This window comes from Longimicrobium sp. (assembly GCF_035474595.1).
In the GTDB taxonomy this organism is placed as follows: Bacteria; Gemmatimonadota; Gemmatimonadetes; order Longimicrobiales; family Longimicrobiaceae; genus Longimicrobium.
In genome coordinates, this window is sequence record NZ_DATIND010000140.1 from 1 (window position 1) to 56618 (window position 56618).

The 56618-nt window shown below is 70.2% G+C and carries 50 protein-coding genes, 1 pseudogene and 1 riboswitch (1 of these 52 running past the window's edge); of the genes and pseudogenes, 23 read left to right on the forward strand and 28 right to left on the reverse strand.

The window, feature by feature from the left end; genetic code table 11:
• The 4 genes from VLK66_RS23970 to VLK66_RS23985 all read right to left on the reverse strand — a co-directional run.
• On the reverse strand, nt 1-2095 hold a 2095-nt coding region (locus tag VLK66_RS23970), incomplete at its 3' end, for a phosphoenolpyruvate carboxylase (protein WP_325312026.1).
• Between the two features lie 178 nt (nt 2096-2273).
• Nucleotides 2274-2471 carry a hypothetical protein gene (locus VLK66_RS23975; protein ID WP_325312027.1) on the reverse strand — a complete coding sequence of 66 codons (198 nt, stop codon included), beginning with the start codon at nt 2469-2471 and terminating at the stop codon, nt 2274-2276.
• Between the two features lie 269 nt (nt 2472-2740).
• Complete coding sequence (locus VLK66_RS23980) at nt 2741-3208, reverse strand: TonB-dependent receptor plug domain-containing protein (RefSeq protein WP_325312028.1); 468 nt, start codon at nt 3206-3208, stop codon at nt 2741-2743.
• A gap of 91 nt (nt 3209-3299) precedes the next feature.
• Nucleotides 3300-3629, reverse strand: a complete 330-nt coding sequence (locus VLK66_RS23985; RefSeq protein ID WP_325312029.1) for a DMT family protein — start codon at nt 3627-3629, stop codon at nt 3300-3302.
• A gap of 239 nt (nt 3630-3868) precedes the next feature.
• Between VLK66_RS23985 and VLK66_RS23990 the strand changes: the two genes are divergently transcribed.
• The 4 genes from VLK66_RS23990 (at nt 3869) to VLK66_RS24005 (ending at nt 7464) form a co-directional block, all read left to right on the forward strand.
• Complete coding sequence (locus VLK66_RS23990) at nt 3869-4657, forward strand: HD-GYP domain-containing protein (RefSeq protein ID WP_325312030.1); 789 nt, start codon at nt 3869-3871, stop codon at nt 4655-4657.
• A 294-nt stretch (nt 4658-4951) separates the two neighbouring features.
• Nucleotides 4952-5458: a hypothetical protein gene (locus VLK66_RS23995; RefSeq protein WP_325312031.1), complete on the forward strand. Its 507-nt coding sequence runs from the start codon at nt 4952-4954 to the stop codon at nt 5456-5458.
• A gap of 13 nt (nt 5459-5471) precedes the next feature.
• The gene (locus VLK66_RS24000) at nt 5472-6884 is read left to right on the forward strand and encodes a hypothetical protein (RefSeq protein WP_325312032.1); all 1413 of its coding nucleotides are present in this window, start codon (nt 5472-5474) and stop codon (nt 6882-6884) included.
• Nucleotides 6871-7464 carry a hypothetical protein gene (locus tag VLK66_RS24005; RefSeq protein ID WP_325312033.1) on the forward strand — a complete coding sequence of 198 codons (594 nt, stop codon included), beginning with the start codon at nt 6871-6873 and terminating at the stop codon, nt 7462-7464. Before VLK66_RS24000 ends, VLK66_RS24005 begins: the two co-directional genes overlap by 14 nt.
• 101 nt (nt 7465-7565) lie before the next feature.
• On the opposite strand, the gene VLK66_RS24010 is transcribed toward VLK66_RS24005, so the two are convergent.
• Together VLK66_RS24010 and VLK66_RS24015 are read right to left on the reverse strand one after the other, a co-directional pair.
• Nucleotides 7566-7772 carry a hypothetical protein gene (locus VLK66_RS24010; protein ID WP_325312034.1) on the reverse strand — a complete coding sequence of 69 codons (207 nt, stop codon included), beginning with the start codon at nt 7770-7772 and terminating at the stop codon, nt 7566-7568.
• Between the two features lie 30 nt (nt 7773-7802).
• Entirely contained in the window at nt 7803-8015 is a 213-nt protein-coding gene (locus VLK66_RS24015) for a hypothetical protein (protein WP_325312035.1), read from the reverse strand.
• Nucleotides 8016-8618: 603 nt separating this feature from the next.
• Between VLK66_RS24015 and VLK66_RS24020 the strand changes: the two genes are divergently transcribed.
• The gene (locus tag VLK66_RS24020) at nt 8619-9275 is read left to right on the forward strand and encodes a MarC family protein (protein WP_325312036.1); all 657 of its coding nucleotides are present in this window, start codon (nt 8619-8621) and stop codon (nt 9273-9275) included.
• Between the two features lie 254 nt (nt 9276-9529).
• The gene (locus VLK66_RS24025) at nt 9530-10060 is read left to right on the forward strand and encodes a DUF3828 domain-containing protein (protein WP_325312037.1); all 531 of its coding nucleotides are present in this window, start codon (nt 9530-9532) and stop codon (nt 10058-10060) included.
• 210 nt (nt 10061-10270) lie between these two features.
• Here VLK66_RS24025 and VLK66_RS24030 read toward each other — a convergent pair whose 3' ends face one another.
• The 3 genes from VLK66_RS24030 to VLK66_RS24040 are packed head-to-tail and all read right to left on the reverse strand — an operon-like array spanning nt 10271 to nt 13085.
• On the reverse strand, nt 10271-11623 hold the full coding sequence (locus VLK66_RS24030) for a glycerate kinase type-2 family protein (RefSeq protein ID WP_325312038.1): 1353 nt from the start codon (nt 11621-11623) through the stop codon (nt 10271-10273).
• Nucleotides 11620-12555: a D-glycerate dehydrogenase gene (locus tag VLK66_RS24035; protein WP_325312039.1), complete on the reverse strand. Its 936-nt coding sequence runs from the start codon at nt 12553-12555 to the stop codon at nt 11620-11622. The genes VLK66_RS24030 and VLK66_RS24035 overlap by 4 nt, the downstream gene beginning before the upstream one ends.
• The gene (locus VLK66_RS24040) at nt 12552-13085 is read right to left on the reverse strand and encodes a GNAT family N-acetyltransferase (RefSeq protein WP_325312040.1); all 534 of its coding nucleotides are present in this window, start codon (nt 13083-13085) and stop codon (nt 12552-12554) included. The genes VLK66_RS24035 and VLK66_RS24040 overlap by 4 nt, the downstream gene beginning before the upstream one ends.
• Before the next feature lie 116 nt (nt 13086-13201).
• Here VLK66_RS24040 and VLK66_RS24045 point away from each other — a divergent pair, with 116 nt between their 5' ends.
• From VLK66_RS24045 to VLK66_RS24055, 3 genes are all read left to right on the forward strand, one after another.
• Nucleotides 13202-13393, forward strand: coding sequence for a hypothetical protein (locus tag VLK66_RS24045; protein WP_325312041.1), 192 nt, complete (start codon nt 13202-13204; stop codon nt 13391-13393).
• Between the two features lie 106 nt (nt 13394-13499).
• Complete coding sequence (locus VLK66_RS24050; protein WP_325312042.1) at nt 13500-13931, forward strand: hypothetical protein; 432 nt, start codon at nt 13500-13502, stop codon at nt 13929-13931.
• A complete protein-coding gene (locus tag VLK66_RS24055) occupies nt 13928-14506 on the forward strand; it encodes a PIN domain-containing protein (protein ID WP_325312043.1) in 579 nt (192 codons plus the stop codon). The genes VLK66_RS24050 and VLK66_RS24055 overlap by 4 nt, the downstream gene beginning before the upstream one ends.
• 78 nt (nt 14507-14584) lie before the next feature.
• Here the strand turns inward: VLK66_RS24055 and VLK66_RS24060 are convergent, their stop codons facing one another.
• Nucleotides 14585-15517, reverse strand: coding sequence for an OmpA family protein (locus VLK66_RS24060; RefSeq protein ID WP_325312044.1), 933 nt, complete (start codon nt 15515-15517; stop codon nt 14585-14587).
• A gap of 542 nt (nt 15518-16059) precedes the next feature.
• Here VLK66_RS24060 and VLK66_RS24065 point away from each other — a divergent pair.
• Both VLK66_RS24065 and VLK66_RS24070 read left to right on the forward strand, forming a co-directional pair.
• On the forward strand, nt 16060-17358 hold the full coding sequence (locus VLK66_RS24065; RefSeq protein ID WP_325312045.1) for a tetratricopeptide repeat protein: 1299 nt from the start codon (nt 16060-16062) through the stop codon (nt 17356-17358).
• Between the two features lie 139 nt (nt 17359-17497).
• Nucleotides 17498-18310: a helix-turn-helix domain-containing protein gene (locus VLK66_RS24070; protein ID WP_325312046.1), complete on the forward strand. Its 813-nt coding sequence runs from the start codon at nt 17498-17500 to the stop codon at nt 18308-18310.
• A 94-nt stretch (nt 18311-18404) separates the two neighbouring features.
• Here VLK66_RS24070 and VLK66_RS24075 read toward each other — a convergent pair whose 3' ends face one another.
• The 6 genes from VLK66_RS24075 to VLK66_RS24100 all read right to left on the reverse strand — a co-directional run bounded on the left by VLK66_RS24075 (nt 18405) and on the right by VLK66_RS24100 (nt 22650).
• The gene (locus VLK66_RS24075) at nt 18405-19625 is read right to left on the reverse strand and encodes a type II toxin-antitoxin system HipA family toxin (protein WP_325312047.1); all 1221 of its coding nucleotides are present in this window, start codon (nt 19623-19625) and stop codon (nt 18405-18407) included.
• Nucleotides 19612-19929 carry a helix-turn-helix transcriptional regulator gene (locus VLK66_RS24080; RefSeq protein WP_325312048.1) on the reverse strand — a complete coding sequence of 106 codons (318 nt, stop codon included), beginning with the start codon at nt 19927-19929 and terminating at the stop codon, nt 19612-19614. Before VLK66_RS24080 ends, VLK66_RS24075 begins: the two co-directional genes overlap by 14 nt.
• Before the next feature lie 146 nt (nt 19930-20075).
• On the reverse strand, nt 20076-20261 hold the full coding sequence (locus VLK66_RS24085; RefSeq protein WP_325312049.1) for a hypothetical protein: 186 nt from the start codon (nt 20259-20261) through the stop codon (nt 20076-20078).
• Between the two features lie 236 nt (nt 20262-20497).
• Nucleotides 20498-21544 carry a hypothetical protein gene (locus VLK66_RS24090; RefSeq protein ID WP_325312050.1) on the reverse strand — a complete coding sequence of 349 codons (1047 nt, stop codon included), beginning with the start codon at nt 21542-21544 and terminating at the stop codon, nt 20498-20500.
• Between the two features lie 378 nt (nt 21545-21922).
• Nucleotides 21923-22252 (reverse strand): hypothetical protein, encoded by a 330-nt coding sequence (locus VLK66_RS24095; protein WP_325312051.1) that lies wholly within the window; start codon nt 22250-22252, stop codon nt 21923-21925.
• Between the two features lie 71 nt (nt 22253-22323).
• Complete coding sequence (locus tag VLK66_RS24100) at nt 22324-22650, reverse strand: hypothetical protein (RefSeq protein ID WP_325312052.1); 327 nt, start codon at nt 22648-22650, stop codon at nt 22324-22326.
• 701 nt (nt 22651-23351) lie between these two features.
• Between VLK66_RS24100 and VLK66_RS24105 the strand changes: the two genes are divergently transcribed.
• Nucleotides 23352-24038, forward strand: coding sequence for a TMEM175 family protein (locus tag VLK66_RS24105; protein ID WP_325312053.1), 687 nt, complete (start codon nt 23352-23354; stop codon nt 24036-24038).
• 98 nt (nt 24039-24136) lie between these two features.
• On the opposite strand, the pseudogene VLK66_RS24110 reads toward VLK66_RS24105, so the two are convergent.
• Nucleotides 24137-24565: pseudogene (locus VLK66_RS24110) on the reverse strand (phosphomethylpyrimidine synthase ThiC); the annotation flags it as partial.
• 593 nt (nt 24566-25158) lie between these two features.
• Here VLK66_RS24110 and VLK66_RS24115 point away from each other — a divergent pair.
• Both VLK66_RS24115 and VLK66_RS28800 read left to right on the forward strand, forming a co-directional pair.
• Nucleotides 25159-26172, forward strand: a complete 1014-nt coding sequence (locus tag VLK66_RS24115; protein WP_325312054.1) for a hypothetical protein — start codon at nt 25159-25161, stop codon at nt 26170-26172.
• Nucleotides 26150-26965: a UbiA family prenyltransferase gene (locus VLK66_RS28800; RefSeq protein WP_414676528.1), complete on the forward strand. Its 816-nt coding sequence runs from the start codon at nt 26150-26152 to the stop codon at nt 26963-26965. The genes VLK66_RS24115 and VLK66_RS28800 overlap by 23 nt, the downstream gene beginning before the upstream one ends.
• Nucleotides 26966-27810: 845 nt before the next feature.
• Here VLK66_RS28800 and thiC read toward each other — a convergent pair.
• From thiC to VLK66_RS24165, 10 genes are all read right to left on the reverse strand, one after another.
• Complete coding sequence (thiC, locus tag VLK66_RS24120; RefSeq protein WP_325312055.1) at nt 27811-29571, reverse strand: phosphomethylpyrimidine synthase ThiC; 1761 nt, start codon at nt 29569-29571, stop codon at nt 27811-27813.
• A 135-nt stretch (nt 29572-29706) separates the two neighbouring features.
• A riboswitch (TPP riboswitch) is annotated at nt 29707-29804 on the reverse strand.
• A gap of 63 nt (nt 29805-29867) precedes the next feature.
• A complete protein-coding gene (locus VLK66_RS24125; RefSeq protein WP_325312056.1) occupies nt 29868-31205 on the reverse strand; it encodes a 1-acyl-sn-glycerol-3-phosphate acyltransferase in 1338 nt (445 codons plus the stop codon).
• The gene (locus VLK66_RS24130) at nt 31202-33262 is read right to left on the reverse strand and encodes an AarF/UbiB family protein (protein ID WP_325312057.1); all 2061 of its coding nucleotides are present in this window, start codon (nt 33260-33262) and stop codon (nt 31202-31204) included. Before VLK66_RS24130 ends, VLK66_RS24125 begins: the two co-directional genes overlap by 4 nt.
• 4 nt (nt 33263-33266) lie before the next feature.
• Complete coding sequence (locus VLK66_RS24135) at nt 33267-35048, reverse strand: long-chain fatty acid--CoA ligase (RefSeq protein WP_325312058.1); 1782 nt, start codon at nt 35046-35048, stop codon at nt 33267-33269.
• Between the two features lie 141 nt (nt 35049-35189).
• A complete protein-coding gene (locus VLK66_RS24140; protein WP_325312059.1) occupies nt 35190-36728 on the reverse strand; it encodes a hydroxymethylglutaryl-CoA reductase in 1539 nt (512 codons plus the stop codon).
• A gap of 175 nt (nt 36729-36903) precedes the next feature.
• Nucleotides 36904-38076, reverse strand: a complete 1173-nt coding sequence (locus tag VLK66_RS24145) for an ArsA family ATPase (RefSeq protein ID WP_325312060.1) — start codon at nt 38074-38076, stop codon at nt 36904-36906.
• A 180-nt stretch (nt 38077-38256) separates the two neighbouring features.
• A complete protein-coding gene (locus tag VLK66_RS24150) occupies nt 38257-38874 on the reverse strand; it encodes a hypothetical protein (RefSeq protein ID WP_325312061.1) in 618 nt (205 codons plus the stop codon).
• A 55-nt stretch (nt 38875-38929) separates the two neighbouring features.
• Nucleotides 38930-39355 (reverse strand): type II toxin-antitoxin system VapC family toxin, encoded by a 426-nt coding sequence (locus tag VLK66_RS24155; RefSeq protein ID WP_325312062.1) that lies wholly within the window; start codon nt 39353-39355, stop codon nt 38930-38932.
• Nucleotides 39342-39578, reverse strand: coding sequence for a hypothetical protein (locus VLK66_RS24160; protein ID WP_325312063.1), 237 nt, complete (start codon nt 39576-39578; stop codon nt 39342-39344). The genes VLK66_RS24155 and VLK66_RS24160 overlap by 14 nt, the downstream gene beginning before the upstream one ends.
• 453 nt (nt 39579-40031) lie before the next feature.
• On the reverse strand, nt 40032-40802 hold the full coding sequence (locus tag VLK66_RS24165) for an arylesterase (protein ID WP_325312064.1): 771 nt from the start codon (nt 40800-40802) through the stop codon (nt 40032-40034).
• Here VLK66_RS24165 and VLK66_RS24170 point away from each other — a divergent pair.
• The 4 genes from VLK66_RS24170 (at nt 40795) to VLK66_RS24185 (ending at nt 47144) form a co-directional block, all read left to right on the forward strand.
• Nucleotides 40795-41469: an ABC transporter ATP-binding protein gene (locus VLK66_RS24170; protein WP_325312065.1), complete on the forward strand. Its 675-nt coding sequence runs from the start codon at nt 40795-40797 to the stop codon at nt 41467-41469. The two genes, VLK66_RS24165 and VLK66_RS24170, sit on opposite strands and share 8 nt — an antisense overlap.
• Nucleotides 41466-44069, forward strand: a complete 2604-nt coding sequence (locus tag VLK66_RS24175; protein ID WP_325312066.1) for an ABC transporter permease — start codon at nt 41466-41468, stop codon at nt 44067-44069. Before VLK66_RS24170 ends, VLK66_RS24175 begins: the two co-directional genes overlap by 4 nt.
• 368 nt (nt 44070-44437) lie before the next feature.
• Nucleotides 44438-46135 (forward strand): GAF domain-containing sensor histidine kinase, encoded by a 1698-nt coding sequence (locus tag VLK66_RS24180; RefSeq protein WP_325312067.1) that lies wholly within the window; start codon nt 44438-44440, stop codon nt 46133-46135.
• On the forward strand, nt 46122-47144 hold the full coding sequence (locus tag VLK66_RS24185) for a tetratricopeptide repeat protein (RefSeq protein ID WP_325312068.1): 1023 nt from the start codon (nt 46122-46124) through the stop codon (nt 47142-47144). The genes VLK66_RS24180 and VLK66_RS24185 overlap by 14 nt, the downstream gene beginning before the upstream one ends.
• Before the next feature lie 578 nt (nt 47145-47722).
• On the opposite strand, the gene VLK66_RS24190 is transcribed toward VLK66_RS24185, so the two are convergent.
• Nucleotides 47723-49117 (reverse strand): eCIS core domain-containing protein, encoded by a 1395-nt coding sequence (locus tag VLK66_RS24190; RefSeq protein WP_325312069.1) that lies wholly within the window; start codon nt 49115-49117, stop codon nt 47723-47725.
• 281 nt (nt 49118-49398) lie between these two features.
• On the opposite strand from VLK66_RS24190, the gene VLK66_RS24195 reads away from it, so the two are divergent.
• From VLK66_RS24195 to VLK66_RS24215, 5 genes are all read left to right on the forward strand, one after another.
• Nucleotides 49399-50862 (forward strand): hypothetical protein, encoded by a 1464-nt coding sequence (locus VLK66_RS24195; RefSeq protein ID WP_325312070.1) that lies wholly within the window; start codon nt 49399-49401, stop codon nt 50860-50862.
• Between the two features lie 475 nt (nt 50863-51337).
• A complete protein-coding gene (locus tag VLK66_RS24200; RefSeq protein WP_325312071.1) occupies nt 51338-52441 on the forward strand; it encodes a branched-chain amino acid ABC transporter substrate-binding protein in 1104 nt (367 codons plus the stop codon).
• Nucleotides 52438-54312 (forward strand): methyl-accepting chemotaxis protein, encoded by a 1875-nt coding sequence (locus VLK66_RS24205; RefSeq protein WP_325312072.1) that lies wholly within the window; start codon nt 52438-52440, stop codon nt 54310-54312. The genes VLK66_RS24200 and VLK66_RS24205 overlap by 4 nt, the downstream gene beginning before the upstream one ends.
• 249 nt (nt 54313-54561) lie before the next feature.
• Nucleotides 54562-56433: a M61 family metallopeptidase gene (locus VLK66_RS24210; protein WP_325312073.1), complete on the forward strand. Its 1872-nt coding sequence runs from the start codon at nt 54562-54564 to the stop codon at nt 56431-56433.
• Nucleotides 56430-56618 carry the 5' end (the start) of a glutaminyl-peptide cyclotransferase gene (locus VLK66_RS24215; RefSeq protein ID WP_325312074.1) on the forward strand. Its footprint extends 666 nt past the window's final position, so only the first 189 of its 855 coding nucleotides appear in the window; its start codon is at nt 56430-56432; its stop codon lies beyond the right edge, outside the window. The genes VLK66_RS24210 and VLK66_RS24215 overlap by 4 nt, the downstream gene beginning before the upstream one ends.

Sequence of the window (56618 nt, forward strand, 5' to 3'; positions counted from 1 at the left end):
CCCCGGCCTCGCGCCCGGCGCTGGTGGGGAGGGACGCCAGCAGCATGGCGCCGACGATCTGCTCCAGGTGACGGTGCGCGATCTCGGGGATCGCGTAGCGGAAGGAGATCACCTCCCCCTGCTCCGTCACCCGGATTCGCCCGTTGACCGCGATCGGCGGCATGGCGAGGATCGCCTGGTTCGCCCGCCCGCCGCCGCGCCCCACCGTGCCCCCGCGGCCGTGGAAGAGGCGGAAGTCCACCCCGTGCGCCTGGCAGACCTCGCCGAGCCGCCGCTGGGCCTTGTGGAGCGCCCAGTTCGCCATCCAGTACCCCCCGTCCTTGTTGGAGTCGGAATACCCCAGCATCACCTCCTGCCGCCGCCCCCAGCTGTCCAGCAGCCGCGCGTAGTCGGCGCGCGTCCACAGCTCGCGGCAGATCTCCGGGCAGGCGCGCAGGTCGTCGATGGACTCGAAGAGCGGCACCGGCATCACCCCCGGATCCTCCCCCTCCGCGGCCACGCGCACGCCGCACGCCTCGGCCAGGCGCGCGACGGTGAGCACGTCGTCGACCGACGTCGCCCCGCTGATGACGTAGGTCTGGATGGCCTCGGGGGGATAGCGGCGCTTCAGGTCGGCCACGGCGCGCATCGTGTCCAGCACCGCGCGCGTCTCGTCGGAGGGGGGATCGGGGAGCGTTCCCGCATCTCCCGCAACGCCCAGCAGCTCCTCGCGCGCTTTCGCGTGGAGGCGCGCATGCTGGCGGACGTCGAGGGTGTGGAGATGGAACCCGAAGGTCTCGACCTGCCGCAGCAGCGGGTCGATGAGGAGCTCGGCGAGGCGGCCGCCGCGGTTCTCGGCCAGGGATTCGCGGACGAGCGCGAGGTCCGCCGCGAAGTCCGCCGCTGACGCGTAGGCGAGGGCGTGATGCGGGTCGTCGCGCGCGAAGCGGAGGCGCGCGCCCACGTAGCCCAGGAAGCGGCGGTACAGCTCGGTCTGCGAGCGCCGCTCGGGGACGGGGTCCAGCGTGGCGCTGGTCTCGGCGTACCGCTCCAGCGCCGCGGCCAGCGCGGGGGAGACGGGCGTCTGCAGCGTGGAGGTGCTGAGCCGCTCCACCAGCTGCTCCAGCGCCCTGACGTAGCGGTCGAGGATGGTCTCGCGCGCGGCCTGCAGCGCGGCGCGGGTGACCTCGGGGGTCACGTACGGGTTGCCGTCGCGGTCGCCGCCGATCCAGCTGCCGAAGCGGACGACCGGCGGGAGCGACGCGGCCGCCGGTGCATCGCCATACTCCGCGCGGAAGCCGTCCGCCAGCTCGGCGTACAGGCCGGGGACGGTCTCGATCAGCACGCGGCGATAGTAGTCCAGCCCCATCTGGATCTCGTCGCGCACGCTCGGCCGGCTGCGGCGCACCTCGTCGGTCTGCCAGAGCGCGGTGATCTCGGCGGTGATCGCCTCCTCCTGCCGCGCGGCCTCGCGGTCCGTGAGCGGCAGCCGGTCGATGCGCGCCAGTGCGCGGGCGATGCGGGCGCGCTTGAACAGCACCGTGCGGCGCGACACCTCGGTCGGGTGCGCGGTGAAGACGGGGATGACGGCGACCTCGGCCAGCCGCGCGAGCACCTCGTCAGGCCCGAGCCCGGCCTGGCGCAGGCGGAGGAGGGTGCCGCGGAAGGTGCCGGGCTGCGGCGGAAGCTCGGCGTGGATCTCGGCGGCGCGGCGGCGGCGGGCGCGGTGCGCGGTCTCGGCCAGGTTGGTGAGCTCGAAGTAGATGGAGAACGCCTTGGTGAGCCCGTACGCCTGCTCCACGTCCAGCGCGGCGACGATGGCCGAGGCGCGGTCCATCCCCGCGTCCGAAAGCGCGGGGGGCGACGGGTCGCGGCCGGCGGACTCGCCGCGGCCCTCTATCAGCAGCCCGCGCAGCTCCTCGACCGCGGCGTAGAGCGCGTCGCCCTCCTGCTCGCGCAGCACGCGCCCCAGCAGGATGCCGAGCGAGCGCACGTCGCGGCGCAGCGGCGCCTCCTTCGTGGCCGCGTCCTCCGTCACCAGCTCCGCCAGCCGCTCCTCCTGCGACGGCGCGCGCCAGAGCGGCCCGTCGCCCGTCCCCACCTTCACGTCGTCCACTCGTCCTCTCGTCGTCGTCTGGTCCGTTCCGGAAGAGTAGACGCGTGCGGACGCCGCCGCCATCCGCGTCCCCTCGGCATCGCTGCATCTCACGCGGAGACGCGGAGGCGCGGAGGTGCGTGCCCGGCCACTTCCGCGTCTCCGCGTCTCCGCGCGACACCTGCTCCGCCGGAGCCGCTCAGCAGAGGCAGGTGAGCGCGGGGATGGTGTTGCACAGCGGGCCCTTGCAGGTCGGCTCGTCGAGCGTGCAGGCGTAGGGGCACGACGGGCCGCTGGCGTCGTCGTGTGCCCGCACGGTGCCGCGCTCGTGCGCCGCGGCGCGGGTCGCGAACGACTCGACGCGGAGCTGGTCCGGGTTCAGGCGGATCTTTCTCATCGTCACGGCCTCCCGCTGGAGTGATGCAGGGCCGTCCGCGGCGAGCGCGGACGTGGGGGGCGCCCGCGCCGCGAGTCCCGTGCCGCACAAACAGGCGTCGCCGCGGCCGAAGCTCTATCAGAGATCGGTCGTGCGCGCCGATGCCGCGGAGTGAGCGGATCAGCCTCGCGCAGTTTGCGAGGCTTTCCGTAGTTGTTGCTGCGACTTCAGTCGCCGGTAACCGGCGCGCGGAGACCCAGCGTTGGGCCGCCCGCGTGAGACACCCGCCGTTAGTGCCTGGTGGTGATGAGGATCACCCCGTTGGCGCCGCGGACGCCGTAGAACGCGGTCTCGCCCGGGTCCTTCAGCACCTCGATGCGGTCGATGTCGTGCGGGTCCAGCCAGGTGAGCGCGCCGCCCGGCTCCGCGTGCACCGTGCTGCCGTCCACCACGTACAGCGGCTCCTCGCTCGCGCTCAGCGACGTCCGCCCGCGGATGCGCACCGAGATCCCGCCGGTCGGGAGCACCGTCACCTGCACCCCCGCCACCCGGCCGCGAAGCAGCTCCTCCGCGCGGACCACGCGCGCGTCCCGTGCCTCGTCGCCGTCGACCTGCGCGTGGCCGGTGGCCACGGGGCCCGGTGGATAAGGCTCAACCGGCTCGGGCGCCGGGTCGCCGGGGCGGGGCCCGCGGCAGGCCAGGGCCCAGAGCGCGAGCGCCATCGCGGCGCCGCGGACGAGACGTGACGGTGTGGCCATGGTCCACCTCCCGGTTCCCTCGGGCAGCTCATCCCCCGACGAATGGTGTATCAAGGCACGGGCGAGTACCAGCCCGGTGTTGGCATCTCCCTCACCACTTGTGGAAGACGACGAACACGGCCGCGATGATCAGCACGAACCCCGCCGCGTAGTTCCAGCGGAACTCCTCGCGCAGGTACAGCACGGAAAAGACGGCGAAGACGACGAGCGAGATCACCTCCTGCAGCGTCTTCAGCTCGGCCGCGGTGAAGCGGCCGTAGCCGAAGCGGTTCGCGGGCACCTGGAAGCAGTACTCGAAGAACGCGATCCCCCAGCTCAGCAGGATGGTGGTGAACAGCGGCACGCCGCGGTGGCGCAGGTGGCCGTACCAGGCGTACGTCATGAAGACGTTGGAGATGGTCAGCAGCAGAACGGTCGTCATCCCTCGGGCTCCGGATTTCGCGTGGCTCTGACGGGTCGCGGCACGATCCAGCCGCGGCCGTCTCCATGCAAGATGCCGCTCCATCCACGTCTCACCCGGTCGCTCCATGCGCCGCGTCGGGGAGGGACCGCCGCCGCCGTGGTGCCGCCGGCGCGGAACCCGAAGCCGTGGCGTACGTTGTGCAAGCTGCGCCCGCCCCTGACGATGCGGAAACCCGCTGACCACCCGGGCGGACTACAATGGCGAAGCTGGAGATCGAGAAGGATACCCTGACGCTCACCGGAGCGGCGGTCGCGTCCGCCACGCTGGTGGGGCTGGCGTGGCTGATGGACGCCCTGCGGCGCGACCGCTGGGCGCGGCAGATGCACCGCAAGCTGGTGGACCTGCTGCTGAACGCGCTTACCGCCGACGACCCCGTCACCGCGCGCCACAGCCGGCGCGTGGCCGACCTCACCTCGGTGCTGGCCGGGGCGTGCGGCGGGCTCTCGCGCCCGGAGCTGGCCACGCTGCGCGTGGCCGCGCTGCTGCACGACATGGGCAAGATCGACGACCGCTTCTTCCTGATCGTGCACTCGCGCAAGCGGCTGTCCGAAGAGCAGCGGGCCGAGATCAAGCACCACCCGCACCTGAGCGCCACCATCCTCCAGCCGCTGGAGGAGATGCACCCCGGCATCCAGAAGATCGTCAGCAGCCACCACGAGTGCTGGGACGGCAGCGGGTATCCGTGCGGCATCGGCGGGCACGAGATCCCGCTGGCGGCGCGCATCATCGCCGTGGCCGACGTGTTCGACGCGATGACGCAGCCGCGCAAGTACAAGGGGCCCATGCCGGTGGAGGAGGCGCTGGAGAAGCTGGACGAGGGCGCCGGCCACCAGTTCGACCCGCGCCTGGTGGCGCTGGTGGAGAGCGGCCCGGTGCTGGCCCAGTGGACCCAGATCGCCCTGCAGGGCCAGCGCGACGAGCAGGACCACCTGGAGAATCCCAACCCCACCGAGCGCGCCATCGAGCACGTGGCCGCGGAGGTGTAGAGCGGAAGCACGAAAAGTACGGGAGTACGATCGGGACTCGGGCTGAAAAATGGATCCACCCGTCCCTCGAATCTCGTGCGATCCCGCGCGGAGACGCGGATGGAGATGGACAGGACCTCCGTGTCTCCGCGGGCTCCGCGTGAGATCCAGCCTCGCCCGGCCGCGCGCCATGATTCCCCGTGCGCGGACCCCGGCGGCGATTTCATTGCACTTGCGTTGCGGCGCATTATCGTGGGATGCACTTGCATCGCCTTTCATCTCCCGCGCTCCTCCCCACCTTCCCGGATCGATCCCATGGACCGCATCGACCTTCCGCTGATCGCCGGCGATCCATCGCTCGCCGAGGTGTTCGGGCGCATGGCGTCCACCGGCGTGCACGCCGTCATCGTCGCCGCGCCCGGCCGCGAGCCGGTGCTGGTGACGAATCTCGACGTGGACGAGGGGATCGAGCAGGGGCTGGACCGCGTGGACCAGATCTCCAGCTTCCCGCTGCACGTGGTCAACGCCGAGGTGGAGGACTGGCAGGCGGTGCTGGACGAAGCCGGTTCCAGCTACGGCATCGATGTGGCCGGGTGGCGCGGAGGGGACGATGCGGAGGACAAGGGCGACGACGGCGACGTGGTGGCCTCGCCCACCCTCGCGCCTCGCGACCTGGACGCGATGGTGACGATCGTGACGCGGCACGAGACCCTGGCCCACGATATCCGCAGCTCGGGCGAGGTGTGCCGCTGCCGCAACCTCCACCGCGCGCCGAAGGGCAGGCCGTGCCCGATCTGCAGCACGCGCGTGCGCTGCGCCTGAGCGGGGGCCCGGGATGATCGCCGGCCTCGGCAGCATCATCGACCGCGTCGCGGGGCTGTTCGGGAAGACGTACCTTCTCGCCGGCTTCTTTCCCGTCCTGCTCCTGGCCGCGGTGTCGCTGATCGCGGGCCACGACAGCTCCGAGTGGATCTACCGCCAGGTCGAGGCCTTCCGCGCGATGGACGCGGGGCGGCAGGCGCTGGCCTCGGGCGCGCTGCTGGTGGTCGTGGCGATGATGGGGTTCGTCTTCTGGAGCGCCAACCCGTGGTGGCGCGCGCTCCTGCAGGGCACCGCGCTCCCCGGCTTCCTCCGCCGGTGGATGTCGCGGGACCAGCAGCGCCAGCTGGAAAAGCTGGAGGCGGACGTGGAGCGGAGCGAGCTCCGCGTCTTCGCCTTCCGCATCGCCTTCCCGGACGCCGAGCCCGAGCCGGAGCCCGATCCCGAGCCGGCCCTCCCACAGGCGCCCGCCCCGCCGCAGTCCGTCTTCGCCCGGCTCGCGCGCTGGCTGTTCGGCCCGCCGGCATCCCCCCCTCCCGCCGTCCTTCCCGCGGCCGTCACGGCCGGAGGTGGGGATGGAGATGGAGATGGGGATGGAGACGCGCTCCCGTGGCAGAAGCGCCTCAGCCGGGCCCGCGCGGAGGGGGATGCGAAGACGGGCGTCGCCCCGGTGGCGCCGTCGGCCGCGCTGCGGAAGCAGTACGACGCCGTCCGGGCCCGCATCCGCGGGCTGAAGCCGGTGGAGGCGGCGGAGCTGGACGGCCTGTGCGCGAAGCTCGAGAAGGAGCTCGCCCTTGCGCCCGTGGCCCCGCAGAAGGAGCTGGACAACCTCCAGGTCGGGTTCTCGCGGCTGGCCGCGCTGGCCCGCGCGCGCGCCGAGAACGAGTACAGCCGCACGCTCTCGGTGCGGCGGATGCGCTTTCCGCTGGACCTTGCCGCGGTGGGGCCCACACGCATGGCCAACGTGGCCGAGCTGTACCGCGATCACGCGCTCTCGCGCTACCAGCTCGACCCCGAGCTGATGTGGCTGCAGCTCCAGCACTCGGCCGCCAAGGACGAGCACTTCCGCCCCATCCTGGAGGAGGCGCGGCTGAAGCTCGACGTCTCGGTGGCGCTGGCGATGGCGTGCGGAGTGGCGTCGCTCTGGACGCTCTGGCTGGGGTTCAGGGGCCACAGCATCGCCGTTCTGCTGCTGACGGGCCTGGGTTTTCCCCTTGCGGCGCTCCTCTTCTACCGCGCCACCATCACCAACCTGCGCGTGTACGGCGAGGCAGTCACGGCCACGGTGCAGCTCTTCCGCTTCGACGTGCTGAAGGCGCTGCACCTCCCCCTCCCCGCCGATTCGGAGGCGGAGCGGCGGCTGTGGGAGACGCTGACCCTCACCGACCAGCTGCTGGACGACGGGAGGGTGACCTATGTTCACCCCTAGGCTCGCCGCCTGGCTGCTGGGCGCCGCGTACGCCGTGCTGCTCGCGCGGGCCGGGATCGCCGTCGGCCGCCGCGGCGAGGCGCCGTGGACGCGCCGCGAGCCCGCCGAGTGGACCGCCGCGCGCGACCTGGCCGCGCTGGCGCAGCTCGACTCGGCCGACCTGGCGCCGCCGGACGACAGCGCGCGGAAGAAGCTCCCCGACCGCGCGGCGCTGGTCGGGCAGCACCTGGTGAAGCCCCGGCGAAAGGGCGCGCCCGTCACCCACGTGGACGTGGCGCCGTTCTCCACCGGCGAGCCGAGCCCCGGCACCGTGCGCATCGTGCTGGCCGCGCGCGCGGACCAGTCGCCCGCGCTGGCGCTCGCGCGGCCGGGCGAGCGGCTGGCGCCGTGCATCGCCGCCGTCGCCGCCGCGAACGCGCCGCCCGCGTGGGACTGCAGGGCTGCGCCGTTCACCGTCGTGGCGCTGCACCGCAACTCGCCGCGCGCGGACTCCGTCTGGGCGGTGCTGGAATCCGCGGACGACGGGCTGGCCGCGCGCTTCGCCGGCGCCACCAGCCGCATGCTGATCCGCCGCCCGTAGGCGCGGCCGCGCAGCGATCCCCATTCCCCACGACCGACGGCGGGGCACCCGGACCATCCGGGTGCCCCGCCGTCTTCGTCTCCCTGCATCTTCATCCCCCGTCAGCAGTTGCAGGGGTTCGTCTCCAGCGTGTCCAGGCAGACGATGCCGCACGACCACCACTCGGTGTCGGGGCAGATGAACGGGCTCTGCGTGGGGCCGGCCGTGGGCCTCGACATCCCGTGCACGGTCCCGGCGCCGCCCGGGGCATCGCCCGTGGCGAACGACTGCACGGCCAGGCTGTCGAGGTGGAGCGAGAGCTTCTTCATGGATTCTTGCGGGTGATGGGAAGATGCCGCTCAGTCGAAGCAGCGGCAGGCGCCGGTCGCGCAATCGCCGCCCGCGTGGCCGTGCGAAACGCAGATCGCGTCGCAGCGGTCCTCGCTGCACGACTTCGCGCCCGTGGTGGCGTCGCGGGTCGCGGCCAGCGCCTGCGCGGCGCCAAACGCCAGCGCGGCGGCCACGAGCGCGGGGAGCGCCCCGCGGCGGACGAGACGAGATGCACCGCTCATGATTGCCTCCTCGGCAGGGGTACGGGCCCGCCGCGGCCGGTCCGCCGCGCCGGGCATCCTCGTGAGCAGCAACATCGGCCCGCCGCATCCCCCATCCAACCACCCCGGTGCGAACCGTCGCCCCCGCGACACGGACCGATCCCTCCGCGTGGCGATCCGGGGAATCACCCGAGTGCGATCATCCTCCATCCCCCATCGCCATCCATCTTCCGGCGCGCTTCGGATGCGTCCGCGCCGCCCTCTCCCCGCGCCTTAGAGCGCTCGCCCTCTCCCGTACCGGGCGAGGGGGGCTCTCCAGCGGCGGTGCACCCTGCAAACCATGCTCACGCCAACAGTTCGGATGTGCCGGGATGCCCGTCCAGCTACCTCTCCCGGTACGGGAGAGGTGGACGGCCCCGGCCGGCCGGAGAGGGCGCGATGCCGGCCGATGCACCGAAGCTCCTCCCACACCCGAAGTCCATTGACGCACTCACGCACTCACGCACTCCCGCACTTCCGTTGACGCCCACCCCTCCGCCCGATACGCTACGCGACAGGTGCCTCGCGACGACCCACTCTCGCACCTTCGCACTTTCGCACTCTCGCACTCTCGCACTCCGTCGGATGGAACCTTCGCTCACCAAGTTCGCGCTCCTCTGCTTCACCTCGCTGCTCTCCATCATCAACCCGCTGAGCGCGGCGCCGATGTACCTGGCCATCACCGACGGCTACACGCGCGAGCAGCGCAGCCGCACGCTGCGCTCGGGCGTGGTCACGGCGTTCGTGATCCTGGCGGTGTTCGCGCTGGTGGGCGGGGCCATCTTCCAGCTCTTCGGCATCACCATCGACGCCTTCCGCATCGCCGGCGGCGTCATCTTCTTCGGCATCGGGATGGACATGCTCCAGGCCAGGCGCAGCCGCGGCAAGGCCACCGAAGAGGAGGAGCAGGAGGGCCGGGTGCGCGAGAATGTGGGCGTCACGCCGCTCGGCATCCCCATGATCACCGGTCCGGGCGCGATCACCACCGTGATGGTGCTGATGACGCAGGCCGGCACCCCGGTGCGCGTGGGGCTGGTGTTCGCGGCGGTCGTCGTGGTGCTGGCCATCACCTGGGCGGTGCTGTCGGCGGCGCCGCGGCTGGTGCGCTTCTTCGGCCAGACGGGGCTGAACGTGATGACCCGCGTGATGGGGCTGCTGGTGACGGTCATCGCCGTGCAGTTCATCATCGACGGCACCACCCCCATCATCACCGAGATCATCCGCGCCGCCAACGCCAGGTAATTGATGCGGATAGAGATGATGAACGGCAGGATTCGGGCGTGTTGGGCGCCGGGGCGCCCAAACGGGCTGCGCGCGCGGTAGGCAACGATACGACTGTTGCCAACCGCGCCGGGCCCCCGCCGCGGCTGGCATTTCCCAGGACCCGCGGCATCATCGCGGCGCGGCGGGTTCCCGGCCCTTCGGGCGCGCATCCCTCACGCATCCGGGTACGAAATCCCTGCAGGCCTCGCCTCCCCAACCCTGCACGAGGCTCGATGAACCCTCACGCTCACATCCGCCGCCGCGCGTCGCGCCGTCTCTCCATCACCGCATCGCTGCTTGCGCTGGCCGTTGCGGCGCAGGCCTGTGGCGCCGGGGCGAACGCGGCCCCGCCCGACCCCACCGCCGTGGTGACCACGCTCTACCGCGACCACTTCGCGCACGAGCAGAACTGGGATCGGACGTACAAGCGGCAGCGGGCGCTCTTCGCCCCGGACCTCGCCGCGCTGATCGACGCCGACATCCGCGCCGCCGAGGCGAACGCCGACGAGATCGTGGGCCTCGACTTCGACCCGCTCACCAACGCGCAGGACGAGATGACCGCCTTCCAGGTCGGCCCCGCCACGCGTGGTGGCGCCAGCGCGACCGTCGGCGTCGTCGTGCGCCAGGACAGCGCGCGCACCAACCTCCGCGTCCGCCTCGCCCGCTCCGACGCGGGGTGGCGCGTGACGAACATCCACTATCCCGAAGGCGACCTCGTCTCCATCCTCCGCCAGCTCGCCGCCGGCCGCGCACCGAAGCCATAGCGAAAGCGCGGGGGCACCGGCCGGTGCCCCCGCGGTTCGTCTGGTATGATGGCTTGGGAGGCCGTCACAACACCACAGAACCACACAAAGACGTCATCCTGACTCGTCCCCGCGCTGCGCGTCCATGAAAGTCGAAACCGCACCGTAGCCGCCGACGAGCCGAACAGCCTCGCGCAGTTTGCGAGGCTTCCCGTCGTTGTTGCTGCGACTTCAGTCGCCGGTGATCGGCTGCGCCCGAAATCCCGGTGCCACCACGAGCACCAGCACAACGTCGCACACGTTCGTCCCCGTGGGCCCGGTGACGAGCAGATCGCCGGTGGCGCGGAGGAGCGGGTGCGAGTCGTTGGCGTCCAGCGCGTCGCGCGCGTCGAGCCGGTGCGCCGCCGCGCGCGCCACGGTGCCGCCGTCGACGATCGCGCCGGCCGCGTCCGTGGTGCCATCCGTCCCGTCCGTCCCCAGCGCGGCGGCGACGACGCCGTCGCGGCCCTCCAGCTCCATGGCGAGCGCGAGCGCCAGCTCCTGGTTGCGGCCACCGGCGCCGCGGCCGCGCACCGTCACCGTCGTCTCGCCCCCCAGGAGGAGCGCGAGCGGCGGGTCGCCGGGCGCGAGCGCCGCCTGCCGCTCCACCGCCAGCCGCGCGATCTCCGGCGCCACCTCGCGCGCCTCGCCCTCCAGGTCGTCCGCCACGATCTCGGCGCGGTAGCCCAGCCGCTCCGCCTCGGCCGCGGCGCCGCGGAGCGCGTCGGCGTTGCCGGCCACGACGTGCGCCGAGGCGCGCTCGAACGCCGCGTCGCCCGGCCTGGGCGTCTCCGGCGCCTCGCCCGCCGCGCCGGATTCGAGGTACGCCATCACCGCCGGCGGCGCGTCGATCTCGTAGCCGCGCACCACCGCCAGCGCGTCGGCGAAGGTCGTCGGGTCCGGCACGGTGGGCCCGCTCCCGATCACCTCCAGCGGCGACCCGACCACGTCCGAGACGGCGAGCGTCACCAGCCTCGCCGGGTGCGCCGCCCGCGCCAGCCATCCCCCCGCGATGCGCGACAGGTGCTTGCGCACGGTGTTCATCTCCCCGATCGCCGCCCCGGCGCGGAGCAGCGCCCCGGTGAGCGCCTTCAGGTCGGTGAGCGACACGCCGTCCGGCGGGCACGGCCAGAGCGCCGACGCGCCGCCCGAGAGCAGGCACAGCACCAGGTCGCGCTCGCCCGCCGCTCTCGCCACGGCGAGCGCGGCCGCGGCCCCGGCCAGCCCGCGCGTGTCCGGAACCGGGTGCGCGGCCTCCCACACCTCCACCCCCGGCACCGCCGCCGCGTATCCGTCGCGCGTGGTGATCGTCCCCCCGGCGATGCGATCGCCCAGCACCTCGCGCGCGCCGAGCGCCATCCCCGCCGCCGCCTTTCCCGCGCCGGCGAGCCAGACGCGCTCGACGCCGCGGAGGCCGACGCGCTCGGCGTCCATCACCACCAGTGCGTCCCCCTCCACCCGCAGCGCGCGGCGGACGGCCTCGCGCGCGTCCGCCGCGGCGATGGCGGCGTGCAGGATGCGGCGGGCGTCGTCGCGCGGGCTCACGGGCGCACCGGCGTCAGCGGCGGGCGCCCGCTCAGCACCGCGTGCACGTTGCGCGCGGCCAGCATGGCCATGCGCGTGCGCGTCTCGCGCGTGGCCGAGCCGATGTGCGGGAGGAGCACGGCGTTGGGGAGATCGAGGAGCCCCGGCGTGATCGCCGGCTCGCGCTCGTACACGTCCAGCCCGGCGCCGGCGATGAGTCCGTGGCGGAGCGCGTCCACCAGCGCCGCCTCGTCCACCAGCGCGCCGCGGGCGGTGTTGACCAGGTAGCTCCCCGGGCGCATCCGCCGCAGCGCGCCGGCGTCGATCGCGTGACGCGTCTCCGGTGTCAGCGGCGCGTGCAGCGTCAGCACGTCGCTCCGCGCCAGCAGCTCGCCGAACGGGACGAATTCCGCATCGAGCCGCGCTTCTTCATCCACCGGCAAACGGCTCCGGCTGTGATAGACGACGCGCATTCCGAACCCCGCCGCCCGGCGCGCCACCGCCCGCCCGATCCGTCCCATCCCGAAGATCCCCAGCGTCGCGCCGGCCAGGTCGCCCCCGAGATAGTCCCAGAATCCCCAGCCGTGGAACCCGCCCGCGCGCAGGCTCCGCTCGGCCTGCGGCAGGCCGCGCACGGTGGCCAGGATGAGCGCCCAGGTGAGGTCCGCTGTCGCCTCGGTCAGCACGTCGGGCGTGTTGGTGACGATGATGCCGCGCGCCGCGCACGCCGCCAGGTCCACGTGCTCGTAGCCGGCGACCGCGTTGGCGACGATGCGCAGCCGCGGCGCGCGCTCCAGCAGCGCCGCGTCCACGCGCTCGGTCAGCAGGCAGAGCAGCGCCTCCGCGTCGCCCAGCGCGTCGCGCCACCCGTCCGGCCCGGCGACGGTGCCGGCTTCGGAGAGGAGCGCGGCCGCCGCGTCCGGGAGCGGAAAGGTGGTGACGATCGCCGTCATCCCGCCGCCAGCGGCCTGGACCAGAGCGAGGTGCCCGCCCCCGCGAACCCCAGCTTCTGGTGCTCGGCGATGCTCATCTCCCGAAACCCCAGCGCCTTCACCAGCGGATGCAGCGGCAGGAGCGCGCGGGCGAAGGCGGTGCGCATCTCCGTCGTGCCGCCCTCGGCCAGCCACGCCTCCACCGCGCCCAGCGCCTCGCGTGCCAGCCCGGAGCGCCGGTACGCAGGGGTGATGACGAGCGTGCCGAGCAGCGCCACGTGCGGCTCCGGGTTCGCGCGCCACCACCCGATGGCGCCCACGTCCTGGCCGCCCTCGCGCAGGGTGATGACGGCGATCTCGCGCCCCGCCTTGTCGGCCGACGCGGCGATCTCGCGCGCGGCGGCGTCGGGGTCGGCGGGGCGGCCGAGCGCGGCGTGCCAGTCCGGCGCGGCGTCGAACACCACCTGCAGGCGCGCCTCGTCGCCCGGCCGCAGCGTGCGGACGAGCAGGCGGGGAGATTCGATGACGTCGGGCGGCGAGGGCTGGTTCACGGTCGGCGGCGCGTTGCGGGCTACGGCAGGAATGTCCGGCGGGGGAGAAGTTGCCCCGCGGCGGGAGGGCGCGTCAAGTTGATGGCCCACGCGCAGACGACACCCCGGGGAGGTCCGTGAGCACGCAACTGGAGTCCCGCCATTTCCTCAAGTCCGGCGACGCCGTTCAGCACGTCCGCGGCCACGCCGGCGTGGTGGTGGAATCGTTCGCCCTGTATGCCGTGGTCCGCTGGGAAGACGGCCGCCAGGAAGAGGTGGACCAGCTCGACCCCGCCGTCTTCGTCACCGAGCGCGCCGCGAAGGAGTAGGCCCGCGACAGCACAATCCCGCTTCGGCTTCCTTGAATCAGAGGCTTGGCAGAACCATTCAGAGATCCTATTATTTCTATAGAAACTCTGAAACATGGAGGATTCCATGCCCGGAAAGACGATCTCGGCCTACACGAACGAGGAAACGGCCAGGCTGGTGGAGCACCTCGCGAAGGTCGAGCAGCGCAAGCCATCGCAGATCGCGGCCGCCGCGCTGGCGCTGTACGCCCGCTTGCCCGGCGAGGCGCACTCCACGTTGCGTTCGCTCGAGATGCTCGGCGACGCGGGAGAGTACGACCGGATGCTGCGCGAAGTCACCCGGGCGATCCTCGAAGTGGGATACCACTCTTCCGTTCGGCGCATGATGCCGCGACTGAAGCAGGTCTATGGCACGTCGCTGCAGACCGAAGACGACATCATGGCTGAGGCCGTCCGGCTTACATCGAGGAAGGTCCGCAAGCCGAATTCGGCTCGCTCGCGGAGCGAGACGGCCGATGCGCAGCAGGACGCGCCTCAGCCTCGGCGCCGCGCCCGGTGACGCCGCTCCGATGGAGTGCCGAGCCGTCAGCTGCCGCGGAGGTGGTGGGTGCGTTGCGGCTGTGCATCGATCTGAATGTCTGGTGCGCCGCGTTCCTTTCGGAGAACGCGGGGCGGACCAACACCGCATCGCAGTTGCTGGCCCTCACCGCCGCGAGGGGTGTCTGCGCGCTGGGCGCGACACAGATAGTGATCTCCTGGGCCATGCTCTCGCGCCTCGAGAAGGTGCTCGTCACCGATCTCGAAATCGGTGCCACGGACGCACGCGGGTACGTCGAACACATCGCGAAACTTGCGACCGCGGCGCCAGGCGGCAGCGCTCCATATCTGGTTCTCGGCGGAACGGGCATGGTTCCGTTGCACGATGATGAAGACGCAGGCGTTCTGGAAACGGCAGTCGTGGGCCGAGCGGACATAGTCGCAACCGGCAATTTCGCGGATTTTCTGAATTACCGAACGCAGATCGTGAAACCGGGGCGCATCGCGATCCACCGCACGACGGACCACGAGGTGATCATCGCCCACTTCGCCGAGGTTGCGGCGTGGATCAGGACAGGGGAGATCACATTTGGCTGAGGGCGAATCGAAGTTGCGCGAACGGCGGCGGACCCGGATGGGATCCGCCGCCGTTCGCAGCTCCCGCCGACAATTCGGCTACTGCTTCTGCACGATGATCTCGATGCGGCGGTTCTTCGCGCGGTTGGCGGGGGTGTCGTTGGGGAAGGCGGGCCGCGTCTTCCCGTAGCCGTGCGCCTCCAGGCGCGCCGCGGGAACGCCGTGCTGCACCAGCCACTGCACCACCGACTGCGCCCTCGCCTCCGACAGGCGCTGGTTGTCCGCGTCGCCGCCCACGTTGTCGGTGTGGCCCTCCACCGTCACCTTCGCGTCCGGATACGGCGCGATCATCGAGGTACGCAGCTCCTCCAGCGCGGCCAGCGCCTGCGGCTTCAGCACGGAGCTGTTGGTGTCGAACAGCACGTTGCCGCCCAGCTGCGCCACCAGCCGGTTCCCCTCGTCGCGGAAGGTGGCGGCGCCGTAGCGCGCGAAGTCCATCGGCTGGTAGTCCTCGCCGCCCTGGGCGATCTCCAGCACCAGCGCCACCTGCACGCGCGGCCCCTGGAAGTACTGCACCTCGATCGAGTGCACGCCCTCGGCGAGCTGCACCGAGTCTTCCACCGCGCCGGGCCCGTGCACGCCGTCGTTGTCGATCACCTGCCGCCCGTCGATGATCAGCCGCGACCCATCGTCCGACGTGAGCCGGAAGCGGTACGTCCCCGCCTCGGGCGCCACGACCGCCCCCCGGTAGTCGATGGCGAACCACTCGAACCGGTCCGTAACCCCGGGAAAGCCCACCTCGAAGCTCTGGTCCGGCACGTTCAGCGTGGTGGTGGAGATGGTTCCCACCGGGCGCAGCCGCGAGAAGTCGGGGAGGTGGTCCGTGCCTTCGTCCAGGTAGTAGATCTGCCCCTTCAGCGCGAACGGCGTGTTCCCCGCGGTCCCGAAGGCGTGCGGGTTGTCCTGCGCGGCGAGCGCCGAGGCGGCCAGCGCGGTGAGGACCGCGGCGGCGAGCGGGGAGCGAAGTCTCATGGATCGTCTTGTGGAGGAAGATGGAAGCGATGCGTGCGAGCCGGAACGGATGGGGATTACAGGATGCGGCCGGGCCTCCCCATCGGCAAGTGGCCGCGCCGTCGGTAACGGGTGGAGACGGAGTGGAGGTCCTTTCCGGATGATGCGTCCCGGGTTCGTCCACCTTGGCCTCCGTGCGCTCCGGACCCCTTCACGCACAACCCGCCACATTGCGCCAGCGCGGGAAAGGTTCGCCGCGATGGACCCGCCGGGCCGCGAAACCGGGCCCCCGGTGCAGCGGAAGGAAGGTTGGGAGCGGACTTGCGTGGTTTTCATCCGTTCCCGAACTTTGATCTTAAGGCCGGTCGGTAGCGGCGTCGTGGCCGTTTGAGGTGCGATCCGAATGCGCCTCACGTTACCCGAAGCAGGTGGGCGCTTTCCCGGCCGGGGAGGGTAAGAGTATGGCGCGGCAGGGGGTTGCGGCTTATCATACCGTACAATTTCAAATCCTGCGGTCCGGGACCCTCCCCTCAAAACCTGCTGCACGTCCGGAGCCTCGCCCGATGCGACCCAAGCGACTCACTCCGCCGGTCCGGCGCACCGCACGCCGCTGGCGCACTCCGCCCGCCATCACCACGGGAGCCGAGAACTTCGAAGGGATGGCGGTGCTGGACGAGATCGGCGGCCCGCTGGGGTTCCTCCTGTGGCAGGCGGCGCGCGACGTGGTGCTGTGGGCCGGCTTCACCCCCGAGGAGCGCGTGGGGCTGTTCGAGCCGGGCGCCGACGCGCTGCTGCACGGGCTGATCCGCTCGGCCGGGGTGGAGGTGCAGCTCGAGAGCCCGCTGATGACCATCGTGCGCATGGTGGGCGGGCCGGACACGGCGCGCGCCGAAACGGTGGAGCTGGCCTGCCAGCACATCGCGCACTGGGCCGACGGGCACGGCTACACGGCCGCGGCCATCGCCTACGCGCAGGCGGCGGCGCTCACGGTGCCGTACGACGCGGGCGCGGCGTACGCCGTGGGGCGCGTGGCCCGGCGGCGCGCCGAGTACGCGCGGGCCGAGACCTGGTTCCGCCGCGCCATCGCCCTGGCGCGCCAGAGCGGCGACTGGACCAGCTACGCGCTGGCCTTCTCCGGGCTGGGCAACCTGTACATGCAGCGCGGCAACTACCCGTCGGCGCGGCGGTTCCACGTGCGTGCGCTGCGCGCGGCGCGGCGGCATTCGCTGCGCGCCATCCAGGGCTCGGCGCTGCACGACCTGTTCGTCATCGCCGCCGCGGGGAACCACAAGGAAGACGCCGAGCGCTACGCCCGCGGCGCCTTCGAGAGCTACGGCCCCGAGCACCCGCGCCTTCCCGCGCTGGCCAACGACATCGCCTACTTCTGGGTGGAGCGCGGCCACTTCGCCCCGGCGCTCACCGTGTTCGAGGCGCTGCTGCCGCACATGACGCGGCACGAGGACCGGCTGGTGGCGCTGGCCAACATCGTGCGCGCGGCGGCCGGTGCCGGCGAGCGGCGGCAGTTCGAGCAGACGTGGGACGAGGTGTGGGACGGGCTGGCGCGCGACGACGGCACCGAGAACGCCGCGCAGGTGCTGCTGGAGCTGGCCCACGGCGCCGCCCAGCTGGGCGAGTTCGAGCGGGCGGAGCGTGCCGCCGAGCGCGCGGTGAAGACGGCGCGCGACCGCGGCCAGGCCCGCACGCTGCTGGGCGCCGAGTCGGTGCTGGACTCGGTGCGACGCGGCCGGGGCGCGCGCGGCCGCGCCGCCGCCGAGGCCCCGCGCCCCGAGGCGCCGCAGGAGACGGAGATGTTCGCGACCGACCTGGTGCGCTCGCTGAACGCATCGCTGGTCACGCGGTAGCCCCACCGCCGGCGCGGACCGCGAGCGGTCCGCGCCGGCCTTATCCAAACGCAGGCAGGGCGGCATCTTGCGCCCATCGGGCGGTACCGAAAGACACACCCCCGCGCCTGCAGAGACACTCAACCTGGTAGATCCGGTCATGAAGATCGCCGCACGCCCGCTTCTGGTCCTGCACGGCAACGAGGAGTTCCGCGAGCGCGTCCGCAGGGTCGCGGGCAAGGAGTACACCTTCCAGACGGTGCCCGACTGGCCGTCGCTGGAAGAGGCGGTGCGCGACAGCCCGCCCTCGGCGCTGGTGGTGGTGAACCCGTACGAGGACGGCAACGGGCGCGTGGGCCCCTCGCCGGCGCTGCGCTCGCTGCTGGTGGAGTTCCCGTCGACCGCCGTGTTCGCCGCGCTGGAGGTGAAGCCCGACCGCATCGACGACCTGCGCACGCTGGGGAAGTGGGGCGTGGTGCAGGTGATCTCCATCGGCCACGACGACACGCCGCAGGCCATGGTGCAGCGCTTCCGCCAGAGCCAGGGGCGGCCGCTGAAGGCGCTGCTGGAGAACACCCTGCCGCCCGACACCCCGGGGCGCGCCCGCGCCATCGTGGACGCGGCCGCCGAGGTGGTGGCGGTGGGCGGGCACGGGCGCGACCTGGCGCGCTCGCTCCAGCTCTCGCGCCGCACGCTGCTGCGCTGGTGCGAGCGCGCGGAGCTGCCGCCCCCGCGCAAGCTGCTGGCGTGGATGCGCATCCTCCTGGCCTGCGAGCTGCTGGACGACCCGGGCCGCACGGTGCTCTCCGTGGCCCACGCCTGCGGCTACTCGTCGGACAGCGGGCTGCGGCGCGTGACGCAGAAGTTCGTGGGCAGCAGCCCCACGGAGCTGCGCCGCCGCGGCGCCTTCGCCCGCGCCAGCAAGGTGTTCCTGGAGGCGCTCTCCAAGTACCGCACCCAGCAGGCGTTCTGACCCGCTGGCGCCGATCGGCCGATCACGTGAGAAAACCCCGCCGGGCGCGCTGCCCGGCGGGGTTTCTGCTTGCGCCTTCGCGTGTCCTGACGGCCTACCCGACGCGTTGCGCGAGGAGCTGGCGGATCTGCTGCGCCGTCTCCGCGGGCACTCCCGTCTCCGCCGCAAATCTCGGCCACTGGCGCACCACATCGCGCACCCGCTCGATGATCGCGCGCGCTTTCCGCGCGTCCACTTCGCAGCGCTCGGCCACGCGCAGCATGTCGCGGTCGCCGGGGCGCGCCGCCTCGCCCGCAACGTCCATCGTGTGCTGCCGTCCGGGACCTTCGGAAAACGTCAGGTCGTAGGCCGGCGCGAGCGTCCATTTCCCATCCGTCCCCATCAGGAACGAGGTGTTCTTCACGTGATCGTCGCGATTGTGCGCGACCACGTTGAACGCCATCCGCCGATACGCCTCCTCCAGCGCGCGATGGTCGCGGGTCAGCACGAAGGTCGTGCGCAGGAAACCCTCGTAGTCCATCGACGCGACGCGGTGGCTCGCGTGCCAGAGCCCGCCCAGGCTGTGCATGTGCAGCCGCGCGTTGCCGCGGCGGTCGAACCGCTCCGCCGCGAAGTATCGTCCGCCATCCTCCGTCTCGAACAGCCGCGTTGGGGGGACGTTCAGCCCGGCCTCCGCCGCCATCCGCGCGTACGCGGCCTCGACGGCGCCCAGGTGCGGGCCGTCCTCTCCGGCGGAGAACTTCACCAGGAAGTGGCGATAGCCTTCGGGTAGCTCCGACGTCCCGGCGATCATCCGGCCATCGTCGCGCACCCCGACCAGCACCTTCGGCCGCGCGCCGCCCGGCGATCCGCCCGCGATGCGGAGCGCGGGGAGCACGTCGTCCGCGCTTCCCTCCAGCACCCGCTCGGCTTCGGCCGCGAGGGTCGCGAGATCGACCTCGAGCGGCCCCGAATCGGGGTCGGGCGTCGGTGGATGGTACGCCAGCGCGCCCATCCCGCGCGTCCCGATGTACGCCAGGCGATCCAGCACCGAAATGCCGGCGAGGCTGCGCCCCGGCTTCCGGAACGCGCGGTCCATCAGCAGGCGTCCCCAGCTGTCCGGCAGCGAATCGTCGAACACGCCGAAGACGGGGCCGAACTCGCGGTCCGCGTGGTCGAAGAGTCCGGGCTTCACCGGGAGCTTGAACGGGGAGATGGGGAGCGGGTCCGCGAGGAACGCCGGGGTGTATTCGAAGTAGATCCCGCGGCCCTCCTCGGCCAGCGTGCCGACGGTCGTCTGCCGCGCTCCCCAGAGCCGAACCTCAAGAGTCCGCACGTTTCCGCCTTCCTCGCTTGCGGGAGGGCTGCGTTCGCTCGGCGAGCTCCGCCAGGGATCGTGCGGGCGGCAGCGCGAACAGGTCGTCGAAGCCCGCGCCCGCATCCAGGAGCACGGCGATCCTGAGCAGCCGCTCCAGCGCGATGCGGCCGGTGTGCTCGAAGCGCCGGTAGGTCGCGAGCGTCAGCCCCGCCCGCTCGGCCATCTCCTGCTGCGTCCACCCGCGCTGCAGCCGGAGCGCGCGCACCCGGCCCGCCAGCGCCCGAGCGACCTCTGCTGGCGTGCGTAGCTCGGATGGCAACATGTTAGCTGTTAGCGATGAGAGCCGACTTTTCTACTATCATATTAGCAATTAACATGATGGAGATCCAGTACCATGCAGAAGAGGGTGAAGCCGGCTCAGGCTCCACCCTCTTCGTCCTACATCGCCAGATCACCGCCGAGTCGATTTCACCGCGACTGCTGCAGCAGCTTGTCGATGCGGGTCCACTCCTGCGCCAGGTCGGCGCGGTCGTCGGCATCGAGCTGCTCGCCGCCGCCGGAGCCGTCGCTCTCCTTCATCAGCTTCATCAGGCGGTCGCGGCGCGCTTCGAGCTTCGCGCGCTCCGCCGCGTTCATCGTGGTACCATCCGCCATCGCTGGTCTCCCCTGGCTGTGTGGGAAGGGACGCCTCGCCCGCGAGCGGATTGCATCGCCGAGCCCATCATCCCCTTCTTCCGCCTCGTCCTTCCGCCTGGCAATCAATCCGCCGCGACCGTCCCCCCCGCCGCGACCGGCGATCCATCCACTACCGGAAAGATACACCTCGCCGCCCCGCGCGCGGAACTCGGCGCTCCTGGCGGCCATGCCGGCCTCGCGCCGCGAACGAACGATCAGCCTGCCAGCGCCACTTCTTCCGCCGGCTCCCTGGGCGCCCTTCCCGCGGCGGCGACGAGGGCCTGCGGGGTGGCGGCGACGGTGACCGAGGCGGGCGCCGCCCGCGAGACGGTCGCCGGCAGCGGCTCCGCTTCCGAAACCTCGGGGGCCAGCGAGGCCACGATCTCGCGGATGGTGGCCGACACCTCGTCGGCGGTCGCGCCGGCGGCGAGCTGGCCCAGCACGTCCACCAGCCGCGCCGCCTGCCGCACGCGGCCGCGCGAAGCCTCCTCGAAGGCACGGGCGGTGGCGGCCGCCTCGCGCTCGGCGATCAGGTCCTTGACGTTTCCGCGGAAGATCGCCTCCACCGCCTCCACCAGCCGGGTGAGGATGCGGTAGACGGCCGACGCCGAGTAGCCGCCCAGCAGGGCGAGGGCCGGCTGCACCAGGTTGATTGCCGTCCCCTGGCGCGGGACCTCGAACGGGAGCAGCGCCACCAGGATGTAGCCGGCCATCACCCCCAGCAGGAACTTGACCCAGTAGGTGGGAGCGTACTTGGGATTGTAGCTGGACTTGCGAATGTACTCGTTCACCTGGAAGAGGATGGCGAACGAGGCGCCCAGGCCGGCGGCGGAAAGCCACCACAGCTCGTTGAGCAGCAGGTTCCATCCCCAGGTGTTGACGAAGCTCACGGTGCTCGAGCCGGTGGCCTCGAACAGGCCGAGGAGCACGAAGGCCACCACGCACCCGATGGCCACCGCCATGAGCTGGCGCACCAGCACGACGGGGCCCAGGAAGGCGAACCGCCCCGCGGTCTCCCCGTCGGCCAGGAGCACGATGGCGCGCGGCGTGGCGGGGGCCACGATCCTGGCCAGCCGCGAGTGGGCCAGCACCAGCGGCGCGGGGGCGAGCGGCGGCCCCTCCGGCGGGTGCGACTCGTACTGTTCGACCGCGTCGACCACGCTGGTGGGAACGCTTTTGCCGGACGCGAAGGCGTAGCGGATCATCTCCACCGCCTCGCGGAGGAGCTGGTCGCGCAGGCTCTGGGGTGCCGTGGGGGGCATGGCGATGCCTCCGGAGGAGGGAGGGGGAAGGCAGGTGGGGGGGCCCGAAGGGGAAAACTGCAAGGTGGATAACAATTTACAGCGATTCCGCCGGTGCGCCAGAGGAACCGATCCCTGCAGATCGGCACGATCGCCGCGTCGTGCGTGGCGGATTGTTACCCGGGACCGCGAGGACCGGGAGCCGAGTCGTGGCGGCGGCGGCGAGGAGCTGGATGCCGACCAACTCCTGGCCGCTGGCGCGCTTGGCGGCGGCGCGGAACCGGGTGATGACGAACGAAAGCCCAGCCGGGAGCGTGGGCGCCTGGATGGGCGGCGAAGACTGCGGGGCGGCGGCGGTCCGGAAAGCCCGGCCGGCTCCGCCGCCCTCGTGGTCCGGACCTAGTAGATCAGCGCAACCGTGAAGAGATCGTTCTTGTCGGCGAGCGTGGTGCCGTTGGCGGCGCTCAGCACGATCGACGTTTCCCCGAACCCACCGCTGACGCTGAAGAAGCCCGCGGGCAGAACCATGTGCGTTCCGGCCGGATTGGCGAACAGCTGCAATGTGCCGATCGTGGTGCCGTGAATGGACAGTTTCACGGCCAGCGGGGTGTTGGCCTGCTGCGTGAAGGCCGAGCCCGACACGGACACGAGCACGGCTCGATCGCTGGGCCACGAAACCGGCGCGGTGATGGGCAGCGGCCCAACCTGGTTGATGATCACCTGGGACATGACAGCATCTCCATGCGGAACGAGGGATGGGCCCGGCGCGGCGGACATCCGGAGCAGGTGCCGGCCATGGCTCAGAAGATCAGGGCAACGGTGAAGTGGTCGTTCGCGTCGGTGATGGTGTCGTTGCCGGCGGAGAGCGTGAGAACGGCCTGGCTGATCTGCCGGCTGACGGCAAAGAACCCCGTGGGCAGTGCCAGGTGCGTGGTCGCCGCCGCGGCCAGCTGCTGGATGGTCCCGAGCACCTTGTCGTCCACCATCACCTGCAGCGTCAGAAGCGTGTTGGGCTTCTGCGTCCAGGCCGAGCCAGACACCGCCACGATGATGGACTCGCTGCTGGGCCACATGAAGCTCTGCTTGATGGGCAGAGGGCCGGCCTGGTTGATGACTACCTGGGACATGCGCATCTCCGTACGGAGGAATGAGGGGTGAACTGCAACGCAAGGATACGGCGGGTTCGCGTGCAGTCCTATTAAACGTTTGTTTCAGAAATACTCGCGGCACGCTCGGGAGTCACTGGGGCGCAGGTGGCGCCGCAATTCGCCACATGTGCGTCAAATGAAGACTCAGAGAAGTTCGAAAAATCTCTGTCTGCAAACGACATCCCGGCATTCCGCCAGGGACGCCGTGCGCACGGTCGGCGGCTGCCTACGTTGGCCGGACAGTAGTGATGTCGGTGAGGAGGCTTCTCGAGCACCTGCAAAGAAAAAAGGGCGCCGGAAGGAGGCGCCCTCTTCGTTCATCGGCGGCGTGACCCCGGCTCAATCCGCCGCGACCGTCTCCTCCGCCCCGACTCGGGCGGCGATCGTCGCATCCACCACCGGAAGGTACACCTCGCCACCGTTTCGCGGAACTCGGACCTCGTGCGCTGCGCTGGAACTCGCCTCGGCCAACTTTCTGCCTGATCCGTCCCCTCCTGCGCTGAAGATGGCCACGGTCCGTACGATCCACGTCGGGTAGGGTTGCGCCGGTCAAGTCCACCTGCGGAGCACCGTTGCCCTGCCCGTCTGGGGCACTCTCTTTGCGGCGTTTACTCCGCCCCGAACGCCCTCGGTGGAGAGGGTGAGAAGCTGCGCCCCGGCGCCACCGGCAAGGAGGAGCGATGGCCGAACGAACCCACGCGCGGACCCATGGTGCCGAGCGCGGACTCAGCCGTTTCGAGGGGTTCAGCGACGCGGTTTTCGCAATCGCGCTGACCCTGCTGATCGTCGAGATCAAGGTCCCCGGATCGCCCGAGGGGCCGCATGGCTACAGCGATCTGGCGAGGGCCATGGCCGAGCAGTGGCGCGAGCATCTCGCCCTCGTCCTCTGCTACCTCGTGATCGGCGCCTACTGGCTGCAGCACCATTATTCGGGCCGAATCTACGCCAGGAGCGATCACTGGTTCGGCGCGATCAACCTCCTGTTCCTGCTGGCCATCGTCGTCGTCCCCTATCCGATCCGCGTCTGGTGCTTCCACCTCGGCACGCCCTTCGAGTCCCTCGCGTCGGTGACCCTGGTGGCCGGCCTCGCCCTGACCGCCTGCACCTGGATGGCCAAGTGGTTCTACGGAATGGCGGGCCGCCGGGTGATGGACGAACGGCTCGCGCCCGACTTCCTCCGGCAGATGACGCGCCGCTACGGCATTGCGACGCTGATCCAGATCGCCGCCGTTCCGGTCGCCGTCGCGGCGCCGCGCATGGGAGTGGCCATCGCGCTGCTGTGCGTCGCCTTCTTCCTGCTGCCGCAGCCCAAGCCGCGCTACAAGCCCGGAGAGGAGCCGAGCGAGGAGGAGAAATTGGAAGAGTAGCGATTGCGCGAGGTCGAAAGCAGTAGCCGACACACACTGAACGAGGGGAGCACCGGCTGGGCTCCCCTCGTCCGTTCCCTGCTGGCCACTCGAAGCGATCAATCCGCCGCGACCGTCTCCTCCGCCTCGATGGCCTCGTCGATCGCCGCGTCCACCACCGGAAGGTACACCTCGCTCCCACGCTCGCGGAACTCGGTGCTCTTGGCGGCCATGCCGGCCTCTGCAGCCGCCAGCTGCGCGGCGTAATCGCGCACGTCCTGCGTGATCTTCATCGAGCAGAACTTCGGCCCGCACATGCTGCAGAAGTGCGCGATCTTGGCGCCCTCGGCCGGCAGCGTCTCGTCGTGGTACGCCAGCGCGGTCACCGGGTCCAGCGACAGGTTGAACTGGTCGCGCCAGCGGAACTCGAAGCGCGCCTTGCTCAGCGCGTCGTCCCACTCCTGCGCGCGGGGATGGCCCTTCGCGAGGTCCGCTGCGTGCGCCGCGATCTTGTAGGTGATCACCCCCGCCTTCACGTCGTCGCAGTTCGAGAAGCTACGGCGTAGCCCCTACAGTTATAGTCTTCTGCTACATAGACGTTCCTTCCCACATAAAGCAGAGTGGCTGATTAGAGAACATCGTTGTTGCTGACCCGTTTCCAATTTATGTTGGCAGCGTTATCGAAGCCCCGACCCTCTTCACCGCCAAGACCAAATATATGAACGGGCGACGCACTCCCCCCGGCATTCCTTCTGTCTTTAGAGGGACCACGGGGTACTTCCTGGCCGGCGTCGCGTGTACGTTAGCCGGATATGCACTTAAGCACGGGACCATGTTCCCTCGAGGAGAGGACTTAGCCTTTATTGGGCTTTTCTGGCTACTGCTCTTGGCATGCCTGACTAACCATGCCGCTCGTTATGAACAGCGCTCCGTCCGTCCGCGCGATATACCATCTTTGCACTCGTTATCGATTTACCTACCCGCGATGCTTGTTTTCGGGTTCTTCGTTCTTGCGTACCTTTATTATGCAGCGTACAAAGACGACTTGTTCAAGGACCCGCACTGGGTGGTAGTCCTTCTCGCGGCCTCAATTCCGTTCGGTGTCATCTCGGCCCACCGGACGATTCGACCACGTGACTCCGTGCTATTCACCTTCCGTGCGCGCTCGTACTTTCCAGCACTTGCAACCTGCTTGCCTGCCTTCAGCGTCGGATACTATCTACAAGCCAAGGAGGGTGTTATCCTCTTGGTCGTATCAGGAGTGCTCACCCTGACACTATGGTTTGCCTCGCTATGGCTTTCTGTAAAGGCAATATACGGGATCCAAGGGCTTCTATTACTGACCGTAATTGGTTTGTTCATGCTATTGCGGGTTGAGTGGATCAGTGTTTGGATTCTTGGGATGTTCCTGACGCTCGCAATGGGTGTGTCCGAGGCTTGGCGGGTCACCACAAGCGTCCTTGCCGGGCTTGAATACCGGCCGAATGACAATTACTCCCTCAATGAACAGCGCTCGTTCTTGAGTGGAGCGAATGTGGCTACGGCGTTATTTTTGCCGCTTTTCCTTTCGACTTACCTGCACCTGCAGACCGAGTCGTCATACCTGCCGTTTGTGATGGTATGGTTACTTGCTGGATCGCTGGTTTGGTTCAGATACGGGAGTTCAGCAAACTACAGGCGAATGAGTCTCTGGGCGGCCGTATTTGGGATCAGTCTGCCCTTGGAATTGGCTGTCGCGGCGCATATGAAGGGGGAGATAGCGTTGCCGGAACCGCCGTTGGCATGCGTCGGCGGGATGTACTCGATCATGGCGGGATTGCTTGCGGTCGTCATGGGCGTCAGTCTCAAGACGCACAAGCAGATGCCTAGGACACAACAAGCACTTGTCGAGCATTATGCGCAACCGAACAACGCCATCGCGCTCACTGGAGCTGTCTGCGGATTCTTCGCATTCGTCGGCTTGTTGTCGATAGTATTTGCCGGTGGCCCAAGCACCCGTTATGATCGTTTCAATTGGTTGATCCTGATTTACGTTCTGTTCGCAGCTGCAGCTTCTGGTTGGGCTTGGTGGGTAGCCCAGCCCGGGCCTAAGGAGGAGGCAGCCAATGCCACTCAACTACTTCCGCTGGCGGATGAAAATCCTCACCCTACTTAGGGGCCTATGGGTATCCGGACGCCCGATCCACTCCGTCATTGCCGGTTGCGCAACCGGGGCTACCATCGCATTCCTTCCGGCGGCGATATGGTGGCCTGCGTTAGCAGCGGGATGTGCAATGACCTTTGTTACGATGGCGGGATTTATAATCAATGACATTTATGACAAGTCCAAGGACGCTCTGGCGTGTATCCAACGACCTGTAACAATAGGTCTAGTTACGCGGCCTCAGGGGATCATCGCGAGTGGGTTGCTAATTCTCATTTCACTTGGGCTCACACCGCTACATGGTAAGTCCATGGTGATCCTCTCTATCACTGCTGCATCTGTTATTCTCTATTCGTTTTTTGCGCGGCATTTCCCCTTGTTCAAAGGCCTCTATACGGCGTTATTGTGCTGTGCTCCCCTCTCCTATGGCGCAGCTGTGGGTGGTGGACAGTTCCCAAATACTGTCTTTGCCGCACTTGTACTATACATCTCCGGCAGAGAAGTGTACTTGGACATCCGCGACATTGAGGGCGACAGCCGATTCGGCCTGAAAACTATTCCTGTCCTCATTGGTGTCGCCGCAGCACGAAGAATGGCAGTGATATTGATAGTGGTTGGAGGACTCTCTATGCTAGTTGTAGTTCGGTCTACACTCGGTTACCTACTAGCTTGCTCCTCTCTCCTGCTACTTGGCCTTGTACTCACGTGGCCGGGTCTGGAACTGCGGCGTCGCCTCCAACTCACTCGTATGCCCATGTTCTTAGGGGCTTTGGCACTTGCAAGTACAGTGTGGACAGTCCAATAGATGCGGTATCGACGCCTGACTCTGCCTCTTTCCGTTGTTGCGCTTCTCATCATCGTTCATTTCCTTAGCGCATACGGAGTAATCGTTCCGTCATCCGCAATAATTGAATTTTTAACAGACCGCCTCCGGTCGGGCAGTTTACTCCTTATCGCTACAATTTCGTTCTTCGAGGGCATGGTCGTATTTAACGCGTACTTTCCGGGGGGTGGAGTAATCCTGATTGCTATGGCTTCAACATCAGGGAACTTTGAGCGCGCAATCCTTACCTTTACTGCTATCGTAATCGGCTCTGGTTTCGCTCATCAGCTGGATTATTGGGCTGGTCGGCTCCTAGGTAGCCGGAGTGGTGGTGTAGATAACGCAATGCCTACGCTTCTTGAGGCATTCGCTAGTTACTGGCATCCGCATTCAGGGTCGCTCTATTCACTTAGGTCCGGGTCGGACGGTTTATCGTACGCCCGGTTTGCCTTTCGGTTTTCTGTTGCCTTTGGTGTGTGGAATATCTTTTGGGGCGTCCTTATGTACCAATTGGGGCGTGTCCCGATATCAAGTTCAGAGTTATTGACACTCTTCTACTTCTATCTCGGATGGTGGACAATTCAAGAGCTTCGTCTGGTTCGAAGGGTTTCTAGGGATTCGCGCACTTCAAGTAGAGAACCGCGATAGTCGCTTCTTTCAGAGGAGTCATTTGGCCTCCAGCTGCCTCAAGTCTGTGCAGATGATTCTTCCCTAACCACACCAAACCTCAATGCAGCGGGCGCAGTGTGACAACGCTACGGCGACCCAAACCGAGAGGATCACTAATCTGTGCCCTCCCGGTTACCGGGCAGAGTTTGTTGAGCAACTCAATCCGCCGCGACCGTCTCCTCCGCCTCGATGGCCTCGGCGATCGCCTCGTTTACCACCGGAAGGTACACCTCGCCGCCCCGTTCGCGGAACTCGGCGCTCTTGGCGGCCATCCCCGCCTCCGCCGCCTCCAGCTGCGCGGCGTAGTCGCGCACGTCCTGCGTGATCTTCATCGAGCAGAACTTCGGGCCGCACATGCTGCAGAAGTGCGCGATCTTGGCGCCCTCGGCGGGGAGCGTCTCGTCGTGGTACGCCAGCGCGGTCACCGGGTCCAGCGACAGGTTGAACTGGTCGCGCCAGCGGAACTCGAAGCGCGCCTTGGAGAGCGCGTCGTCCCACTCCTGCGCGCGCGGGTGGCCCTTGGCGAGGTCGGCCGCGTGCGCCGCGATCTTGTACGTGATCACGCCCGACTTCACGTCGTCGCGGTTCGGCAGCCCCAGGTGCTCCTTGGGCGTCACGTAGCAGAGCATGGCCGTGCCGTACCACCCGATCTGCGCCGCGCCGATCGCGCTGGTGATGTGGTCGTACCCGGGCGCGATGTCCGTCGTCAGCGGCCCCAGCGTGTAGAACGGCGCCTCCTGGCACCACTCCAGCTGCCGGTCCATGTTCTCCTTGATCAGGTGCATGGGCACGTGCCCCGGCCCCTCGTTCATGGTCTGCACGTCGAACTCCCACGCGATCCGGTTCAGCTCGCCCTGCGTCCTGAGCTCCGCGAACTGCGCCTCGTCGTTGGCGTCGTAGATGCTGCCCGGCCGCAGCCCGTCACCCAGCGAGAAGCTCACGTCGTACGCCCGCATGATCTCGCAGATCTCGCGGAAGTGCGTGTACAGGAAGCTTTCGCGGTGGTGCGCCAGGCACCACTTGGCGATGATCGACCCGCCGCGGCTCACGATCCCCGTCATCCGCTTCGCGGTCATGGGGATGTAGCGCAGCAGCACGCCCGCGTGCACGGTGAAGTAGTCCACCCCCTGCTCGGCCTGCTCCACCAGCGTGTCGCGGTACAGCTCCCAGGTCAGCTCCTCGGGCACGCCGCCCACCTTCTCCAGCGCCTGGTAGATGGGCACCGTGCCGATCGGCACGGGCGAGTTGCGCAGGATCCACTCGCGCGTCTCGTGGATGTTCTTCCCCGTGCTGAGGTCCATCACGGTGTCGGCGCCCCAGAGGGTGGCCCAGCGCAGCTTCTCCACCTCCTCCTCGATGGACGAGGTCACCGCGCTGTTCCCGATGTTCGCGTTCACCTTCACCTTGAACGCGCGGCCGATGATCATCGGCTCCAGCTCGGGGTGGTTGATGTTGGCGGGGATGATGGCCCGCCCACGCGCGACTTCGCTTCGCACCAGCTCGGCATCCACCCCTTCGCGCAGGGCCACGAACTCCATCTCGGGGGTGATGTCGCCGCGGCGGGCGTAGGCCATCTGCGTGACCGCCCCGTTGCCGCGCAGCGTTGGCCGCGCGAGCGACTCCGGCAGCTCGGCCGTGCTCCGGCCGGGGATCGGCGTGTACGTGCGGGAGACGGGGGATACGTCGCGCCCCGCGATCCACTCGCCGCGCACGGAGGGAAGCCCCTGGCGCACGTCGCCGCCCAGCGGGCCGCTGGTGTCGTACACGCGCAGCGGCGGCTCGCCGCCCGAGAGCCCGATCTCGCGCATGGGCACGCGGATGCCGTGGCGCCCGTCGACGTACACCTTGCGCGAGCTGGGGAAGGCGTCGCCGTAGTCGCCGGCGGGCGTGTCGGTGCGGGGGCGGGCGGTGGCGATCATGGCGTCTCCTTGCGCGAGCGTGTGCGTCCGGTGCGCGGCGCCTTTCAGGGAAACGGAAAGGCGCCGCCCGTGAGCACGGGTGGCGCCTGGGACGGATTTCCTTCGGGCGGTGGGGATTGAAGGAACGGACCGTCTTGCAACGACACGCCGCGCTCCCTACGCCGGTGTGATCCGGATCAGGTTCCAAGGGACTCTCTCAATCCCCATCTACGGGGATACCCCTGGCGGCTGAGAGTGAACTTAGGGGATGCGGCCGGTCCCGACCAGTCCCCATCCCCCCCGCGGTCCCGAAGGCTTCAATCGTCCCCCGACGCGGCGAGCTCCGCCTCGCGCTCCAGCGCGGAGCGCGGGGGGAGGGGGCGCGTGTCGAGCGTCCAGCGGAAGGAGCCCTCGCGCTCGGTGCGCTCGCGGCGGGTGAGGCCGCGGTAGCCGTACGGCGGCTTGCGCAGGACCCGCGCGAGCGCCAGGCCGATCCACCCCAACGGCATGTAGTAGAAGAGGATGTCCCAGTCGCGCAGGAAGGCGTGCAGCCCGTTCCGGGCCGGCGGGCGGCGGCGGTCGCGCTCGTGGCGGAGATAGGCGTACGGCCACCCCAGCGGCGTGCGGCTCCAGATGCGCCCCTTCAGCTTCCGCATCGAGCGGAACAGGCCGCGCACGTCCCACGGCTTCTTCCCGTGCTCGGCCACCGCCGCGTCCAGCCGCTCCTGCGACAGCCGCCGCACCCGCTCGGCCACGCGCAGCACGGCATCCCGGTCCGGATGATCGAGATCCGTCTCCCCCTCCTCGCGCAGCAGGCCGCGCACGTCGATGGGGTCGCCGACCACGAACACCATGCGGCAGGGGAAGCCCAGGTAGAACACGAAGGGGAAGAGCGCCGCCAGGAACACGGTGGGAATGGGGAAGAACGGCAGCCCCACGGTGTTGCGGAAGAGCCGGTTCAGCCACTCGAAGGTCACGCTGGTGGGGTTCACCCACTCCGCGTTGACGACCGCCACGGTGTAGACCGGCGCGCGGTGCTTGGCCGCGAGCGCTACGAACGAGGAATGGAAGTGCTGCAGCTGGTAGCGCTTCAGGAACCCCTTCCCGATCCCCGGCACCCCCTCGGGATAGTAGACGACCTTGTCGCCGCGGGCGAGGAGCGCGTCGTAGTTGGCGAAGGTCATGTCGACCCCGCCGCCGCGCCGCCACCAGTTGTCCAGCCCGTACGGCCGCATCCACCACACCGCCGCCAGCTGCGGCGTGTAGACCGAGCGGCACTTTCCCGCGCGGCCCAGGCCGTAGTGGCGCCAGAGCAGCCCGTCCAGCACCACCGCGTCGTGCGGAAAAGCGTTGCCGCTGTGGTTGGGGGCGATGATGAGCGGTCCGCCCTCGGGGATCTTCTCCGCGCCGACGATCTGGCCGCGGAACCAGTGGTCCACGATCTCGCCCAGGAAGCCGCGGTTCAGCGACTCGATGTACTCCCAGTCGATGGGGTCGTGCGCGGCCTCGTCCGCCGCCGGCAGCTCGGGAACGGCGCCGACGGCGGGGATCTCGTCCTGCTCGGGGTCGAAGCGCTCCCACAGCTGCTCCAGGTCGGCGGCGCCGAGCTCCAGGTCCACCCGGAAGGGCGCGGCGGCGGGCTCCGGCTTCTTCATCTCCCGAAGACCGACAGGACCAGCGCCAGCAGGAACATCCCTCCCCACAGGAGCGGCGAGGCGTGCTGGATGGCCGCCAGCACGCCGCCCACGATGCAGGCGGCGGCCAGGATGGCGCCCTTGATCCCCTGCAGCGGGTTGGAAGGCTGGCGGTTGTTCAGGTGCTCGTCGGCGAACTTGAAGCCGGCGGAAAGGAGCTGCGGCAGGCGCACCGCCATGTCCACCAGCTCCGGGCTCCCGCGCAGGATCTGCCGCGCCAGCAGGCGGGGGTCGAACTGCTGCTGGAAGATCCGCGACACGTGCCTGCGCGAGACGGCGGCCACGTCCAGCTGCGGGTCCAGCGTGCGGCCCACGCCCTCGAAGGTCACCAGCGCCTTCACCATCAGCGTCATCTCCACGGGGAAGAAGACGCGGTACTTTCCGCCCAGCCCCACGGACTCGAGGATCAGCTGGGCGATGGAGATGTCGCCGCGGCCCGCGCGCGAGACGAAGCGGCGCGACAGGTCGGCCACGGCGCGGCGGAAGCCCTGCGGGTCGCCGCCCTTCCCCAGCGTGGCCATGTCGGTCAGGTAGCGCGTGGACCCGTCGATGTCGCCCGAGACCAGCGCGTGGAAGTAGTACAGCATCTGCCGCCGCGTGCGCTCCTCGAAGCGCCCCACCATCCCCAGGTCGATGAACCCCACGCGCACGCGGTCGCCGGGGAGGATCATCAGGTTCCCCGCGTGCAGGTCGGCGTGGAAGAAGCCGTCGCGGTACAGCATGCGGATGATGGACGCGGCGCCCAGGTCGATCACCCGCTCGCGCTCCTCGGGCGTCAGCTGCTCGGTGGGCGGCGAGCCGGGCTTGAACCCCGGCATGAACTCCATCGTCAGCACGTCGCCCGACGACAGCTCGCGGTAGATTTTGGGGAAGACGACGTCGGGCGTGTCGCGGAAGTTCGCGGCGAAGGTCTCGGCGTTGTCCGCCTCGAAGTTGTAATCGACCTCCTTGGCGGTATACGCGCTGAACTCGCGCACGATCTGCCGCGGCTGGTAGCGGGGGATCACCCACTGCAGGAAGCCGCCGACCATCCCCAGCAGCGTCAGGTCGCTCTCGATCATCTCCCGCACGCCGGGCTTGATCACCTTCACCACCACGTCCTCGCCCGCCAGCGTTCGGGCCCGGTGCGCCTGGGCGATGGAGGCGGAGCCGATCGGCTGCTCGTTCACCGAGGCGAAGGAGGCTGCCAGCGGCCGGTCCAGCGAGCGCTCGATGATCTCGCGGACCTGGGTGAAGGGGATGGCCGGGAGGCGGTCGAAGAGGTTGGCCAGCTCGCGGGTGATGCTGCGCGGGAGCAGGTCCTCGCGGATGGCCATGATCTGGCCGAGCTTGATGTACGTGGGCCCCAGGATCTCCAGCCGCCGCCGCAGCTGCTGCGGAAAGGCCAGCTTGCGGATGTCGCGGTCCAGGAAGGGCCAGACGATGGAGGCGGTGAGCCGCGGGAACCAGGAGTGCAGCCCGTGCCGCCGCTCGCGCGGCAGCGCGCGGACGTACGTCACCGCGCCCCCGGCCAGGAGCCCGAGCACGTGCTTGTAGACCACGAAGAAGCGCCGCACCACGCCGCGGTACGGGCGCAGCGGGTCGAACACGAACGGCATGGCGCGCGGCTTCGGGGCCACGTGCGGCGCGTCGGGATGGGGATCGGGGGATGGGGATGCGGCGCGCGGCGGCGGCTCGGCGGTGGTCTCGTCCGCCGGCCCGGCGCGGAAGGTCTCGCGCGAGACGACGGCGTGCGCCTCCGGCAGCGTCACCTCGTCGAACGAATGCGCGCGCTCGTCGTCGGCGATAGACGGCGCAGCATCGGCCCCGGGCTCGGCGCGGAGATGCGGCGCGTCGTCCGCGGCCGCGGGCTCAGGACGGTCGGCTGGAGAATCGGCGCCCAGCGCGGCGACGAACTGGCCCACGTCGCCGAACAGCTCCAGGCGCGGCTCGGCGTGGCGCGGCTGGGGGCGCGACGCCTCGTCGTCCGCGGGCTCGTCGTCCGCCGCGCCGGGGGTGGGGGCCGGGTTCCTCCGCACGGGCTCAGGCGTACAGCGTCTGGATGTCGTCGGCGTGACGCTCGTTGATCACCCGCCGCTTGATCTTCATGGTGGGCGTCAGCTCGCCGGTCTCGATGCTCCACGGGTGCTTCACCAGCGCGAACTTCTTCACCTGCTCCCAGTGCGGCAGGTGCGCGTTCACCGCGTCCACCTCGCGCTGGATCAGCTCGCGCACCTGGGGGAGGCCCAGCACGTCGGCGTCCTTGGCCAGCGGCTGGCCGGTCTCCGCGAAGTGCTTCACGACCGTGTCCACGCTCACCACCAGCAGGGCCGAGCAGAACTGGCGGCTGTTGCCGATCACCACCACCTGGTCGATGAACCGGCTGTGCGCCAGCCGCTGCTCGATGGGCTGCGGGGCGATGTACTTCCCCGTGCTGAGCTTCATCATCTCCTTCTTGCGGTCGGTGATGGTCAGGAAGCCTTCCCCGTCGATCACCCCGATGTCGCCCGTCTTGAACCAGCCGTCCTCCATCACCTCGGCCGTGGCCTCGGGCGCCCTGAAGTAGCCCTCCATCACGTTGGGCCCGCGCACCCAGATCTCCCCGTCGCCGGCGATGCGGATCTCCACCCCGGAGATGGGCGAGCCGACCGAGCCGGCGCGCAGCCTGTCCTTCTCGTAGACGGTGATCACGGGCGAGGTCTCGCTCAGCCCGTATCCCTGGCCGCAGAAGATGCCGATGGCGTTGATGAAGTTCATCACCTCCTTCGACAGCGCCGCGCCGCCGCTGGTGATGGCCTTCAGGTTCCCGCCGAAGAGCGCGCGCAGCTTCTTGAAGACGAGCGCGTCGGCGATGGCGTACTGCACGCGGTCGCCCAGGCCGATCTCCTTCTCCACGTCGAAGCGGTCGGCCAGCCCCAGCCCCCAGGCCAGGATCTTCTTCTGCGCGCCGGAGAGCGTGTCGACCCTGGCGTGGATGGCCGCGTACACCTTCTCCAGCAAGCGGGGGACGCTGGAGAAGTGCACCGGCGTCACGAACGCCAGGTCGGCCAGCATCTCCTCGAAGTTCTCCACGAACCAGATGGGATAGCCGACGTGGAGATACAGGTAGCCCAGCATCCGCTCGAAGACGTGCGAGAGGGGGAGGTAGGACAGGATCTTCCCGCCGCGCTCGCCCTCGATGTCCCACGGCATCCGCTCCAGCGAGGAAAGGACGTTGGACGCCAGGTTCCAGTGCGTCAGCATCACCCCCTTGGGCGTGCCCGTGGTCCCCGAGGTGTAGATGAGGGTCGCCAGGTCGTCCGGCTTCGCCTGCGCGCGCGACTCGCGGAAGAAGCCGGGCTCCTTCGCCTTCGCCGCCTCGCCGCGCGCCAGCACCTCCTGCCACGACAGCATCCCCGGCGCGAACGAGCCGCGGATGCCGACGGTGGCCTTCAGCGTGGCCACGTTCGGGAGGATGGAGGCCACGGGCTGGTGCAGCTTCGCGGACGAGACGATGTACGCCACCGCCTCGGAGTTCTCCAGGATGTACTGGATCTGGTCCGCCGGCTGGGTGGTGTAGATGGGAACGTCGACGGCGCCGAGGGAAAGGACGGCCAGGTCGGCGATCAGCCACTCGGCGCTGTTCTCGGCGTGCAGCGCCACGCGGTCGCCGCGGCGCACGCCCAGGTCGTGCAGCCCGTACGCGAAGAGCTCCACCTGCCGCTCGAACTCCGCGCGCGAGGTCTCGATCCACTTGCCGTCGCGCTTGGTGGCGACGGTGGCGGGTGTCACGTTCTTCGGCAGCCCCTGCTCGACCAGGGCCAGGAGGGTGGTGGGGGTGTACATGCGGGCTTTCGGTGCGAGGAAAAGTCTGAGTGCCTAGTGCCTAGTGCCTAGTGGCGGAGAGTACCGCGCCCACTTGGCACTTGGCACTTGGCACTTGGCACTTGGCACTTGGCACTTGGCACTTGGCACTTGGCACTGCCGTTATCTGTTCCGCCCGTACTGCTCGTGGCTCGAGACCCAGTCGGACGACGAGATCGCGGAGCCCAGCGAGAGCTCGCCGGCCAGCACCACGCCGGCCACGATCTCGGCGAACTTGTTCACCGTGCCGCGGCCCACGCACCCCATGGCCGCCAGGCACTCGCGCTGGGTCGGCAGCCCGGTGCCGCCGCCGTGGGTGGCCACGATCAACGACGGAATGGTGATGGAGATGTACAGGTCGCGCTCGGGCGTGAGCTCGGCGTACATCACCCCCGCGCTGCTCTCGGCCACGTTCGCCACGTCCTGCCCGGTGGCGATGAAGATGGCGGTGATGGCGTTGGCCGAGTGCGCGCCGTTGTTGTTGGCGCCGGACAGGATGGAGCCGATGTTCGCCACGCCGTGGTGGTACACCAGGCTCTCGGGCTCCACCCGCATGCGCTGGATCAGCGCGTCGCGCTTGATCACCGCCTCGGCCGTCACCCGCTTGCCGCGCGTGCGCATGATGTTGATCTGCGACGCCTTCTTGTCGGTGGCGAAGTTCGACTCGAGGTAGAAGTGGCGGACGCCGGGGTACTGGTCCAGGATCCACGAGCACGCCGCGAACGTCGCGCGCCCCACCATGTTCTGCCCCGCCGCGTCGCCCGTGTGGTAGTTGAAGCGGAGGAAGACGAACTTGTTGGAGAGGTAATGGTCGACGTACTTCAGCTTCGCCACGCTGCTGGTGGCCTCGGCCTCCTGCGCGATGCGGGGCTGGTTCGCCTGCACCCACTCCACGAACTCCCGCCCCTGACGCGCGTTGTCGAACACGAACACCGGCGCGCGCTGCATGGCGTCGCCCACCACCGACACGCTCACGCCGCCGCACGCGTTCAGCAGCGCGATCCCCCGGTTGTAGCTGGCCACCAGCGTCCCCTCGGTGGTGGCCATGGGGATCACGAACTCGCCCTGCGCGTGCTCGCCGTTCACCTGCAGCGGCCCGGCGAAGCCGATCGGCACCTGGGCCACGCCGGTGAAGTGCTCCACGTTCCCCTTCAGCAGGTGCGGATCGAAGGAGAAGCGCCTTACGTGGTCCAGCGGCGCGCCCGAGAACTCCTCCACGAACGCCTGGCGCGCGCGGATGGCCTCGGGCGAGTAGTCGTCGGTGGCGTCGCGCGGGATCTTCTTCGCCAGCGGCAGCTGCTCGGCGATGGCGTCCTGCACGTTCAGCTTCAGCTTGCCGAACGGCTTGCTGTCGAACACGATCTCGATCTCGTGCTTCCCCAGCGGCAGCGCGGGGCGCTTCGCCACGATGTGCAGCGAGTGCTTCAGCGGGAACGCGAGCGGCCGGTCGGCGCTGATCTGGTGGCACTGGACGATGCCGTCCTCCAGCCGCACCTCCACGTCGTGCAGCGGGATCTCCTGCCCGTTGATGCGGATGCCGCGCAGCCCCGTGACCGTGGCGTCGCTCAGCCGGTTCTTGATGGAGAACTGCACCCCGTCGTCGGAGTTCTTCAGGCTTCCGAAGGTGTACAGCTGCTTCAAGAGAAGGCTGGGGACGAACATCGGATGGGTCTCCGGAGGGCGGGTTCGGGAACGGTTCCCTGGACGGCGAAGCAAAGCCGCGAAGACACGAAAACCCGGGCGGCCGCGCGGGAAGGCGCGGCCGCGGCCGGGTTCCGTCCGCGGCGGCTGGGTGCTGCGGGTTGTCCGGGATTTGCTTCCGCGGCGGTCCGGCGCGCTAGGCGGCGGCCTGCGCGAACCTCACGCGCAGCCACCCGTTGCGGACGCTGGCCGCACCAAGTGTATAGTACGCAAGGAATTTGGGCAACAGGTAGTTGCGGCGCTGGTTGGCCAGCTGGATCACCAGCTGGTCGCCCGCGTGGCGCGCCTCCACCTCGCCCTCGTGCGCGAACGGAAGGCGCAGCTCCAGCACGTAGTCCTTCCCCTCCTCGCTGACCCGGTAGGTCTGCCCGCTGTACATCAGCGCCGCCGGGTCTTTCGCCCCGTACAGCTCCTCGCCGATCTCGCGCAGCAGCTCCACCCCGAACACCTCGCGCCCGCTGTGGGGGACGTGGAGGATGGGGAGGGGCGAGAAGGAGTGGTCGATCTCCTCAAGGTACTTCTTCTGCGCCGCCACGTAGCGCGCCAGCACGGGGCCGGTCCCCTCCTCCGGCATCACGCGGTTCACGATCACGGCGTCCACGCCGTAGCCGTAGAGCTGGAGGTAGGTGTAGGCGCGCCTGGCCTCCTCGATCACCATCTTCTCGGGGTTCATCACCAGCCGCACCGACGAGATGTCGCTGTTGCCCAGCACGTCCTGGATGCTCTTCAGCTTCTCGAACAGGCGGTTCAGCTCGTCGTAGCCCTTGTCCAGCGGGATGCCGGTCGTCTTGCGCAGCGCGAAGCCGGCGGTCTTGATCGCCGTCTTCTGGAAGGGAAAGGCGCGCGACATCCACCACTGCGTGGCCTGCGGGAGGGTGAGCAGCGTCAGCGTCTCGCCCGTCGGCGCGCTGTCGACCACGATCAGGTCGTAGTCGCCGCTCCGGTAGAACTGCTCCAGCCAGAGCAGAACGGAGCCCTCGTTCATCCCCGGCAGCGCCGCCATCTCCTCGGCCGCGATGCGGTCGACGCCCTGCCAGCGGAACACGGTGAGCATCAGCTCGCGCATGTTCCCCCAGTACTTCTTCATGCTGTAGTAGAGGTCCACCTCCTGCGCCCACAGGTTCTCGGCCACCTGCACGGGCTCGGGCCCCAGCGGCATGTCCAGCGCGTCGGCCAGCGAGTGCGCGGGGTCCGACGACAGCACCAGCGTGCGGTACCCCTGCTCCGCCGCGCGCAGCGCCGTGGCCGCCGCGCAGGTGGTCTTCCCCACGCCGCCCTTCCCCGTGAACAGCAGTATGCGTTTGGCCATGATGATGGCTCCCGGAATCGCGTGTCGACCGCCTCGCGCATGCCTATGATGCGACGCAGCAATCTATGACACGTTGCGTCAAAGAGCCAGAGGATGATCCCCGGCGGAGACCACGGAGGTGACGAAGGGGATGGTGATTCCTCCGTGACCCTCTGCTCTCCGTGAAAGACAACCGGATGCCTACTCGCGCACGTCTACACCGGTGATGCGCCGCGATTCGTCCCAGCGGATCAGGACCTCGCCCATCTGCACGATCTCGTTGTACGCGTCGCTGTCGCGCTCCAGCCGGTCGCAGTCGAAGCGCACGCGCCCGGGCGCACCGGCGGTGTGCGAGATCGCCTGGGCGACGAAGCGGAGCGCGGGCAGAAGCTCCTTCATCTCCGACGCCCTCTCCTGCTCGACCTTCCACCGCTCCTCGCCGTCGAACGCGCCGCGCCGCTCCAGCTTCCAGCGGCGGTCGCCGAAGGCACGCCGCCCGCCGCTCACCGCCGCCAGCAGGTCGCCCGCGACGAGCGGGAGGACGGGCGCGAGCGCCGCCATCTCCGCGTCGGGCGGGATAAGGACGGGCTGCATCGCGATCGCCCGGCGCCAGCTCTCGGCCGCTTGGCCGAGCCGTCCGCACCGCGCGGCCGCCACCGCCAGCTCCATCCACGTGGAGGCGCTGTCGTCCAGCGCCACGGCCCGCTCCAGCAGCGCCACGCGGTCCGCGGGCTCCGCCGCGCGCCGCGCCTGCCGCCGCAGCCTGCCCGCCGCGCGGCCCTTGCCGATCCAGTGGAAGAACCGGGAGATGGGGTTCATGGCGGGGGATGGAGCGGGCGGCGGGCTACGAGCAGCGAGGAGGGGTGCGTTGCGATCAGTTCGCGGCGGGCCGGAGCAGCGGTTGAAAGCCTGCCTGGCGAAAGTGGTTGTCCGTCGTGAGCGCGTCCGTGATCCCGCGATCGCGCATGACTACGAACGATGTGCAGTCCGTCAGGCTCCACGCCTTGTCGGGCCGGCTGCGGAAGAGTGCGAGAGCTTGAGAATACACGGACTCACTCCACGGAAGGATCTCGACATTGGGATCAGCTGCCATGCCTGCGAGGAAACGCGCAGTCTGAGCGCGGCGACGCGGGTCGGACATCGCGTTGCCGATCTCCAGGCACACCGGCCTCGTCAGCACGAGCCTGACCTGATTGCGCAGCTGGGTTCCGAGCGTAACGGCGGCGACATGATGCTCGTCGTCCACGTTGAGCAACGCGATCGCGAACGCCGTGTCGATGAGAACCTCAGTCCTCCTCATCGATCACGCCGCCATAGAGATAATGATCCACGCGTTCGGACCAATCCGCCGGCCCATGAACCGGATTTGCGAGCGCGACGTCGATGAAGGAAACCGGGGCGGGCGCTCCCGTCTCCTCGATCGGCTCGTAGGTCATCACGAATCGCGAGTTCGGGGCGAGCTGGAGCGGCTCGTCGGGATGAACCGTTTCCCCGTCGTACGTGGCCTCGACTTTACGAGTCATAAATGCTCCCGGACGGTGGCTTCGATTTGCCTGGAATTGAAGATAGTAAACACCCCTAATTTCGCCAAGGTCCTACGGGCGGCGGCGCGGCCGGCTTCGCCATTTCCTCGCGGAGGACGGGCACCAGCACACCTTCCCCACGTTCCGGTGGTGGCGCGAGATCTACCACGAATATCCCTACGGATGATCGTAACGTCGGACGGATAGGTCCTTGGGGCCCTGGAGCTTCAGCTCTCGCGCTGTTGCAAGCCAGGATACCGGCTTCGGCTCCGGAGCGAGCTCGTCATCCACCCCGCCGGCTTCGTCACGTGGCTCCTCGGCTCCAGGGGAATCGTTGACGCGAACGGTGATCACTACCCGTGTGCCGGGTTCGAGCGGCAGCGGTTCGTCGACTGCGATGCTGGAGCCGTCCCACACTCCGTATCCCATGAAGTGCATGAGTGCCTCCAGCGCTCAAGGTGGCCCCGCAGCACGCGCCGGCTTCGCCGCTTCCTCGCGGAGGACAGGCTCCAGCACCCTCCATACGTTCTCGGCAACGATGCGCTGGCCGCGCTCGTTGGGGTGGATGCCGTCGCCCAGGTTCAGGTCCGGGTTGCCGGCCACGCCGTCCAGCAAAAAGGGGATGAGGGAAAGGCTGTCTTCCCGCGCCACGCCGGTGTAGATCGCGCGGTACTCGCGGCCGTAGCGCTCGCCCAGGTTGGGCGCGGCCACCATCCCCGCCAGCACGATGCGCGCGTCCGGCCGCGCTTTGCGCACGGTGTCCACGATCTGCTCGATGTTGCGGCGGAGCGCGGCCAGCGACAGCCCCTGCAGCATGTCGTTGGCGCCCGTCTCCAGCACCATCACGTCGAAGGGCTGCTTCACCAGCCACTTCGCCACCCGGTCCCGCGCCTGGGCCGAGATCTCGCCGCTCACGCCGGCGTTCACCACCTCGAACGGGAGGCCGGCGGAGTCGATCTTGGCCTGGACGCGCGCGGGGAAGCCCAGGTCGGGGTCCAACCCCAGCGCGGCCGTCAGGCTGGTGCCCACGAACATCACCACGCGGCGGTCCGCGGCGCGCGCGGCGGCGCCGGTGGAGTCCTCGGCCGAGCCGTCGTTCGTGCCGACCGCAACCGTGTCCGCCGAAGCTCCCGGGCTCGGTTTGCGATCCTCCCGCCCACAGCCGAGTATCAGGGTGCAGAAGGCCGGCACAACGATCAGGAACCCGCGGAGCCCATTGCTCATCGTAGAAGATCTGTCCAAGACATACCGCAGCGGCGGCCAGCAGCTGGCCGCGGTGACGAACGTAACCTTTCGGGTAGACGCGGGGGAGACGGTGGCAATCGTCGGGCCGTCCGGGAGCGGGAAGACCACGCTCCTGGGGCTGCTCGCGGGCCTCGACCGCCCCAGCGGCGGCATCGTCCGCCTGGACGACACCGACATCGGCGCGCTGAGCGAGGACGAGCGCGCGCGGCTGCGGCGCGAACGGATCGGCTTCGTCTTCCAGTCGTTCCAGCTCATCCCCACGCTCACCGCGCGCGAGAACGTGGAGGTGCCGCTGCAGCTGCGCGGCGAGCGCTCCGGCGGCCGCGCGGACGAGCTGCTGGAGCGGGTGGGGCTGGGCGGGCGCGGGCACCACTTCCCGGCGCAGCTCTCCGGCGGCGAGCAGCAGCGCGTGGCCATCGCGCGCGCGTTCGTGCACGCGCCGCGGATCCTGTTCGCCGACGAGCCCACCGGGAACCTCGACGCGGCCACGGGGCAGCGGGTGATCGACCTGCTGATGGAGCTGAACCGCGAGCTGGGGACCACGCTCGTCCTCGTGACCCACGACCTGGACCTGGCCGCAAGGGCGCGGCGGGTGATCCGGCTTTCGGACGGGCGCGTGGTGTCGGACGAGCGGAGCGGCTCGTGAGCGTCTTCCGCCCGATCGCGGCGCTGGCGTGGCGCGAAAGCCGGTTCGCGCGCCGGCGGCTTCTGCTCTTCCTCTCCGCCATCTCCCTCGGTGTCGCGGCGCTGGTGGCCACGCAGAGCTTCGCGGCCAACCTGTCGCAGGGGGTCCGCGACCAGTCGCGCGCGCTGCTGGGGGCGGATCTGGCCATCTCCAGCAACCGCACGCTGGGGCGGAGGACGGAGATGGCGATCGACTCGCTGCGCCGCTCCGGCGCGGTGGTGTCGCGGCAGACGTCGTTCGCGTCGATGGCGCTTCTGGAGCGCACCGGGGGAACCCGCCTCTCGCAGGTGCGCGCGGTGGAGCCCGGATATCCTTTCTACGGACAGATCGAGACGGCGCCGGCGGGACGATGGGCCGCGCTGCAGGGCGGCCGCAACGCACTGGTGGATCCCGCGCTGCTGACGGCGCTGGACGCGCGGCTGGGCGACTCCATCTCGCTGGGCGACGCGCGCTTCCGGGTGATCGGGACGCTGGAGAAGGTTCCCGGGCAGGTGGGCGTCGGCTCGCTCTTCGCCCCGCCGGTCTACGTTCCCGCCTCCACCGTGGCGGAGATGAACCTGCTGCGCTTCGGCGCGCGGGTGGACTACGACGTGTTCGTGCGCACCCCGCCGCGCCTGGCCGCGCGGTGGACCGAGGCGCACCGCGCGGTGCTGCGCGGCGAGCGGGCGAACGTGCGCACGGCCGAGCAGCAGCAGCGGCAGCTGGACCGCGCGCTGGGCCGGCTGGGCGACTTCCTCGGTCTCGTGGGCACCTTCGCGCTCCTGCTGGGCGGCATCGGCGTGGCCAGCGCGATGGGCGCGTACATGGCGCAGAAGCGGGAAACCGTGGCCGCGCTGCGCTGCCTGGGGGCGACCGCGCCGCAGGTCATCTCCATCTACCTGCTGCAGGCCGGGGCGATGGGGCTGGCGGGCGCGGCGCTCGGCGCGGCGATGGGCGTGGCCGTGCAGTGGGTGCTCCCGCGTCTCTTGGCCGACCTCCTTCCGGTGCAGGTGGGGACCACCGTCGATCTCCCGTCGGTGGGGATGGGGATCGGGGTGGGGATCTGGATCGCGGTGGCGTTCGCGCTGCTGCCGCTGCTGGCCACGCGCCGCATCTCGCCGCTCGAGGCCATCCGCCGCCGCGTGGAGCCGGCCGGGCGCGTGCGCGACGCGTGGACTGCCGGCGCCGCGCTCCTGCTGGCGGCGAGCGTGGCCGCGCTGGTGATGATGCAGGCCGGTGGATGGCGCACCGGTCTGGGCTTCGTGGCGGGGATCGGCGTCACCCTGCTCGGCCTCTGGCTGGCCGCGTGGGGGGTGACGCGTCTGGTCCGCGCCGCGCCGGGAGCGGGGCTGCCGTACGCCGCGCGGCAGGGGCTGGCGAACCTCCACCGCCCGGGGAACCAGACGCGCGTCGTCGTCCTCGCGCTGGGTTTCGGCGTCTTCCTGCTGGCCACGCTGTACCTGACGCAGGGAAACCTGCTGCGCCCGCTGCGCCTGAACGCCGCCGAGACGCGGGCCAATCTCCTCCTCTTCGACGTGCAGGACGAGCAGCAGGCCGGCGTGGCCGCGCAGCTCCGCGCCGAGCACACCGGCGTGGTGCAGCGCGCGGCCATCGTCCCCATGCGCATCTACTCGATCAACGGAAAGACGACGGCGCAGCTGGTCGGCATCGGCCCCGCGCGCGGCGGCGGCGACGAGGACGGGCCGCCGGAGCGCGGCCGGAGCGAGCAACGCCGCGGCGGGCCGGAGCCGTGGGCGGTGCGCCGCGAGTACCGCTCCACCTGGCGCGACACGCTGAACGCGTCGGAAGAGCTGCTGGAGGGGCGGTTCTGGCGCCCGGGGCAGGGCGGCGCGGCGCGCGGGAAGATGGCGGAGGTGTCGCTGGACAAGGCCATCGTCGAGGACCTGGGGGTGAAGCTGGGCGACCAGATCACCTGGGACGTGCAGGGCGTGCGGATCCCGACGCGGGTGACGTCGATCCGCGACGTGGACTGGCAGCGGCTGGAGCCCAACTTCTTCGCCGTCTTCCCCGGCGAGGTGCTGCGCGATGCGCCGCACACCTGGGTGATGCTGGCCCGCGCCCCCGACGCGCCGGCCCGCGCCCGCGTGCAGCGCGACGTGGTCGCGAAGTTTCCCAACGTCGCCATCCTGGACCTGACGCAGGTGCAGGCCGCGCTGGACGAGGTGCTGGGCCGCGTCGCCGCCGTCATCCGCTTCCTCGCGGCGTTCAGCGTGGCGACGGGGTTCATCGTCCTCCTCGGCGCGGTGCTCACCAGCCGCCTGCAGCGCATCCGCGAGAGCGTGCTGCTGCGCACGCTGGGCGCCACGCGCCGGCAGATCGGCGCCATCCTCCTCACCGAGTACCTGTCGCTCGGCCTGCTGGCGAGCATCGCCGGGATCGGGCTGGCCACGGCGGCGGGGTGGGCGCTGGCGAAGTGGCTGTTCGAGGTCGACTTCTCCATCCCCCTTCCGCCGCTCCTCTGGCTCGCGCTCGGCGTTACCGCGCTCGCCGGCGCGGTGGGATGGTGGGCCAGCCGCGAGGTCTTCCGCCACACGCCGCTGGAGGCGCTGCGGGACGAGTGATCGAGGGAGATGGATCGGGAGCGTCACGCTTGAACGCATCGCCAGTGATCAGTGTCTCCTATCGTACCGCGTTCCGATCAGGATCGTGCATTCTGAAGTGATGGGGGTCTGCTGTTGAGTGCCTTCGAGGAGTGCGCCGTCGATTCGTCCGACCGGTATCACACGCGGGAATGGGGCGGGGCGGGGGTTGCACGGAAGCGCCGCCCACGCGGAACGTGAACGGCGGCACCCTGCTTTCCCGACGATTGTTCCGGCCCGAAGAATGTGATACCTTGCCCGCATCACCCGAATCCACGTCGGGCTTCTGCGGAAGGTGCGGGCGGCGCAAGCTGATGCGCCCGCGCCGGGCTTTTCTTCATCCCCGCCCCATGGACCTGCGCGACGCCACCATCCGCATCTACGAAAGCAGCGACCCCGGCGACGCCCTGCACGCGCTGGGCCGCTCGCTCGCGGATTGCTTCGGCGTACGGCGCGCGGTCTGGCTGAACGCCGACGCGCGCCCCGCCGCCGCCTGGCCGCAGGACGCGCATCTTTCCCCCGCGCTGGCCGCGTTCGCCGCCGAAGCCGCATCTCCCTCCGTCCGCCCGCTCGCTTCCGACTTTCCCGCCAACGCCGCCGAGAATGCCGGGGATGCCGGGGATGCCGGCGCCGACGCGCTCGCCCTGCCGCTCGGCGAGAACGCCGGCGCGCTGGTCCTCGTCGCCCGCTCGGGCGCGTTCGCGGAGATGGAGAAGTGGGAGGCGCTGGGGAAGGCGTTCGCGCTGGCCGCCGGCCGCCACCGCCGCGCCCGTCAGGTGGAGGAGGAGCGCGACATGCTCCGCCAGCGCGCCGAGGAGAGCGAGGCGCTCCACGTCCTGGGCTTGGCCGCCAACCGCACGCTGGACCCCGACGAGGTGCTGACGCTGGTGGCGCGCTTCACCCGCACGCTGCTGGGCGCGCACTACGTCACGGTGAACACGCTGGCCGAGGGGCGCATCCGCACCGTGGCCGCCGTCGGTCTGCGGGTGGACGCGACGGCGGACGACCCGTTCGCCGCCCGCGTGGCCGCCGCGCGCAAGCCGCTGACGCTGCAGGCGGACGAGAGTGGCGCCGTTCCCGAGCCCTACCACGCCGCCGAGGGGATGCGGGTGGGGCTGGGCGTTCCCCTGGCTCTCTTCGGCGAGACCTTCGGCGCGCTGGTGATCGGGTACCGCCGCCCGTACGACCTGGCCCCGCGCGACACCCGTCTCGCGCTTACGCTGGCCGGCCACGCGGCGGTGGCCATCAGCAACGCGCGGCTGCACGGCGCGCTGGCGCAGCGCACCCGCGAGCTGGAGCGCGCCAACGAGGAGCTGCGGTGGACCACCGAGGCCAAGGACCGCTTCTTCGCCTCGATGAGCCACGAGCTGCGCACCCCGCTGAACTCCATCCTGGGCTACCAGAGCCTGCTGCTGGAGGGCGTGGTGGGCGAGATGCCGGCGCAGGTGAAGTCGTTCCTGGAGCGCGCGCAGAAGTCCACCCGCAACCTGCTGCACCTGGTGAACGACGTCCTGGACCTGTCCAAGCTTGAGGCGGGGAAGATGGAGCTGGTGATCGTGCCCGCGCGGGTGCGCTCGATTGTGGAGGAGGTGCTGGCCACCATCGAGCCGCTGGCCGCCGCGCGCCAGATCGCGGTGGAGGTGGCGCCCTGGCCGCCGCTGCCGCCCATCGAGACCGACGCCGACCGGGTGCGGCAGATCCTGATCAACCTCCTTTCCAACGCCGTGAAGTTCACCGACCAGGGCGCGGTCACGATCACCGCCGCGCACGGCGGCGACGGCGTGAGCGGCGACGGATCGCTGGCGGGATGGGTGGAGGTGCACGTGGCCGACACGGGCCCGGGGATCGCGTCCGAGAACCAGGAGCGGATCTTCCACGAGTTCGAGCAGATCGTGGGCGCCACCTCGCGCGGCGGCACGGGGCTGGGGCTTCCCATCTCGCGCAAGCTGGCCCGCCTGCTGGGCGGCGACCTGACGGTGGACAGCATTCCCGGCCACGGCTCCACCTTCACCCTTCGCCTCCCGCTGCGCCCGCATGAGCACCACTGAGGCACGGCCGGCTCACGCCGAGCTCGCGGAGCGGGCACAGGAGGAAGAGCACCTCGGCCGGTGGGAGGCGGCCGCGGCGGCATACGCACACTCATTTCGTGCCGCGATTCTCGCGAACGACGTGGAGTCCGCCGCCGACGCGCTGCGGGGCCAGGGACGGGTGCTGATCCAGGAGGAACGGTACGACGACGCGGAGGAGCTGGTGGAGCTCAGTCGCGAGATCGCCGAGCGGGCGGGCGTTGTCCAGTCGGCGGCGCGCGCGCTGAACGTGCTGGGGATCATCCGCTTCAAGCAGCGCCGCTGGGAGCAGGCGCGGGCCTACTACGATGCCGCGCTGGAGCGGGCGATCGACGTCGGCGACGACGATCTGGCCGGTTTGGCGCTCCAGAACGCCGGAGTGATCGCCTACTACCTGGGCGACCTCCGCGAGGCGCGCGCACTGTACCTGGAGAGCATCGGCTCGTTCGTCCGCTCCGGAAACAGCGGCAACGCGCTTCTGACCTACAACAATCTCGGCCTCGCCTGCGTAAACCTGCGCGACTGGCTGGAGGCGGACATCTACTATTCGCGCGGGATAGAGATCGCCGAGCGGCACTCCAAATCTCCGCTCCTGGCAAAGCTTTACGGAAACAGGGCAGAGGCCCTGATCCACATCGGCGAGCTCGACGAGGCCACCCTGTCCCTGCGGAAGGCGGAGATCGCCGCCGACGCGGTGGGTGACCGGGACGCGATGGCGGACGTCTATCGGCTGCGGGGGATGATCGCGCGGACCGGGGGCGATTTCGACACTGCCGAAACGGCGGTGCTCCGCGCGCTGGAGCTGGCAACCGACCCGTCGATGGAGCGCGCCGAGGCATACCGGGAGATGGCGGCGCTCCGGGCGGCGGAGGGGCTCACGGAAGACGCCCGGAGCGCATTCCGCGCCGCGAGCGAGATCTACCGCAATCTGGGAGGTGATGCGTACGCGGCGACCACGGAAGTGGAGCTTGCGGCACTGGACCGGGTATGAAGGAAGGTCGGAGGTGGGCAAACTTTTCGGGCCAAGGCGTTCGCGCGTCTCCGAGGGTGTGATACGCGAGGCGGCACGGGAGTTGCCCTCCGGCAGAGCATGATCGCCGGAAACCGCAGCGCATTGGAGGAACGATGAGTCGGTTGTCACGCCTCATTCCAGCACTTGTCGTAACGGTCCTCCTTTCCGCTTGCGGGGGAGCGGGTGCGGATACACCTCTATCCCCGGCCGGCCCGCGCCTCGATGGCGGCGGCGTGCTCGTGGGAGGCAACGTAGTCGACACCACCACCCAGTCCTCGTCGGGCACCTCCACCACGACGGACGTACCCCCGGATAGCACGTCGCGCGGCGGCGGAGTGCTGGTGGGGGGAAACTGACCCGCCTCACGCCCGCTCGGTTTTCGCAAGGCCCGCTTCGGCGGGCCTTTCGCTTTTAGGTGCCGGGCGTGCACCGGTTTGGTGTATGTGCCGTGAATCAGGGCACGCAGCGCGCGGGTCGGTTAAAGATTCGGATTGTACGGAATCACGACACTGGCGGCGAGCCCCGCCCCGGGCCGCGCCGGTCGAGGGTGACCTTCATCACGGTTTCGGCTTGATCTTGCCGGCGGCCTTCAGCGCCTCGTGCTCGGTGAGCTTCGTGGCCGCGGTGGTGCGCGCGGTCTCGATCTCCGTGTAGTAGTTGTTCAGGGCCTTGAACTCCTCGCGGAGGATGGAGGTCTGGCCCTGCCAGTATTCCGCGTCCGCTTCGTCGGGCGAGCTGGACTGCTGGTAGGCCATGTTCCACTCGTCTCCCAGCGCGGAGATCTTCTGCTTCACCACGGCCAGGAGCGGACCGGCGATGAAGCCGATCCGCCGGAAGATGTCGCGCCCGTAGTCGGTGGTCTTGTCGCCCAGGTAGACGGGCGGGGCGTAGTAGTTGTACTGGTGGAACGCCTTGTTGACGTCGTCAGGCGTGAAGCTGTCCTGGAGGTACAGCCCGGTTCCCGCCGCCACCATCCCCGAGAAGTTCGCGCCCAGCGTCTTCGTGTACGCCTCCAGCCCCTCCGCCCAGCTGGGGAACTTCTGCAGGTTGCCGTGCGCCGTCCCGATGTTGCCCTTGGGACCGCCCATCAGCGAGAACATGTTGTGGTACACCTCGCCCCCGTTCCCCTTCGCGAAATCCGACTCGAGCGACCCCTGGGCCATGATGAACACCCCGGCGAAGGTCGAGTATCCCTTGCCCTTGGCCCACAGGAACGCGTCCCACCCGGCGTCGCCCAGGAAGCCGATCTTGTACGCCTCGATCCAGGTGGGCTTCTGCCCCTTCTTCTCGGTGAAGGCGTACTGGTCGATCACGCCTTTCTTCTTGTAGGGCGTGAGCGTGGGCTCGTCCTGCATCTGCACCGCGCCGGGAGATGGGGACGATGCCGCGGCGGCGGCACGGGGCGCGTAGGCGTCCAGCAGCGGCTCGGCGGAGCGGCCCTGCTCCACGCGCTCGGCGACGGCGTCGGCGTGGCGCTCGTGGCGGTCGCCCGCGCGGCCGATGCCGTCCGCGAAACCGATCTCCCCGCGCTGCTGGACGACGTGCGCCGCCTCGTGCGCCGCGGTCCGCAGCGTGGGCGACTCCCGGAACGCGACCCGGCCGCCGGATGCGTACGCCCTGGCGCCGATGCTTCCGGCCGCGGCCGCCGCCTCTCCGCCGACGTGCGCGCGCACGGACGAGAGGTCGTGGCGCCCGAACGCGCGCTGGATCGCCTCGCCGTGCGGGAGCGGCGCCCCCGTGCCGCGGAGGCCCGCTTGCGCCGTCTCCCGCACCGCGTGCCCCGAGGGCGGGTGGACCGGGACGGCGGCGAAGTCGTGTCCCCCGGCCGCCGGCGCGGCGGAGGCCGTGCCGCCGGGCGCCTCCGCCGCCAGCGAACGGCGCGGGGAAACGAGCGGCGACGGGATCGGCGGGGCGGGCGCGACGGCCTTCTTCTGCAGCGGCGTCTTCATCATCTCCACTCTTCCAGAGATCGGTATCCGCGGACGGACCGGAATCCCCCCACGCAGCATGGATGGCTCCATCCGCGGCGGGCGTCAACGGATTCGCGCTGGAGCAGATCGGCGGGATGGCGTACCCCGGAGACACTCCGTTCCATCTTCCTCGCGAGCGGTCCCACATTGCCCGGGCACGGCGGGTGCGTACGAAACCGCGGGGGCCGGGGTCCGTAGATCCGGCTATGGCCGGTGCGCTTGCCCGGCCGGTGCTTTCGCACGCTCTGAGAACGGAGACGGTCATGGACAACAATCCCTTGAACAACCCGGGCGGCGGCGGTGGTCAGACACCGCCCACGCCCGACACCCACGGGTCCGGCGGCTACGGCGGCAGCACCGGCGGCGCCGACCCGCTGGGCGGCGGCACCTCCGGCAGCGGGTCGTCCGGCCTGGGCGGCCCGGATTCGTCCGGGTCCGGCTCGGCGGGCAGCTCCGGCGGAAGCGGCTCCGGGAGCGGCGGCGCGGCCGGGTGGGGATCGACGGGCTCGGCCGGCGGCACGGGCGGCACGTCGGGCGTGGGCGGCTCCGGCGGCAGCGGCTCGGGGAGCGGCGGCGCGGCGGGATGGGGATCGACCGGATCGGCCGGCTCCACTGGCTCGAGCGGATCGACGGGATCGACCGGATCGACCGGATCGACCGGATCGACGGGCGGCTCCGGCGGATCGGACGCGGGGCCGGGCTACACCGCGGGCGGCGGATCGTCGTCGGGCACGGGGTCGACGGGTGGCGAGTCCGGCGGCGAAAGCTCCGGCGGGCGGCGGGATCCGTTCGAGGACCTGGGCTCGCGGATCGAGTCGGCGCTGCACGACCTGCGGCCGAAGCTGAAGAGCGTGTTCCAGGAGCTGGACTCGCGCATCGACGCGGCGCTGGAGGACGTGAAGCCGAAGGTGAGCGACGCCCGCGACCGCGTCCGCCCGCGCGTCGACAACCTCGTGAGCGAGGTGCAGCCGCGGGTAGACGCGCTCCTGTCGCGCATCCAGAACGCCATCGACGGGCTGCGCAAGGACTTCGAGACGCGCGCCGACCGTGCCGAGGAGCGCCGCGGCGGGACCGGCGCCGCGGACGACGGCATGCCGCCGCCGGACAGCACCACGGCGGCGTCGGGCACCGGCTACGGAAGCGGAACCACGCCCGGCGGCACCGCGGGCTACGGCAGTGGCGGCGCGTCGCCCGGCGCGAGCGGCTCGGGCGCTCCGATGGGCGGCACCGGCACGGGAACGTCGTCCACCTCGTCGGGACTGGACTCCACGCCGTCGGGGGGCACGACGGGCACCGGCGCCAGCGGCGGGTCGCACGGGTTCGGCATCGGCGGCACGGAGGGCGGCTCGTCTTCCTCCGGCCTCGGCGGCTCGACCTCCGGTTCTTCGCCGGGTCTGGGGGAATCGGCGTCCGGCGGTTCGCCTTCCTCCGGCCTGGGCGGTTCGTCGTCCGGCCTGGGTGGTTCGGCGGGAGGGTCGTCGTCTTCCTCCGGCCTTGGCGGATCGTCGTCGGGGCTTGGCGGCTCGACGGGCGGATCGTCGGGGAGCGGGACGGGCGGGACCACGACGACGTGGCCGCGCGAGGACGAGGACACGAAGCCGGGCGACCCGCCGATCGAGGAGCGCTTCGGGCAGCGCTCCGGCGCGGGCGGAAGCGCGCTGGACGACTCGACGGCCGACAAGCCGGGCGAGGGTGGCACCGGCTCGTCCGGAAGCTCCAACTCGTAACCGGCTGAAGGGTTGAACGGCGCCGGCCGCGGATCGCATCCGCGGCCGGCGCTGCTTTTATCACACGGAGGGAGCGGAGGGAGCGGAGGAAGCGGAGGAAGAGGAGGGGATTCCGCACGTGACGAGATCCCCTCCGTTACCTCCGCTTCCTCCGTGTGATGCACTGCTGTTCACCAGCCGATCTCCCGTCGCTGGTTGTTCCATCTTCCCCATCGATCGGGGTTCCTTTCGGGTCACGGACGCGCACCCCATCCGCCAATCTGCTACAACATTTGACGTCAGACAGTATCCGACGTATAATCCACCCGCCAATCCAAGTGTCGCAGTTCCCACGCAGGAACAGCCGAGGGCGGCGGAAGCTCGCCCCCACGCGGCCTGTTCGCGCCCGTGCGTTCGATCCCGACGCACATCCATTCGGGGCCACCGCGACTCCCATCCCATAACCCTGCAGCCGATTCCCCGGAAAGGAGAACCGGTGCGCATTCCCCCCGCACTCCGCCGCGCCCTTGCGCCCATGCTGGCCTGCGCCGCGCTCGCATCGTGCACGCAAGGCGGCGACACCATCCTCATCGGCACCGCCGGCCCGTTCAAGGAAGCCTACGCCACCATGGTGCGCCACGCCGTGGAGATGGCCGCCGACGAGGTGAACGCCCGCGGCGGCATCGGCGGGCGGCGCCTGCAGGTGGTGGCCGTCGACGACGAGGGCGACGGCGTGAAGGCCGGCGCCGTGGCCCGCGGCTTCTACGAGAACCCCGGCATCGTCGGTGTCGTCGGCCACGCCAACTCGGGCGGCACCGTGGGCGCCGCGCCCGAGTACGACCGCGGCCTGCCCGCCATCGTTCCCAGCGCCACCTCGCCCGAGATCACCGGCATCTCGCCGTGGGTCTTTCGCGTGACCGTGAACGACTCGGTGAACGGCGCCAACCTGGCCCGCTACGCCGCGCGGCTGGACCGCCGCCGCGTGGTGGTGCTCTACGAGAACAACGTCTACGGCCGCGGGCTGGCGCAGGCGTTCCTGGCCGCCTACCCCGGCAAGCCGCTGGGCGTGGACCCCATCGCCGGCGACGGGAGCAAGGTGGAGCCGTTCGTCTCGTACTACCGCGGCGTGCAGCCCGACCTGGTGTTCGTGGCGGGGACCGAGATGTCGGGCCGCGCGCTCCTGCGCGAGGCGCAGCGGCAGGGCTTCCGGCCGCAGTGGCTGGCGGGCGACGGGTGGCCCGGCGTGGCCGCCGACACCGCGGCGTCGGAAGGCGCGCTCATCGCCACGCCGGTGCGGCTGGACCGGACCGACGAGGGGCGCCACTTCGCCGAGGCGTTCCAGACGCGCTACGGCGTGCGCCCCGACGCCAACGCCGCCATGGCGTACGACGCCGCGATGCTGCTGGCGAAGGCCATCGAGGCGGTGGGGCCGGACCGCGCGGCGATCCGCGACTGGCTGGCCAAGGTGAAGGGCGGCAACGCCTTCCGCGGCGTGACCGGCGAGATCCGCTTCCGCCCCGACGGCGATCCCGACCGCGCGGGCTTCGTGATGACCCGGGTGCACGACGGCGCCCTCGTTCCGCTGGAGGACGCACGATGAGCCAGGTGGTCTCCCGCGGACAGATCCGCACACGGCTTCTCACCGGCTTCGGGGTGATGATGGTCCTCCTCCTGGCCGCCGGCGCGGTAGGGTGGACGGCGCTCCGCTCGCTCTCGGCCTCCATCCGCACCGCCAACCAGGGCGTCGAGGAAGAGGCCCGCCTCAGCACCGCGCTGGCGACCGACGTCGCCCGCGAGATCGCCGTGGCGGCGCGCTACATCGAGGACACCGACCCGGCCGCGGCGGTGGCGTTCGACTCGCTGCGCTGGCACACGCACGCCACGCATCGCGCCCTGCGCCGCCGCGAGCTGCGGGCCGAGGACAAGGGGACGCTGGTGGGGATCGACCAGGCGCTCTCCGACGCCGAGGTGCGCTACGTGGTCGCCCGGCGGCTCAGGGAGATGGGGCGCGCCGCCGAGGCCGCCGCGCAGACCGACAGCGCCCGCGCCGTCGAGGCGGCCATGCTGGGCGATCTGGACCGGCTGGGCGATGCCAAGGCGAAGCGGCTGGGTGAGACCGCGGGCGCGCTGGAAGGCGCGGCGCAGCGGCGCGCCTGGCTCCTGGTGGCGCTGATCGCGGTCGCCGCGGTCGTGGCGACGGTCGTCGTGCTCCGCGTGGTGCGCTCCATCAGCGGGCCGCTGGACCGGCTGGCGCGCCACGCCGGCGCGCTGGGCGAGGGCGACCTGACCGCCCGGACCACGGGCCACCTTCCCGGCGAGCTGGGGCTGCTGGCCGAGGCCATGAACCGCACCAGCGACTCGCTCTCGCGCATCGGCGCGGGGGCGGCGGGGGCGGCCGACAGCATCACCCGCTCGGCCGACGACCTTTCCGCCATCTCCGAGCAGCTGGCGGCGGCGGTGGGCGAGGTCACGCGGTCGATGACGCAGGTTTCCGGCGGCGCGGCCGACCAGGTGAAGCAGCTGCGCCGGGTGGACGACGCGCTGCGGGCCATGCTGGACCAGGCGCGCAAGGTGGCGACGGAAGTCCGCGAGGTCTCCGGCCTGGCCGCGTCGATCGAGGAGGTCGCCCGCAGCCGCCGCGAGGAGACGGCCGGGGCGCTGCTCACGCTCATCCAGATCAAGCGCTCGGTGCAGGAGGCCGCGGCCGAGACCGAGGCGCTGCACGCCGCCGTCGCCGACATCAACTCCTTCGTGGAGACGGTGGACGAGATCGCCGCGCAGACCAACCTCCTCGGCCTGAACGCGGCCATCGAGGCGGCGCGCGCGGGCGAGGAGGGCGCGGGCTTCGCCGTGGTCGCGGGCGAGGTGCGCAAGCTGGCCGGGCAGGCGCGCGCCGGCGCCGAGCGCGTGGCGGGGATCACCCGCACCGTGCGCCAGCGCGTGGAGTCCACCGCCCGCGCCATGACCGCCGGCGCGGCGCAGGTGGACGAGATCGAGCGGGTGGCGCAGCAGGTGGAGGCCGCGCTGGCCACGATCCTGGTGGCCGCCGAGCGCACCCGCGCCGCCGCCGAGAGCGTCACCTCCGCGGCCGAGGGGAACGCCGCCGCCGCGGTCGACGCGGCGTCCGGCATCGCCGCGGTGGCGGAGACGGCGGAGGTGCACGCCGAGACGGCGGAGGGCGTCCGCGCGGCCACCACGCAGCAGGAGAGCGCCTGCATCCTGGTGGCCGACGCCACACGGCGGCTGATCGGCAGCGCGGCCGAGCTGCGCGGCCTGGTCGGCAACCTCACCGTCGCCCCGGCCGAGGCGCCGAAGGAAGACCAGGAGGATCCGGGAGATGCGGAGCCGACGGCGGCGCCGAAGCCGTTCATCGACACTTCCGTCATCGATCCGAATCTCCTCACGCACGCCGACGGCATCAGCGCGCATGAGCGGCTGCGGCGCAGGCGGGTGATGGCGATGCGCGACTAGCATCGGCGGATCTCACGCGGAGGCGCGGAGACGCGGGGGCGCTGCCATGCACCTCCGCGTCTCCGCGTCTCCGCGTGAGATCCAGCGATGCCGGGGAGACGCGGAACAATCGTCCAGCCGCGGCGGTCTCATCCCCCGCATTCCCCATCGATGCATCGATAAGCCGCGCCGGGCGCTGGCCCGGCGCGGCCGGACGCGCTAGTGTGAACGCTCGCCGGAATTGCCCCCGAACCGCCTGAACGACACCGGATGAAGCCCATCTTCCCTCGCGCGGCCGTGCTCCCCGCGCTGGCGCTGCTCGCCACCGCCGCGAACGCGCAGCAGCGGCGCGTCGAGTACGAGGTCGCGTATCCCAACGCCGCGCACCACGAGGCGCAGGTCACCGCCACCTTCCGCGGCGTGCCGCAGGGGCGCCCGCTGCAGCTGCGGATGGCCGTCTCGTCGCCCGGCCGGTACGCGCGCCACGAGTTCGCCAAGAACGTCTACGACGTGCGCGTGACCGACGCGTCCGGGCGCCCGCTCCCCGTCACCCGCCCCAACCCGCAGCAGTGGGACGTGACGCCGAACGGGACCACGGTGCGCGTGGCCTACACCGTCTTCGGCGACCGGACGGACGGCACCTACCTGGGCGTCGACCGGACGCACGCGCACATGAACATGCCCGCCACCTTCATGTGGGCGCGGGGGATGACGGACGCCCCGATCCGCCTGGCCGTCCGCCCGCAGCCGGGCTGGCGCGTGGCCACGCAGCTGCGGCCCACGGCCGATTCGACGGTGTTCGAGGCGCCCAATCTCCAGTACTTCATGGATTCGCCCACCGAGGTCGGCCCCGTCGTCTTCCGCAGCTGGACGGAGACGATCGGCGGCAGGCCGGTCACCTGGCGCATCGCCCTGCACCACCTGGGCAACGACGCCGCGGCCGACACCTTCGCCTCGATGGTCCGCCGCGTCGTCGCGGAAGAGGTGGCGATGTGGGGCGAGCCGGCGGGGTACGACTTCGGCACCTACACCTTCCTCTCCGACTACCTCCCGTGGGCCAGCGGCGACGGGATGGAGCACCGCAACAGCACCAGCCTCACCAGCTCGCGCGGCATCACCGACCCCGGGCAGCGGCTGGACAACGTGGCCACCGTGTCGCACGAGTTCTTCCACTCGTGGAACGTGGAGCGGCTGCGCCCGCGCGCGCTGGAGCCGTTCGACTTCGAGCGCGAGAACATGAGCGGCGAGCTCTGGTTCGCCGAGGGCTTCACCAGCTACTGGGACGCGCTCTTCCTGCGCCGCGCGGGGCTGTACGACGACGACCAGTACGCCGAGGACATCTCCGGCAACGTCAGCACCGTGCTGAACGCCCCCGGCCGCCGCCGCTTCAGCGCGGTGGAGATGAGCATGCAGGCGCCCTTCGTCGACGCGGCCACCTCCATCGACCCGGTGAACCGCGGCAACACCTTCATCTCGTACTACACCTGGGGCGCGGCCATCGGGCTGGGGCTGGACCTGACGCTGCGCGAGCGCTTCCCGGGCCTGTCGCTGGAAGACTACATGCGGGCCATGTGGCGGCAGTACGGGCGCTTCCAGTCTCCCGCGCTGGCGCCCGAGCGGCCGTACACCCTGGCCGACCTGCGCCGCGTGCTGGGCGAGGTCACGCACGACACCGCCTTCGCCAACGACTTCTTCCGCCGCTACGTGGAGGGGCACGAGGCGGTGGACTACACGCGCGTGCTGGGCGCCGCCGGCTTCCTGGTCCGCAAGTCGGCCGCGGGGCGCCCCTGGCTGGGCGCCTACCCGGCCGACGACAGCGCCTCCGTCGTCATCACCCAGCCGCCGATCGAGGGCGGCTCGCTGTACCGCGCGGGCGTCGACCGCGGCGACCGCATCTTCGCGGTGGACGGCGTTCCCACCCCCACGGCCGACTCGCTGGCGGCGGTGATGCGCGGGCATGCGCCGGGGCAGACGGTGCGGATGGACGTGCTGCAGCGCGGCGTCCGCCACGACGTCGCCGTCGCCCTGGTCGAGAACCCGGCGGTCGAGGTGGTCACCTACGAGAAGGCGGGGATGCCGGTGACCGACGCCATGCGCACCCTGCGCCGCCAGTGGCTGGGCTCCAGGGCAGGTGCGCGATGATCCCCGGACTCCGCCGCGCCGGGCGCCCCGCCGCCCTGCTCACCCTCGCCACGCTCGCCTTCTGCGCCTGCGACCGGAAAGGCGGCATCGACAAGGATCCGGGTGTGAACGAACCTCCCAGGCCCGTGGCACCGGTGACGCCCGCTACCGTGCTGCGCAGCTTTCCGCACGACACCGCGGCGTTC

Excerpts from the sequence above, each read along its gene's own strand:
- VLK66_RS23975 (WP_325312027.1), bottom strand. The coding sequence starts at position 2,471 with ATGAGAAAGATCCGCCTGAACCCGGACCAGCTCCGCGTCGAGTCGTTC.
- VLK66_RS23980 (WP_325312028.1), bottom strand. The coding sequence starts at position 3,208 with ATGGCCACACCGTCACGTCTCGTCCGCGGCGCCGCGATGGCGCTCGCG.
- VLK66_RS23985 (WP_325312029.1), bottom strand. The coding sequence starts at position 3,629 with ATGACGACCGTTCTGCTGCTGACCATCTCCAACGTCTTCATGACGTAC.
- VLK66_RS23990 (WP_325312030.1), top strand. The coding sequence starts at position 3,869 with ATGGCGAAGCTGGAGATCGAGAAGGATACCCTGACGCTCACCGGAGCG.
- VLK66_RS23995 (WP_325312031.1), top strand. The coding sequence starts at position 4,952 with ATGGACCGCATCGACCTTCCGCTGATCGCCGGCGATCCATCGCTCGCC.
- VLK66_RS24000 (WP_325312032.1), top strand. The coding sequence starts at position 5,472 with ATGATCGCCGGCCTCGGCAGCATCATCGACCGCGTCGCGGGGCTGTTC.
- VLK66_RS24005 (WP_325312033.1), top strand. The coding sequence starts at position 6,871 with ATGTTCACCCCTAGGCTCGCCGCCTGGCTGCTGGGCGCCGCGTACGCC.
- VLK66_RS24010 (WP_325312034.1), bottom strand. The coding sequence starts at position 7,772 with ATGAAGAAGCTCTCGCTCCACCTCGACAGCCTGGCCGTGCAGTCGTTC.
- VLK66_RS24015 (WP_325312035.1), bottom strand. The coding sequence starts at position 8,015 with ATGAGCGGTGCATCTCGTCTCGTCCGCCGCGGGGCGCTCCCCGCGCTC.
- VLK66_RS24020 (WP_325312036.1), top strand. The coding sequence starts at position 8,619 with ATGGAACCTTCGCTCACCAAGTTCGCGCTCCTCTGCTTCACCTCGCTG.
- VLK66_RS24025 (WP_325312037.1), top strand. The coding sequence starts at position 9,530 with ATGAACCCTCACGCTCACATCCGCCGCCGCGCGTCGCGCCGTCTCTCC.
- VLK66_RS24035 (WP_325312039.1), bottom strand. The coding sequence starts at position 12,555 with ATGACGGCGATCGTCACCACCTTTCCGCTCCCGGACGCGGCGGCCGCG.
- VLK66_RS24050 (WP_325312042.1), top strand. The coding sequence starts at position 13,500 with ATGCCCGGAAAGACGATCTCGGCCTACACGAACGAGGAAACGGCCAGG.
- VLK66_RS24060 (WP_325312044.1), bottom strand. The coding sequence starts at position 15,517 with ATGAGACTTCGCTCCCCGCTCGCCGCCGCGGTCCTCACCGCGCTGGCC.
- VLK66_RS24065 (WP_325312045.1), top strand. The coding sequence starts at position 16,060 with ATGCGACCCAAGCGACTCACTCCGCCGGTCCGGCGCACCGCACGCCGC.
- VLK66_RS24070 (WP_325312046.1), top strand. The coding sequence starts at position 17,498 with ATGAAGATCGCCGCACGCCCGCTTCTGGTCCTGCACGGCAACGAGGAG.
- VLK66_RS24080 (WP_325312048.1), bottom strand. The coding sequence starts at position 19,929 with ATGTTGCCATCCGAGCTACGCACGCCAGCAGAGGTCGCTCGGGCGCTG.
- VLK66_RS24085 (WP_325312049.1), bottom strand. The coding sequence starts at position 20,261 with ATGGCGGATGGTACCACGATGAACGCGGCGGAGCGCGCGAAGCTCGAA.
- VLK66_RS24090 (WP_325312050.1), bottom strand. The coding sequence starts at position 21,544 with ATGCCCCCCACGGCACCCCAGAGCCTGCGCGACCAGCTCCTCCGCGAG.
- VLK66_RS24095 (WP_325312051.1), bottom strand. The coding sequence starts at position 22,252 with ATGTCCCAGGTGATCATCAACCAGGTTGGGCCGCTGCCCATCACCGCG.
- VLK66_RS24100 (WP_325312052.1), bottom strand. The coding sequence starts at position 22,650 with ATGTCCCAGGTAGTCATCAACCAGGCCGGCCCTCTGCCCATCAAGCAG.
- VLK66_RS24105 (WP_325312053.1), top strand. The coding sequence starts at position 23,352 with ATGGCCGAACGAACCCACGCGCGGACCCATGGTGCCGAGCGCGGACTC.
- VLK66_RS28800 (WP_414676528.1), top strand. The coding sequence starts at position 26,150 with ATGAAAATCCTCACCCTACTTAGGGGCCTATGGGTATCCGGACGCCCG.
- thiC (WP_325312055.1), bottom strand. The coding sequence starts at position 29,571 with ATGATCGCCACCGCCCGCCCCCGCACCGACACGCCCGCCGGCGACTAC.
- VLK66_RS24125 (WP_325312056.1), bottom strand. The coding sequence starts at position 31,205 with ATGAAGAAGCCGGAGCCCGCCGCCGCGCCCTTCCGGGTGGACCTGGAG.
- VLK66_RS24135 (WP_325312058.1), bottom strand. The coding sequence starts at position 35,048 with ATGTACACCCCCACCACCCTCCTGGCCCTGGTCGAGCAGGGGCTGCCG.
- VLK66_RS24140 (WP_325312059.1), bottom strand. The coding sequence starts at position 36,728 with ATGTTCGTCCCCAGCCTTCTCTTGAAGCAGCTGTACACCTTCGGAAGC.
- VLK66_RS24145 (WP_325312060.1), bottom strand. The coding sequence starts at position 38,076 with ATGGCCAAACGCATACTGCTGTTCACGGGGAAGGGCGGCGTGGGGAAG.
- VLK66_RS24150 (WP_325312061.1), bottom strand. The coding sequence starts at position 38,874 with ATGAACCCCATCTCCCGGTTCTTCCACTGGATCGGCAAGGGCCGCGCG.
- VLK66_RS24155 (WP_325312062.1), bottom strand. The coding sequence starts at position 39,355 with ATGAGGAGGACTGAGGTTCTCATCGACACGGCGTTCGCGATCGCGTTG.
- VLK66_RS24160 (WP_325312063.1), bottom strand. The coding sequence starts at position 39,578 with ATGACTCGTAAAGTCGAGGCCACGTACGACGGGGAAACGGTTCATCCC.
- VLK66_RS24165 (WP_325312064.1), bottom strand. The coding sequence starts at position 40,802 with ATGAGCAATGGGCTCCGCGGGTTCCTGATCGTTGTGCCGGCCTTCTGC.
- VLK66_RS24180 (WP_325312067.1), top strand. The coding sequence starts at position 44,438 with ATGGACCTGCGCGACGCCACCATCCGCATCTACGAAAGCAGCGACCCC.
- VLK66_RS24185 (WP_325312068.1), top strand. The coding sequence starts at position 46,122 with ATGAGCACCACTGAGGCACGGCCGGCTCACGCCGAGCTCGCGGAGCGG.
- VLK66_RS24190 (WP_325312069.1), bottom strand. The coding sequence starts at position 49,117 with ATGATGAAGACGCCGCTGCAGAAGAAGGCCGTCGCGCCCGCCCCGCCG.
- VLK66_RS24195 (WP_325312070.1), top strand. The coding sequence starts at position 49,399 with ATGGACAACAATCCCTTGAACAACCCGGGCGGCGGCGGTGGTCAGACA.
- VLK66_RS24205 (WP_325312072.1), top strand. The coding sequence starts at position 52,438 with ATGAGCCAGGTGGTCTCCCGCGGACAGATCCGCACACGGCTTCTCACC.
- VLK66_RS24210 (WP_325312073.1), top strand. The coding sequence starts at position 54,562 with ATGAAGCCCATCTTCCCTCGCGCGGCCGTGCTCCCCGCGCTGGCGCTG.